The organism is Lentzea flaviverrucosa (genome assembly GCF_003350445.1).
Lineage (GTDB): Bacteria > Actinomycetota > Actinomycetes > Mycobacteriales > Pseudonocardiaceae > Lentzea > Lentzea californiensis.
This window is the reverse complement of sequence record NZ_QQAU01000013.1, coordinates 206434-263446: the sequence shown is the minus strand read 5'-3', so window position 1 is coordinate 263446 and position 57013 is coordinate 206434. Positions and strand designations below refer to the sequence as shown.

Here is a 57013-nt window from a genome sequence, read left to right as displayed (position 1 = left end):
TGTCCGGCGTCTTCACGCGCGACTACGCCTGGCGCAGCTCCGGCACCTCCTACGTGACCGTCGAGTTTGTGGCGGATGGCATCGAGTTCGAGGGGCGGTGGGTTGTCTTCCGTAACCCGGCGTTCATTGAGACGTGGAACTTCGGTGGTTACCCGAGCAGCCATGCGCAGGCGAAGTCGTTCAGAGGACTGCACCGCGTCGCGGCGAGTCGCGTCCGGGAGATCACCTACGACCGCGCCAACTGCGTGACCTGACTCAGACCCGGTGGCCTCCCGGTTGTGCTGCTCCGCCCCGGCGGAGCGGAGGCCACCCACTACTACCGGCGACGCGGTGGACGAGAGGACCGACACGTGGCGAAGTTGAACCCCAACCGGCGGACGCGCGCCTACGGCGAGTGGCGCGCGGCGCAGCGCGCCGAGGCGCTGCAACCCAGCGCGTGCGCCGGGAGACTGCGTGACTGGCTCGACGGAGCCGGGTCCGCTCTCGACCCGGAACTCGTTGGCGCGCGGCTCAACGGCCTGCGCGCGGTCGCGACCCTGGCGGAGCGCATGTTCCCGACGGCGCGCGAGGTTCTCGGCGCCGCTGTGATCGCCGCCGCGACCGGGCTGGAGCTCTCCGTGTGCTGCCGCTGGGGTCGCGCCCAGCGGTACGCCCGCGTCCACCAGCTCCCCGTGCCGCAGTACAGCGCGGACCTCGTGCCGCTGCTGGGTCGTCCGTGCAACGCCTGCGTGCAGCGCTGGCGGCGTGAGACGAGGGCTCGCGTCAACGCCGGCAAGACCGTTCGCCACGCGACCGTCCAGCGGGCGAGCGCGACCGCGCGAGCGGGCGTCTCGGCGGTCGGAACCCGGCCGCTGGAACGCTTCCACAACTTCAGCAGCAAGTGGTGCGGGCTCTGCCACGAGGCAGTGGAGCGAGGCCTGGTGGCCAGCGCGCTGCCGCAGCACCCGCGCATGTACGCGTTGCCACCCGACCTGCGCCGCCTACTGGACAACGCGACGAGCGTCCGGCACGCGACGTCGGCGAGCAGGCGGTCGTGATGACCGCCCGGCGGACGGTTCGCCGCTGCTGCGCTGACTTAGCACGCAGGGATGCTCGCGATCATCGGCTAACCGCGGAACTCCACGCGGAGTGGGCGCAACCCGAGGGCACGCAGCCGGGTGGTCTGGCCGAGCGCCTGGGGCGTCTGCGCCGCCGACGTGGCGGCGGTCGGCGGGCGGGTGGCACGTGTTGACCACGCTGCGCTGCCGCGTGTCGGGCAGACGTCCAACGCGTCAGATCACCGGTCGGTGCGCGAGCTGCACTCCCGTTGCGCTCGCCCCGTCACCTATGCCAGCGAGGAGGACGCGGTGAGCGAGTTGCCAGAGCTTCGCAAGGACGTGGTCGTGCGGCTGGTGGAGGCCCGCGACGAGGACGAGTTGCAGCGCCTCGTGGCGCTCCATGAGCCGACGCCGGACGAGCTTCGTCTCGCCGGTCGAGCGTGCGCGCAGCTGGCCGTCGAGGAACTTGAGGATGCGGGTGTGCTGCGGCATGCGGGGACCGTCCTCGACCTCGGTCAGCGTCAGCTCCAAGCGCTCAGCGCGGCGTACGGCGCCGCGACCAACTGGTGGCTGCCGCCGAGCTGCAACGACGGCGCGGGTGACGCGCGCACGCTCGGCGACCTGCTCAAGATCGTGCCCGTCGAGGAGGCGCGGAAGATCCGCGACTACCTGGCGTGGGCGCGTCTGCTGGCAGCGGACGACGCGCACGGCCGGATGTGAGTCGGCGTGTCCAGCGTTACGCCCGAACCCACTCGGCGGCGACCAAGCCGAACGCTCGCCGAGGAGGCGCTCCAGTACATCCCGGACGTCGTCGCCACACTGGACCCAACCCTGGCCAAGCGAGCCGCGCGTACGGTCGCGGCGCACGCAGCCGACCCACGTGAGCGCGCCGAGTTACTGGACATGCTCGGCATCCCGGACGTCCTCAGACAGCCTTCGGACGTTAACGCCGGCAACGACCAACCAGCCGACGCGTCAACAGGCTTGGCGGGCCGCTGAGCGCTGGTGCGCGCTACGCGTCGACGCTCGGGACGCGCAGCTCGCGCGCCCTGCGTGCAAGGTCCTGGCACGTGCCGTCGCGGCGCGCCGCGAGCGCCTTCTCCAAGGGTTCCAGCCGATCCCGAACGCGCTGCGAGCCGACGTCGATCACCAGCTCCAGGGCGCGCCGCGTCGTCGCGACGCCGTCGCGGATCTCGCCCGCGTTCACCAGGATCGTCGCGAGCACGATCGTGTCGAGCGCGTTGCAGCGCACGTCGAACTCGGGCCGGGTTCGCAGCGCCGCCCTGACGTCCGCGCGAGCGGCGTCGTAGTCGCCCAGTTTCGAACCGACCGCCGCCAGCAGTCCCGAGCCGGGGCCGTAGAACGCGAAGAACGGCAACGCCTTGTCTGGCTCGGCCTCCGCGAACAGCTTCCGTGACCTCCGCAGCTCGCGGCGCGCGAGCTCGGCGTTGCCGAGGCGCTGGTAAGTCGACGCGGTCAGCCCACCGATCACCGCACCTACCTGGGCGTCACGGTGGACGTCGCCGCTCACCTGGGCCAGCTGGAGCAGCTTCAGTGCCGTATCCGGCGCGCCGTGGTGCTTCTCCATGTCGCTGGCCGAGCAGAGCACCTGCGCGACCCGGACGCCGTCACCCGCCGCGTGGTCCAGCGCGCGGTGCATGTGATGACGGCAGTGATCCATCAGGCCGACGTCGCCCGACGCCCAGCCCGCCAACCGGTGCGCCTCCGAGATCGCGTACCGCAACTCGCGCTGAACCTCGTCCGATGCGCGCGCCTTGAGCATCGTCTCTCCGGCCGTCGCCGTCGCGGCGAGTGCCTGCCGCGCGGCCATACCTCCCGACTCCCGGTCGAGGATGCCCAGTCGCGTGACCGTTGCCGCATACCGCTCGACGTCGGTCGCGCCGACTCTGCCGGGCGGCGCGGTGATCACGTCGCGCACCGTGAGTGGCTTGGGATCGCCGAACACGGGGGAGCCGATCACGACCAGCCCGGCCAGCGCGAGGAAGTTCCGTCGCTCCACGTCCTCGTCCACCTCCTCCGTTTCGTCTCGGGTGGAGGGGTCTTCGTTGCCACTGTAGGCGAGTCCGAGCCAGCCTCGGGGAACTCCGAGACCGTGAGCGATCCGTACGAGCAGGTCGTACGAGTGAACGAGGCGTCCGGCGATGATCTCTGAAACGTCGGACGGCTTCTGACCGGTGAGTGCGGCGATCACGCCCTTGGGAACTCCCGAGTCGGCGAGGAGTCGGTAGACGGTGGTGATGTCTCGGCGGATAAGCGCCCGGCGGAGTTCGGGGTCATCCCAGAGCGCTGGGTCAATCGGCTCCATGACGCCCTCCCTGTCCCTGCCGCGACGCTGATGCGAACGTCGCAATCGTTGCATTCGTGTGTAAACGTAGCAACTGTCTCACCTCGGTGTTTTCGTCGCTCCACGTGCTGCATCGTTGGCGCGTGACGATCAAGCTCGTGCCGACCGGCGAGGCCGCCAAGGAGATCGGCGTTGCCCGCGCGACGCTGGTTCGCTGGTGGCAGGGCAAGCTGGTCGAGCCCGCCCTGGTGACGCCGGGCGGGCACGCGCGCTGGGACGTCGAGCAGCTCAAGCGCGACCTGGCCAAGCTGCGCGACGCCGACAACCTCTGAGCTACGCGCTTGGACTGCGGAGGGCTTCCAGCGCCTCGGTGACCAGCTTGCGCGTCGCGGCCAGCGTCTTCTCCTGCAGGGCGGCCTCCAGCGTCTGGACGCACTTGACGTTCTTCGCCGCACGCTTGGGCTTGGACGTCGTGGGCGGCTTCAGTTCGCCAGCCTCAATCTTGGTCAGCACGGCGGTCAGCGACTCGACCTCGCCGGGGTGCACCTTGCCGTTCTGCGCCCGCCAGACGGCCGACGCGGTCATGCCGGTCAGCTGCATCAGGGCGGGCCGCGTCCAGCCCGCCTCCTTGGCCTTCGTCAGGCGGTCGGCGACCTGGCTCGCGATCGACGCGTCGGCGTAGCGCTTCGCCTTGTCCGTCGGGCTCTCGACGGTCGCAGCGGCCGTCCCGGTCACCGAGGCGCTGGAAGCCGTCGCCTCCGGGGTGGTGCTCGGCGTCGCCTTCGGCTCGGATGCCTTCGGGGCGCGCTTCGGCGCAGCCTTCCTAGCGGGCTTCGCTGCCGGGGCCTTCGCCGTCTTCGCCTCGGTGATCGTCGCGGTGGTCATCGCATCTCCCTCACTCGTCGTTAGATGACGGTCACCTAACGTGACCAATCTATCCCGCGATGTGGGAAATGAATACCGTCAGATGGAATTGATCTTAGAAGCGATCTGGGCTCCACTTAGCGCGAAGGTGTGGGTGCCGTCGCGTTCCCTCGTTGTTCCGTTCGCCTGCTGGCGGATCGACCTATCGGCGCGACGTTGCAGGTCAGAGCCCTACGTGTCCACCAAATGACCCTACGTGACTGTAAAGAAGCCTCCGCCCAGGTGGAGCCCCGCTTGCTGCCCTAGCAGCGTTCGTCGGTGGAGCCGTGGAGGTCGGTTCCGGACTGCCACAGCACGTCACCCACCGCGTAGGTGCACTGGCTGAGGGTGTTCGCGCCGTTGGACCACACCTCCTGCTGGCCCCGGGAGCCACCGTTGTAGTCGATGGCCTCGGAGCCGGTGCGGGTCCAGATGGCCGCGCGCAGGTAGAAGTCCTTGTGCTTGGCGCGCCACGAGTCCCAGACGTAGACGTACGCCCAGTTCTTGTTGCAGCCCTTGAACTGCTTCACGGAGGCGACGGTCTCGCCGCCGCTCTTCAGGTACTTGGTCGAGCCGATCTGCGTGACGCCGCTGGGGCACTTGGGGTTCGTCTCGGCCTGCGCGGTTGCGGTGAACGTCATCGCGAGCGCGGCTGCCGCCAGGACAACGGCACCAATCTTCTTCTGCATGCGCACGACACTGGTCGCGCCCGGTTAGTCAGCGGTAAATCACACCCAGGCGGGCCGCCAGCGCGCTGGCGAGGTGGACCGGCTCGCGTTCGGTCGCGTGGCGGATCTGCGTGCGGCAGCTGAAGCCGTCCGCGATCACCAGCGCGTCCTCGTCGGCGCGCAACGCGGGCAGCAGGTCCTGCTCGGCGCACGCGATCGAGACGTCGTAGTGGCCCTTCTCGAAACCGAAGTTGCCGGCCAGGCCGCAGCAGCCCTCGACGACCTTCGGCCGCAGGCCCGCCCTGGCCATGGCCTCGCGGTCCGCGTCGAAGCCGAGTTCCGCGTACTGGTGGCAGTGCGTCTGCACGACGGCGTCGCGGCCGCCCTCCACCTCGGGCAGCATCGGCGCGACGTGCTCGGCGAACGTCCGGGTGGCGCGCGCAAGCGCTTGTACGGCAGGGTCGCCGGACAGTTTCGGTGCCTCCACGCGGAGGAACGCGGTGCAACTCGGTTCCAGGCCGATCACCGGAACGCCCCGGCTCGTCCACGGCAGCAGCGTCCGCGCCGTGCGTTCGACCACCCGGCGTGCCTTGCCGAGCTGGCCCGTCGAGTGCCAGGTCAGTCCACAGCAGACGTTCGCGGACGGCACCTCGACGTGGTTTCCCAGGTGCGCCAGCACGTTCGCGGCGTCGAGGCCGATGCCCGGCTCGAAGAAGTTCGTGAACGTGTCGGGGAACAGCAGCACCGGATCGCCCTTGCCCAACGGGTGCAGCTGCCGGACCAGGGGAGTCTGCTGGCGCGGCAGCTCGCGTTCCGGCGTGATGCCCGCGAACCGGCCGAGACGGGCCGTGAACCTGTTGACCAGTCCGTACTTCAGCCACGTCGGCAGCCAGCCCATGGCGTAGTGCGCACGCGGCCTGATCCGGCCCTTGTAGTGCTCGTGCAGGAACTCGGCCTTGTAGCTCGCCATGTCGACGTCGACCGGGCAGTCGCGCTTGCAGCCCTTGCACCCCAGGCAGAGGTCGAGTGCCTCCGCCACCTCCGGCGACCTCCAGCCGTCCTTGATCACGTCACCGTTGAGCATCTCGAACAGCAGGTGCGCGCGGCCTCGCGTGGAGTGCTTCTCCTCCTTGGTCACGCGGTAGCTCGGGCACATCACGCCGCCCTTGGTGTTCAGGCACTTGCCGACGCCGACGCACCTGCGCGTGTCGCTCGCGAACTCCGCGCGGGTCGGGATCCTCGGTGGCGCCACGAGGACCCGCAGGTCGTCGTCGAGCTTCAGGGGCTCCACGATCCGGCCGGGGTTGAGCAGGTTCCGCGGGTCGAACGCGCGCTTGAACTCACCGAACGCCCTGATCGCCGCGGGCGGGTACATCCGGCCGAGCAGCTCGGACCGCGCCTGGCCGTCGCCGTGCTCGCCCGACAGGCTGCCGCCGTGGCCGACGACCAGGTCGGCCGCGTCCTGCAGGAACTCGCGGTACCCGCTGGCCAGGTCGAAGTCGATGCGGACGTGCAGGCACCCCTCGCCGTAGTGGCCGTAGGTGATGCCGCGCCGCCCGTACCTGGTCAGCAGCTGGTCGAACTCGCGCAGGTAGGTGCCGAGCCGCTCCGGCGGGACGGCCGCGTCCTCCCAGCCCGACCACGCCTCGCTGCCGTCGGCCATGCGGGTGGCGAGCCCGGCGCCGTCCTCGCGGATCCGCCACAGCGCGCGCTGGTGGACCGGGTCCTGGATGATCATCGAGTTCTTGGTGATCCGGGCGACCCGCTCGGGGTGGTCCTCGACCTCGACGAACAGCCAGCTGCGGCCTTCGGGCAGGTCGGGGCGGGTCCGGACGCTGTGCACCAGTGCCTCGTTCAGGCCTTCGATCGCCAGCGCGTCCTCGATCTGGGTGACCTGGTCGGCGGCCTCGTAGGTGTCCGCGAACCCGAGCACGACCAGTACGCGGCGTTCCGGCCTGCGCACCAGCTTCAGCTCCGCGCCCAGCAGCACGACGCAGGTGCCCTCGGTGCCGACCAGTTGCTGCGTCAGGGTCGGGGCGTCCAGCGCGTACCCGCTGACACGGCGGCTGAGCCGCGGGAACCACGCCGGGTCGTGGGCGGGCAGGGCCAGCTTCGGCGGGTTCGTGGTGTCGAACGTGCGGCCGTCGACGGTGAGGACGTTCAGGTTCGTGACGTTCTCGCTGGTCTTGCCCCACTTCACCGAGTGCGCGCCGCACGCGTTGTTGCCGATCATCCCGCCGATGGTGCAGCGCGAGTGCGTCGACGGATCGGGGCCGAACAGGTAGTCGCCGGCGTGGGCGTTGATCCTGTCGAGCACCGCTCCCGGCTGGACCAGCGCGCGGTCGCCGGAGATCTCGAACGCGGTCAGGTACCGGCTGAAGTCGATCACCAGGCCGGTGCCGCACGCGTTGCCCGCGATGGACGTTCCCGCGCCCCGGCTGGTGATCGGCACGCCCTGCTCGGCGGCGATCGCGACGGCCGTCACCACGGCGTCCGTCGTGCGTGGACGGACGACGACCCGCGGCACGTGCCGGTAGTTCGACGCGTCCGCCGAGTACAGGGCCCGGCTCGCCGGGTCGTCGAGGACGTCACCGTCCACCTGGCGCCGGAGCTGGTCGAGGAAGGCCCGCATCACCCGATCATGCCCGGATGGATGTGACATGGCTCCGCCGATGCCGGACTACCTGCCGGTAGCCGATAGCCTCACCCGGTCAACCAGCAGCGATTCTCAGGAGAGCTAGTGAGTCGGTCCGTTCTGGTCACCGGAGGCAACCGCGGCATCGGCCTCGCGATCGCGCAGGCGTTCGCGGCGCAGGGCGACAAGGTCGCGGTGACGCACCGCGGGTCCGGCGCTCCCGAAGGTCTGCTCGGCGTGAAGTGCGACGTGACGAACTCGGAGGAGATCGACGCCGCGTTCACCGAGGTCGAAGCCGCGCACGGTCCCGTCGAGGTGCTCGTCTGCAACGCGGGCATGACGCAGGACACCCTGCTGCTGCGCATGAGCGAGGAGCAGTTCACCCAGGTCGTCGACGCGAACCTGACCGGCGCGTTCCGCTTCGCCCAGCGCGCCTCCCGCGGCATGCTGCGCAAGAAGTTCGGCCGCATCGTCTTCATCTCGTCCGTCGTGGGCCTGACCGGTGGCGCCGGCCAGGTGAACTACGCCGCCTCCAAGGCCGGCATGGTCGGCATGGCGCGCTCGATCGCGCTGGAGCTCGGCTCGCGCAACATCACCGCGAACGTCATCGCGCCCGGCTTCATCACCACCGACATGACCGCGGAGCTGCCCGAGGCCGTCCGCGAGGCAGCGCTCAAGCAGATCCCGGCCGGCCGTTACGGTGCGGCCGACGAGATCGCGCGCGCCGTCACGTTCCTCGCGGCGACCGAGTCGGGCTACATCAACGGTGCCGTGCTGCCGGTCGACGGCGGCCTCGGCATGGGCCACTGACTTTCTCGAACCACGGCTGGTTTCCCGTACTGCGAAAGGGTTGGATCAAGTGACCGGACTGCTCGAAGGCAAGCGACTGCTGATCACGGGTGTGATCACCGACGCGTCGATCGCCTTCCACGTCGCACGCGTCGCCCAGGAGCAGGGCGCCGAGGTCGTGCTGACCGGGTTCGGCCGGATGAGCCTCGTGACGCGCATCGCGCAGCGTCTGCCCAAGCCCGCGCCCGTCGTCGAGCTCGACGTGCAGAACCAGGAGCACCTCGACACGCTCGCCGACCGCGTCCGTGAGCACGTCGACGGTCTCGACGGCGTCGTGCACGCCATCGGCTTCGCCCCGCAGAGCTGCCTCGGCGCCCCGTTCATGGACGCGCCGTGGGAGGACGTCTCCGTGGCGATGCACGTCTCCGCGTACTCGTACAAGGCCCTGGTGCAGGCCACCCGTCCGTTGCTCTCGCACGGCTCGTCGGTCGTCGGCCTCGACTTCGACGCCCGTCAGGCGTGGCCCGCCTACAACTGGATGGGCGCTGCGAAGGCGGCGTTCGAGTCGATCAACCGCTACATGGCGCGCGACCTCGGCCCGGACGGCATCCGCGTGAACCTGATCTCCGCCGGCCCGGTCCGCACCATGGCCGCGAAGTCCATCCCGGGCTTCGGCGAGCTGGAGAAGATGTGGGGCGAGAAGGCTCCGCTGAGCTGGGACGTCGACGACCCCACGCCGGTCGCGAAGTCCGTCTGCGGCCTGCTCTCCGACTGGTTCCCGGCCACCACGGGCTCGATGGTGTTCGTCGACGGCGGTGTGCACTTCCTCGGTCTCTGACGTCACATCCGTTCGTCATGTGAGGCGTTCGGGCGTCTGATTGGATGGAGTGGTGAGTTTCGATGCGCTGCTCTGGCTGTCGTTCGGCGGCCCAGAAGGTCCTGAGGACGTCCGTCCCTTCCTGGAGAACGTGGTTCGCGGACGTGGCGTGCCGCCGGAGCGGCTGGACGAGGTCGAGGCCCACTACCAGCACTTCGGCGGCGTCTCGCCGATCAACCGCCTGAACCTCGAGGCCATCGAGGCCGTGCGGGCCCGTGGCTTCGAGCTGCCGATCTACTTCGGCAACCGCAACTGGCACCCGATGGCCGAGGACGTCGTCGCGCAGATGAAGGCCGACGGCGTCCAGCGCGCCTTGGTGTTCCCCACGAGCGCGTACGGCGGCTACTCCGCGTGCCGCCAGTACGACGAGGACATCGTGCGCGCGCTGCAGGCCGTGCCGGACGGCCCCGAACTCGTGAAGCTGCGCCAGTTCTTCGACCACCCGCTCTTCATCTCAGCGTTCGCCGACGGAGTGCGCGCCGCGGCCGCGTCCCTGTCCGGCCCGTACCGCCTGGTGTTCACCGCCCACTCGGTGCCGGTGTCCGCGGACAAGGCCGCCGGACCGCCCGCGGAAGGCGGCTACCGCTACTCGCGCCAGGTCGTCGAGGCGTCCCGGCTCGTGGCGGCGGAGCTGGGCGTCACCGAGTACGACGTCGTGTGGCAGTCGCGTTCCGGCCCGCCGCAGATCCCGTGGCTCGAGCCGGACGTCGTCGACCACATCGAGGCCTTGCACGCCAAGGGGGTCACCGGGGTCGTGGTGTGCCCGATCGGGTTCGTGTCCGACCACCTCGAGGTGGTGTGGGACCTCGACACGGAGGCCCGCGACCGGGCGTTGGAGCTCGGGATGGAGTTCGCCCGCGCCGCCACGCCGAACGGGGATCCGCGCTTCGCCGAGCTCGTGACCGAGCTGGTCGCCGAGCACACTTCCGGGGCTCCGGTGCGGAAGTTGTCGTCGTTCACGTCGGCGGGCTGCACGGTGAACGGTGCGCCGTGCGCTCCCTTGTGCTGCGAACCGGCGAAAAGGCCTGCTCGCGCCTAGGGCGTGTCCCGTAAGTCTCGTTCGCGACAGTCGCGGTCGAGGGCCCCCGGAGGCGGCACCGCCGCAACACCCGAATACGCCCGGTATGAGGGCGCCGCGGCGGCACCGCCTCCGGGTCTCTCGACCGTGACTCTCATCGAACGGACTTGCGGGACACGCCTAGCGGCCTTGCAGGGCCGCGGTCAGTGCCTCTTCGGCGTTGGCGGGTAAAGCACCATCGTGGTCGAGTGCGTAGCGGACGATGGTGCGGAACTCGTCGCTGAAGCGTGAGTAGTACGGCGTGACCGGGCGCAGCCGGGCGTCCTCGATCGCCTTCAGGAGCGTGCGGGCGTACGGGTGCTCGGTGGCGACCCTGCTGTCCTGGTAGACGATGCCGCGGGTGGCGGCGAGGCCTCCTCGTTCGAAGAGGAGCTGCTGGCTGCGCGGACCCGTGAGGAACTCGATGAGCGCCTGGGCGGCGCGCGGTTTGGTGGACTTCGCGGAGATCGCGAGGTTCTGGCCGCCCAGGACGCTCGGGCCGGGCAGCTGCGCCACCTCGAAGTCGATGCCGGGACGGCCCGCGGACTCGCCGCGGTTGCCCTGCAGGGTGCGGTGGGCCACCGGCCAGTTGCGCATGAACGCGATCTTGCCGTCGCGGAACGCCTGGGTGGTCAGCTCCTCGTTCTGCGTGCGGGATTCGGGCAGCACCACGGGTTTGTCGCCCTTGAGGCCGTCGGCGAGCCACCGCAGAGCGCGGCGGGTGCGGTCGGAGTCGATCACGACCTTGCCGGTGTCGTCGACCACGTCGCCCTTCTCCGCCCAGATCAGTTCCAGAGCGTTCACGGTGAGGCCCTCGTAGTCGAGGAACTGGCCCGCGTAGCCGGCGGTGAGGCGGGCGTCCTGCGCTGCCCGCAGCGCGCGCGTCGAGGTGTCGGCGATGTCGTCGAGGCCGAGAGGCTCGTCCTGCACCAGGTCCTTGCGGTAGAAGAGCAGACCCGCGTCCGTGTTGAACGGCAACGCCCACAGGACGTCCTTGTAGCGGCAGCTCTCCAGCGGACGGCGCAGGAACCCGCTGGTGTCCACAGCGGACAGCGGGCGCAGGTAGCCGGACTGGGCGAACTCGGCGGTCCAGGTGACGTCGAGGTTGTAGACGTCCGCGTTCTCGGCCTGCTCCCTCGCCCGCGCGACCATCTCGCTGCGCTGGCCGTCGGCCTCCGTGGGCAGCTCGATGATCTCCGCCGGCTGTTCGGGGTGCTCGGAGTTCCACTGGTTGATCAACGCGCGCCGCTGGCCGCCGTCGCTCTGGTCGCGGCCGCTGAGCACGACGAGCTTGCCCTTCTCCCACTCGGTCGACTCGCGCAAGAGCGGCTGGATCCCGCTGGTGAACAGGATCGTCAGCACGATGCCGACGGCCACGCCCATCGCGAGCCACGACCGGTTCGCCCACACCACGCCGGGCGGGCCCAGCCTCGGCAGGGCCGCCCACGTGCGCCGCAACCAGCTCATCCGGCACCTCCCCACACCCGGCGGAACAACGCCGCCAGGTCGTCGCCGAGCGTGTCCGTGGTCGAGTCGCGGCACTCGCCGCCGGACGCGTCCGTGATGGAGGTCAGCGCGTGCGCCGCACAGCTGGCCTCGCCGACGGCGATCACGAACACCCGGATCCCCTTCTGCCGCACCGCGTTCACCACGTCCTGCCGGGTCTGCGCGCTCGTCGTGTCCTCGCCGTCGGTCAACGCGATGACCGCGCTCACGTGGTCCGCGTCGTCGGCACCGACCCGGTCGAGGCTGTCGAGGATCGCCTGGTGCAGAGGTGTGCCACCGGAGGGCTGCACCGCGTTCAACGCGGCGGCCGTGGCCTCCTTGTCACGCCTGCCGAGCGGGACGAGCGGCCGGACCTCGTTGTTGTTGAACACCGACAGGCCGTACGTGTCCCTGGCACCCATCTGCGTGAGTGCTTTGCGGACACCTTCGACCGCCACGGCGAACCGCTTCTCCCCGGTGGCCGTCGGTTCGACCATCGACCCGGACGCGTCGAGCGTGAGCCAGACCCGGCCGTCCCTCTTGGCCTGCTCGTACTTCTTCAGGAACGCGGCCTGGGCCTCGTCGCCGGGCGCCGCCTCGGCCCGGTCGAGCGCCAGACCGGCCCGCACCCCGAACTCCTCGCGGAACTCGGCTCCCGCCGCCTGCCGGGCGGGACGCAGGCCGGCGGCGTTGAGCGCCGTCATGCCCTCCTGCGTGCCGAGCCACACCTGGAACGCCTTCGCCGGCGTGCGGGCGGCCAGGTTCGACACGTCCTGCGCGTCCCACTCGACGAGGTTCAGCGGGTAGTCGGCGCGGTAGGTGTCCGACGGGTACAGCGCGGTGAGGCACGGCTTCTGCGCGCAGCCGGTCTTGTTGTGCCGCAACAGGACCTGCTCTGTCGTGATCATCGCGGCGCCCGGCTGGGGCCGGTCGGCCTCCGTGACCCGGCGCTCGACGACGGCCGGTTCGAGCGTCTCGTACAGCGCCGCCGTGGCGAGCCTGCCGTCGATCGCCATCAGCGGGTTCGGCCTGCCGATCTCAGTGCCGGTGCTGCCGACCTTGGTCAGCAGGTCGCCCCACTTCTCCGGCGAGCCGGACACGACGTCCTGCGCGATCTGCGCGGGCACCGCGAGCACGACGGGCGAGAACGCGACCGAGTCACCCGGCGTGATGCGCACGGCCGACCCGATGCCGCCGGTGCGGCGCACCACCTCGTTCGTCTCCGTGGTCGAGTCCGGCAGCCACACGTCCGGGTGCGGCCCGATCTCCCGCAGGTCCTGCGACGACCACGACGACCGCAGCGCGATCGCGCCCCTGTTGCCCGGTGCCGAGAACACGTAGAGACGCGCCGTGCGGCACCCGTGGTTCTTCGCCGCCGTGTGCTGCTCGAACTTCCGCGCGACCTCCCCGATCGCGGGCGCCGCGTCCTGCGACGTCAGCACCCGCACCTCGGTCGGTTGTGGACAGCCGAGCAGCAGCACCCGTCCGTACGCGACCATCGGCGGTGCCGCGACCGCGACCAGCCCCGCCGAGACCACCAGCACGGCCGTGAACACCACCCAGCGCAGCCGGATGCGTTTGACCAGCTGGTTCAACCTGTCGATGGCGGACGCGGACAGCACCAGGAGTGCCGCGCCGATGCCGTAGAGGACCCACGACTGCCAGGTCGAGAGCGCTCCCGTGGCCGTCTCGGACAGCAGGTGCCCGGCGACCGCGGCCAGCATGAGGGCGCCCGCGTACCTGGGTGCTGTGCTCGACCGGCGCTGGTCGACGTCCTCCATCCGGCGTCCTCCCCACCCGGCACCATATGTGGGAGCACCGACGCTTCTGGGGGAGTTGCCCGCTCAGGCGGGGTCGCGGGTGGAGAACCACTCGTTTGGATCAGCGGCTACCGCATCTGCCGGACGTCAGTGCCGACCGGCGCCGCTGTCTGCCAGGACGCGCACGGCCTCGTCGACCGCCGCGCACCGTGCGCGGCGCACGGCTTCGGAGACGGGGCGCAGTGCCTCGGTGCGCGCGGTCATGGCCGAAGCCGACAGCGCGCCGCCGGGGGCGTCGGAGCTGGCCACGGACACGATCGCAGCCACCTCGGCGGCCCGTTGCAGCACCCGGAGCGCTCGCGGTGGCATCGCGTCCGGCCACGGCAGCGTGGAGTTCTCGGCCGCGAGGTCGGCGATCTCCTTGCGGACGTTCGGCCGGTGCTTGGCCACGTCCAGCGACGCCAGGGCCGCCGTCGCCTCGCGCAGCGCTGCGCCCAGGCCGTGCTCGGCCTCGCCGATCGGGATGTGTTCGAGGCCGTTGGACGACGGCAGGTCGAACACCGTCCAGCGCATCACGCCGTCGGCGACGATCTTCGGCACGAGCCCGATGTGCACGGACGGCACCACGAGCGCCTCGCCGGAACGCAGCGCGCACGTCGAGAGGGGGCCCTTGCCGCCGAGACCTCGTACGTCGCCCGGCACCGGTAGCACCAGCCGGGCGGAGGTGGCGCCCGCGCGCCGCAGGGCGGCCAGCAGCAGGGCAGGGCCCACGGGGGCCTCGTCGGGACCGGGGAGGTCGAGCGCTGTGGCGGTGCCGTCGTCGTCGGCCACCACCTCGTGCTGCTCGGCCCACAGGTGCAGGGCGTCGAGGACGTCGTCAGCGGCGGCTAGACCGTGCAGCCAGCCCGACGTCCACACGACCAGCGTGGCACTTGCACAGGACACCCGACGAGATTACGTGGCCCGCCCCCGGTCGTCCCACCCGGTGTGCCCGATCCGGGGCACCTACTTGGCCGGACCGATGTGCTCCTCGAGCAGCGACCGGAACGACGTCAGGTCCTCATCGGACGCGAAGGCCCGGTGCGGCACGGACAGCGACGTCGCGCCCTCGTCCAGCGTCTCCAGCACGAACCCCTGCCGCGTCTCGGTCCAGCCCGGCAGTTCCTCCCAGACGATCTCCTCGCGCACCGCGTTGCCCACGGCCATCCGGAACGACCGCGCGTCGGCGCTGCCCGTCACGGTCCGGCTGATCATCTCGTCGGACGTGAAGCGCCACCACACCGCGACCGGCTCCATGAAACCGATGACCAGCGCGCACACCAGGCCGAACAACGCCACCGGCAGCGTGTCCTCGAAGCCCAGCAGCAGCACGAGGGAGAACACCGCGAGCACGAGCGCGAACCACGGCGCCCACTTGAACATCGGCACCATCGCCCGCAGGCTGGCCCGCCAGTCCGCGGGTGACGGGGCCCATCTGAAATCGACACAGTTGCTCATAACGCCTCGCATTGTGCTGCACGATGCCCGCATGCACCTGGGGGATGACGAAAAGGGAACCGTCGCGCGCCGGACCGTCCTGAAGGGCACCGCGGCCGCGCTCGCCGGGGTCGCGCTGGCGGTGGGTCAGCAGCCGGCCGCACACGCCGTGGCCCAGGACGACCCGGAACAGCGGCTGCTGCAGATCGTGCCGGGAGGCAACGGGATCATCTACACGCTGTACGCCGACGGTCGCATCAAGTGGTTCAAGCACCTGGGCCGCGACAACGGCACCTACAACTGGGCCAGCGGTGACGGCCGGGAGATCGGCAGCGGCTGGCAGATTCACACGAACGTGCTGGCAGACCAGAACGGCCAGCTCTTCGGCCTGTGCGGCGACGGCACGATGTGGTGGCACAAGTGGGTTCTCACGAACCCCGCCACCGGGGAGGGCTACTGGGCGCCCGGCACGAACAACGTCATCCACCGCGGTTTCGGCCAGTACTCCTACGTCTTCGGTGGCTGGGACGGCAAGTTCTACGCGGTGGACGCCCACGGCGACATGTACTGGTTCCACTACATCGCCGGTGACGGCTCGAACGGCCCCGGCGCGTGGGCCAACAACGGTGTCGGCCAGAAGATCGCGAGCGAGAAGCGCGACTACGACATGTTCTTCGCCGACATGAACGGCGTCATCTACGGCGTCCGGCACGGTGCGTCGCTGCACTGGTTCCGCTACCTCGCCGGTGACGGCACCAACGGTCCTGGCGCCTGGGCGAACAACGGCAACGGCATCCAGGTCGGTTCCGGCTTCGACTTCGGCTCGTGCGTCGAGCGGTTCACCGAGAACGGCGTCGTCTACGTCGTGTGGGTCAACAAGGACCACACCCAGGCAGACCACGAACTGCGCTGGTACAAGCTCGCCGACCACCTCACGATCGACACCTCCGGGGTGTTCTGGCCCAACGGCGACGGTGCGCTGGTCGGCACCGGCTTCAGCGTCACCAGGGGCGCGAACCTGCAGGGCTACACCAGCTGGTCGGTCGCACCCGGTCAGCGGCTCGACGTCGCGGTCTCGACGACGTTCGACCAGTTCAGCGCCAGCGTGCTGCGGCTCGCCGGGCCGATCGAGCAGGGTGGTGCGACGCAGGTCAGGGCCCCGCAGACGTACCGGGGGCAGCGGCACCTGCTCCGGTCCGGCTACCGGGCGAACGGACCTGCCTGGCCGACATCGTTCTCCTTCACCGTGCCCGACGACTGGCAGTCCGGGTTCCACGTCGTGAAGCTCGAAGGCCCGCACGGCCTGAGGCAGTACATCCCGTTCGTGGTGAAGCCGAAGCAGCCGCGAGAGAAGGTGGCGCTGCTCCTGCCGTACCTGACGCACAATGCCTACAACCACTGGGGCGGCCACTTCCAGTACTCCTGGGAGTCGGCCTACGGCCGGCGTCAGTTCTCCATCCGCCGGCCGTTCGCGAACGCCTACGTCGAGGCTCCCGGGTTCATCGACGTCCGGTTCTACGGCGACCTGCTGCTGATGAAGTGGTTCACGGACAACAACGTCGCCTACGACTGCTACCAGGACCTCGACCTGCACGACCCGTCCTGGCTGGCGCAGTACAAGACGCTCGTGCTCGCCACGCACCCCGAGTACTGGACGCCGCAGATGCGCACGGCGCTGGAGACCTACCTCGCCAACGGCGGCCGTGTCATCTACACGGGCGGCAACGGCATGTACGAGCGCGTCGACTACGACGCCTCAGGTGGGTTCGTGCTGCATCGCCGTCCCGACAACGGCGAACGCTGGACGTGGCGTGAGCAGGGGCGGCCGGAGTCGGAGGTGCTCGGCGTCGCCTATGACAGCACTTCCTACATGGACATGCACCCGTACGTCGTCACCGCCGACCACCCGTTCCTGGAGGGCACCGGGCTTGCGGTCGGCGACCGGTTCGGCGAGACCGGGTACAACTTCGCGGCCAGCGGCTGGGAGGTCGACACCAGGGCCGGCGCGGGCCCGGAGGCACCCGGCGTCGTCCAGTTCGCTCAAGGAGAACAGGCGCACGGCGCCGAGATGTGCGTCCTTCCCAAGCCGAACGGTGGATGGGTGTTCAGCGCGAGTTCCCTGTGTTTCAACGGTGCTCTCGCCCATGACCCGAAGATGTCGCGGATTCTGCTCAACGCGGTGAACGCCGCTCAGGCCTAGGTCCTGGAGTCGCTCCACGTCGACGGGTCAGGTTCTGGTGCGTAGCGTCGTCTGCGTGACCCAGAACCTGGCCCGCACGGCGGGCGAACTGCGCGCCGCCGGGCACCTGCCGCGCGGCGTCAAGACCGAGATCAGGGAGAACCTCCTCGCGGCCCTGCGCGAAGGACGCAACCCGTGGCCCGGCATCGTCGGTTTCGACCGCACGGTGCTCCCGCAGCTCGAACGCGCGCTGCTCGCCGGCCACGACGTCGTCCTGCTCGGCGAGCGAGGGCAGGGCAAGACACGCCTGCTGCGCAGTCTGATCTCGTTGCTCGACGAGTGGACGCCCGTCATCGAGGGCTCCGAGCTGGGCGAACACCCGCTCGACCCGATCACCCCGGAGTCGAAGCGGCGTGCCGCCGAGCTCGGCGACGACCTGCCGGTGGTGTGGCGGCACCGCGGCGAGCGCTACGCGGAGAAGCTCGCCACGCCCGACACGTCCGTCGGCGACCTGGTCGGCGACGTCGACCCGGTCAAGGTGGCCGAAGGGCGGTCGCTCGGCGACCCGGAGACCATCCACTACGGCATGCTCCCGCGTGCCCACCGCGGCATCATCGCCATCAACGAACTCCCCGACCTGGCCGAACGCATCCAGGTGTCGTTGCTCAACGTCATGGAGGAGCGCGACATCCAGGTCCGCGGCTACACGCTGCGGCTGCCGCTGGACGTGCTGCTCGTGGCGACCGCGAACCCCGAGGACTACACGAACCGCGGCCGCATCATCACGCCGCTGAAGGACCGCTTCGGCGCCGAGGTCCGCACGCACTACCCGCTGGAGATCGAGGCCGAGGTCGACCTTGTGCGCCAGGAGGCGGACCTGGTCGCCGAGGTGGGCGACCACCTGCTGGAGATCATCGCCCGGTTCGTGCGACACCTGCGCGAGTCGTCGTCGATCGACCAGCGCTCCGGTGTCTCGGCCCGGTTCGCGGTCGCGGCGGCGGAGACCGTCGCGGCGTCGGCGCTGCGCCGGTCCGCGCTGATCGGCGAGACGCCGGCGATCGCCCGCCCGGTCGACCTGGAGTCGGTGCCGGACGTGCTGCGCGGCAAGCTCGAGTTCGAGGCGGGGGAGGAGGGCCGCGAGGACGAGGTGCTGGTCCACCTGCTGCGCCGCTCCATCGCCGACACCGCCCGGGCCCGCCTGGCCGGGCTGAACCTGCGCGCGCTGGCCGAGGTCGTCTCGGACGGCCACCCCGTCGCCACGGGGGACCGCGTGCACGCCGGTGACCTGCTGGCCGCGTTGCCCGAGCTGCCGATCCTGCACGAGGTCGCGGCCCGGCTGGGGGCGGGCCCGAAGGACCCCGTCGGCCGCATCGCCTCGGCCGTGGAACTGGCCCTGGAGTCGCTGTACCTGACGCGCAACCTGTCGAAGGACAACTCCTCCGACGACGACCGATCCGTGTACGGATGACCTCTTCCCTCGACGGGCCGGGGAACTTCCTGTTTCCCGGCCCGCCGCCTGGGGGTCACCAGCGAACGGACGGTGTCCCCCTCCGCGGACCTGCACCAGCTCCACAGACCTGACTTCCCGCGGGCCCGGCGGCAGTTGCCCGGGTCGATCGCCTGATTTTTCCTCGACGGAGGCGAACCGATGAGATATCGCTACGGACGCTGGGGCGGCGGCGCCGATCCGCTGGCGCCCCCGGTCGACCTCCGCGCGGCCGTGGACGAACTCGGCCGCGAGGTCATGGAGGGCGCCTCGCCGTCGTCCGCCCTGCGCGAACTGCTGCGCCGCGGCGTCGACGGCACCCGCGGCCTCGACGACCTGACCTCGCGCCTGTGGCAGCGCCGTGCGTCGATCCAGCGCCGGCACCGCCTGGACGGCACGCTGACCGAGGTCAAGCAACTGCTCGACAAGGCCGTCGAGGCCGAGCGCCGCGCGTTGTTCCCGGACCCGTCCGACGACGCGCGCTTCCGCGAGGCCCAGCTCGACGCCCTGCCGGTGGGCACCGCCGCGGCCGTCCAGGAGCTGTCCTCCTACGACTGGCGTTCCGAGGAGGCTCGTTCCGCGTTCGAACAGATCCGCGACCTGCTCGGCCGCGAACTGCTGGACCAGCGCTTCCAGGGCATGAAGGAAGCGATGTCCAACGTGGACTCCCGCGACGTCGAGCGCATCCAGCGCATGCTGCAGGACCTCAACTCGTTGCTGGAGGCGCACGCGTCGGGCTCGCCGGAGACGCCGCGCATGTTCGACGACTTCATGCGCAAGCACGGCGAGTTCTTCCCGGAGAAGCCCCGCAACGTCGACGAGCTCATCGACGCCCTGGCCGCCCGTTCGGCCGCCGCGCAACGCATGATGAACTCGATGACCGACGCCCAGCGCGCCGAGCTGTCCGCGCTGTCCCAGCAGGCCTTCGGCGGCATCGGCTCCTCTCTGTCCACTCTGGACTCCCTGTTGCAACGCCTGCGGCCGGGCGAGGACTGGACATCGTCCGCCCGCTTCCGCGGCCAGGACCCGCTGGGCCTGGGCGAGGGCGCTCAGGCGATGGCGGACCTGGCCGAGCTCGACGCGCTGGCCGAGCAGCTCTCCCAGTCGTATCCGGGTGCCCGCCTGGAGGACATCGACCTGGAGGCGCTGGAACGCCAGCTGGGCGAGTCGGCCACCGTCGACGCCCGCCGCCTCGCGGAGCTGGAGAAGGCGCTGCGTTCGCAGAACATCGTGGAACGCGCCCCCGACGGTTCGCTGAAGCTGACGCCGAAAGCGTTGCGGCGCCTCGGTGAAACGGCCCTGCGCGGCGTCGTGGACCAGCTGCGTTCGTCGCAGGGCTCCCGCGAGACCACCTCGGCCGGTGCCTCGGGCGAACTGATCGGCTCGACCCGCCCGTGGCAGTTCGGCGACACCGAACCCTGGGACGTGCCACGAACCCTGCGCAACTCCGTGCTGCGCTCCGGCAGGATGTCCATGGACGTCGTGGACCTCGAAGTGTCCGAGACCGAACACCGCACCCGTGCTGCCGTGGCGTTGTGCGTCGACACCTCCTGGTCGATGGTGCAGGACGGCCGTTGGGTGCCGATGAAACGCACGGCGTTGGCGTTGCATCACCTCGTGCGCACCCGTTTCCGGACTGATGCTCTTCAGCTGGTGACGTTCGGGCGTTATGCCGAGGCCGTGGACATCGGACAGCTGACGGCGTTGGAAGGCGTGTGGGAGCAGGGCACGAACCTGCACCACGCCCTGTTGCTGGCCGGGCGTCACGTCCGGCGCCATCCCGACGCGCAACCCGTGGTGCTGGTCGTGACCGACGGCGAACCCACCGCGCACCTCGAACCCGAGGGCGACGCGGAGTTCAACTACCCGCCGCTGCCCCGGACCCTCGCCAAGACCCTGAACGAGGTCGACGCACTGGCCCGGCTCGGCGCGACGATCTCGGTGTTCAAGCTGGGTGACGACCCGCGCCTGGCCGCGTTCGTCGACATCGTGGCCCGTCGGGGTGGTGGCCGAGTGGTGTCGGCGGACGAGGAAGGCCTGGGAGCCGCCGTTGTCAGCGACTACCTGAAGTCCCGGCGCCGGCGGCGGTGATGCGCCGGTACCTCCTCGCGGTCGTGCTGAGCGGCGTGCCGTCCACCGTGCACGCGCTGGTGACGGGCGACGACGTGGTGCGCGCCACCAGGGCTGCCGGGTCGTTGGTCGGCGGTGGGGTGCGTGAGGGCGTGGCGGTGCACCTCGCCGTGTCGGCGTTCTGGATGTTCGTGCTGACGCGGCTTCGAGTGCGGGGTGCCGTGGCGGGAGCCGTGGCCGGGTTGCTGATCGCCGCCCTCGACCTGGAGGTCGTCGGGCGCCACAACGCGCAGATCCGCGCCCTGCCGCGGGTTCCGCAATGGCTGGACCACTTGGCGTTCGGCGTGCTCGCCGCTCAGAGGTCGTAGAGCGCGGCCAGGCGGGGTAAGCGGGGGGCCATTTCGGCGCTGTCGTCGAAGTCGAAGTCCCACTCCGGGTCGAGGTCGGGGTAGCTGATCCTGAAGGCGTCCTGCGGCAGTTGCATGCCCGTGGCCTTGAGGTGGGCGTTCCACGCGATCGACAGGGCCTCCTGGCACTCGAACTCCTCGCCGGACTCGGCGGCCGCCACCACCGCAGGTAAGGCCGCCAGCGAGTCCGGGTCGGCGAGGACGGCCGTGTAGATCTCCTCGCCCTGGGTGACCAGCCAGCCGCGGAAGTAGTCGAAGCCGTCGTCCGAGCAGCCGCCGTTGATCACGTAGGCCGCGGCCCACAGCGGGTTCTGGTACGAGACGGTCAGCACTTCCCACAGGACCTGCTGGGTCGCGACGATCTCGGCGGGCGGCCGTTCGGCGAGCAGGGTGGTGGCCGCGGCGGCCACGGCGTCGCCGTCCGACGGGTCGGCCACGCTCGCCCTGGCGTCGGCGATGAGCTTCCAGAAGTTGTTCGGGTCCACGTCCTGGAGCTTGGCAGAGGGGTCTGACAATTTTTGGCGCCTGACTTACGAGCCGGGACGTTCTAGGTTGTAGAGATGATCAGGACTTTGTTTCGCTCGCTCGAGGCCGTGCACGGAATGATCTACTTCGCCCCCGAGGCCGACTCGCGGTACGCGAGCGCGGGGCTCGACCGGCCCGGCGGTTACTTCGCGTCCCGGGCGGCGGCGCTGGGGGCGGTCGGGGCCGAGGTCGTGATCGCGACGTTCTACAACTTCAACCCCGCGATCGTGCGGGCGCGCATCCCGCAGGCGTGGGAGACGGTCTCGCCGCAGCGCATGCTCGAACTGCGGTGGGAGGCGGCGGACGAGGCCCTGAAGAAGGTCCTGCCGGACGACCTCGAGGAGATCAACGCGCTGGCGAAGCGGGCCGCCGAGCGGTCCAAGGAGATGCCGCACGGCCGCACGTTGTTCGCCGCGCACGCCGCCCTGCCGTGGCCGGACGAACCCCGCCTGCAGCTGTTCCACGCCCAGACGCTGCTGCGCGAGTTCCGCGGCGACGGGCACCTCGCTGCCCTGCTCCGAAACAACGTCACCGGCCTCGAGGCGCTCGTGCTGCACGCCGCGACCGGTGAAGTTCCGGCTGAAGCGCTGCGCAAGACGCGTGCGTGGTCCGAGGAGCAGTGGACGGCCACGCTGGAGGACCTGCAGAAGCGCGGGCTCGTCGGCGAGGACCAGCTGCTCACGGAGAAGGGGCGCGAGCTGCGGCAGGGCATCGAGGACGACACGGACCACATGGCCGCGGCGGCCTACGACGTCCTGTCCGACCAGGAGAAGCAGCGGTTCGTGGAACTGGCCTCGCCGCTGAGCAAGGCCGTCGTCGAAGCCGGCATGGTCCCCGGCCGCCGCTAGTCCGTGTCGGTGCCGTCCCGTTCGGTCGACGCGAGCGCCTTCTCGGTGACCTCGTCCTTGCCCGCCCGGTGCTTGCCGGGATGGGTCAGCGAGAAGTGCGCCTCGTCGCGCATCCGCTCCACCATGTGCGGGTAGTGCAGCTCGAACGCCGGCCGCTCCGAGCGGATCCGCGGCAGCTCCGTGAAGTTGTGCCGCGGCGGGGGTGAGGTCGTGGCCCACTCCAGCGAGTTGCCGTAGCCCCACGGGTCGTCCTGCGGGGCCGGGTCGCCGTAGCGGTAGGAGCGGAAGACGTTCCACACGAACGGGAGCACCGACGCGCCGAGCAGGAACGCGCCGATCGTGGAGAGCGTGTTGAGGAACGTGAAGCCGTCGGAGGGCAGGTAGTCGGCGTAGCGGCGCGGCATGCCCTCGTTGCCCAGCCAGTGCTGCACGAGGAACGTGCCGTGGAAGCCGAAGAACGTCGTCCAGAAGTGCAGCTTGCCCAGCGGCTCGTCGAGCATCCGGCCGGTCATCTTCGGGAACCAGAAGTAGAGGCCCGCGTACGTGGCGAACACGATCGTGCCGAACAGCACGTAGTGGAAGTGCGCCACCACGAAGTACGTGTCGGACACGTGGAAGTCGACGGCCGGTGAGGCCAGCAGGATGCCCGTCAGGCCACCGAAGAGGAACGTCACGAGGAAGCCGATCGAGAACAGCATCGGCGTCTCGAACGTCAGCTGCCCCTTCCACATCGTGCCGATCCAGTTGAAGAACTTGATGCCCGTCGGCACCGCGATCAGGAACGTCATCAGCGCGAAGAACGGCAGCAGCACCGCGCCCGTCGCGTACATGTGGTGCGCCCACACGGCCACGGACAGCATCGCGATCGCGAGGGTCGCGAACACCAGGCCCTTGTAGCCGAACAACGGTTTGCGGCTGAACACCGGGAAGATCTCCGTCACGATCCCGAAGAACGGCAACGCGACGATGTACACCTCGGGATGGCCGAAGAACCAGAACAGGTGCTGCCACAGGATCACGCCGCCGTTGGCCGGGTCGAACACGTGCGCCCCGAGGTGCCGGTCCGCCGCCAGGCCCATCAGAGCCGCGGTCAGGATCGGGAACGCCAGCAGGATCAGCACGGCCGTCACCAGGATGTTCCAGGTGAACACCGGCATCCGGAACATCGTCATGCCCGGTGCCCGCAGGCACACCACGGTGGTGATCATGTTGACCGCGCCGAGGATCGTACCCAGACCGGACACCGCCAGGCCCATGATCCACAGGTCCGCGCCGACGCCCGGCGAGTGCACGGCCGACGACAGGGGCGTGTAGGCGAACCAGCCGAAGTCCGCCGCACCACCAGGCGTCAGGAACCCCGAGACGGTGATGATGGCGCCGAACAGGTACAGCCAGTACGAGAAGGCGTTCAGGCGCGGGAACGCGACGTCCGGCGAGCCGATCTGCAGCGGCAGGATGAAGTTCGCGAACCCGAACAGGATCGGCGTCGCGTACAGCAGCAGCATGATCGTGCCGTGCATGGTGAACAGCTGGTTGTACTGCTCGTTCGACAGGAACTGCAGCCCTGGCCGCCCCAGCTCGGCGCGCATCAGCAACGCCATCACGCCGCCGATCATGAAGAACACGAACGACGTGGTCAGGTACATGATCCCGATCTGCTTGGGATCTGTGGTCTTGAACAGCTGGAGGAAGTACGAACCCTTCGGCCGTGCGCGCGCCGCCCCCGGATGGGGCACTACGGGCGTTGGCTTGATCGTGGTCATCGCGCCTCCTCCGTGCCAGAGGTGAATCGTCCTCCCGGTCAGACCGAGGGGCAATCCACGACGAGCACCGCGCTGGTCACCGGGACCACCGGAGCGCCTACCGAAATGCCGCTGACCTGCACGTAGTAGGCGCCGGGGGCCAATTCGCCGAATTTGATCGACATCCTCTCCGAGATGGCCGGACTGCGCGATTCGACCTGTTTGCCGTTCTCGTCGAGCAACGCGACCTTCAGCGCGCGGGCCGGCGTGTCCCTCAGTTCGACGGTGACCTCCAGGTCCTCCCCGGTCAGCGCCAGGTCCGGCACGCTGACCTGGGGCTCGGTCGAGGTCACGTTGCGCGGCACGACGGGCTTCGCGGTCAGGAACGACTCCACGGCGTCCAGCACGGCGGCGTTGTCCTGCAACGACGTGTGCTGCTCCGTCACGCGGTGCAGCGTGTTCGAGTCCAACGCCAGGCCACGGCGTGCGGCACCGGGCATCGGCACGGTCGAGTCCCCGTACAGGTCGTCGCCCTCGTACGTCCGGTAGCTGGTGACTTTGCCGTCGGCGATCCGAACAGTGGTGGCCGTCGGCTGCTTACCGCCGAGGATCGCGTACGTCCGGTCGGCGAACGAGTCGGTCAACGCGCCGTGGAACGCCATCGCGTCCGTGACCATCTTCGTGTCGAGCTCGGGCAACGACACCTCAGTGGTCTTGAGAAGTCCGCCGGTGGACTCGATGCACGCGTACTCGGGCAGCAGCTGGTGCAGCGACGGCATCGACCGCGCGAACTCCGTCAGGTCGATCGCCAGCGGCCCGAGCTCCTTGCGCACGCCGTTGACCAGCTGGTCCAGCGCGGCGGCCGCCCCGCGGTACGGCGTGCCCATCGTGATCAGCTTCGCGGTCCGCTCGGCCATCCCGCACTGCTCGATGCACCACCGCGCGACCAGCCCGCCCATCGAGTGGCACACGAAGCTGACCTTGGCGTCGGGCCCGATCCGGTCCAGCGCCTCGTCCACCCGCCGGGCCAGCAACGCGCCGTTGTAGCGGTTCGACAGCCGCCAGTCGTAGGCGAAGAGGAGCAAGTTGCCCTTCTCGACGGTGTACCCGAGCGAGTTCATCCGCCTGGTCACCCGGTCGTAGCCCTTCAACGGCGTCCAGATGCCGGGGATGACGTGCAGGTCCGCCATCAGCCCCGCGGGCTCGACGCCGTCGCCGGGGTGCTCGTCGCCGATGCCGGCCGGGAGCTTGAGCTTCTTCAGGCTGCGTCCGAGCGTCAGCACCGCGCGCAACGCGGCCTTGCCCGACACCTCCCAGGCCATGCCGTCCTCGTTGCGCAGCGTGCTGCCGAGGATTCCGGGCAGGACCACCACCAGATCGGTCATCTGATTTCCAAACCGGCGGATACCCCGGCGTTCACGCCGGGGAGGAGCCGCTCTGTGCGTAGGGGTGGACGGGACGTCACATGGCGGGCCGCTAGCGTGTGAGCATGGCGGAGCGGGTGGTGAAGCGGGCGTTCAAATACCGCTTCTACCCGTCCGCCCAGCAGGCAGCCGAGCTGTCCCGGACGTTCGGCTGCGTGCGACTGGTTTACAACCGGGCGCTGGAAGCCCGTACGGCCGCCTGGTACGGCGAGCAACGCCGGGTGTCCTACGTGCAGTCGTCGGCCATGTTGACCGAGTGGAAGCAAGATCCCGGGTCGGCGTTCCTGACCGAGGTGTCCTCGGTTCCGCTGCAACAGAGCCTTCGGCACCTGCAAGGTGCGTTCGCCGCGTTCTGGGACAAGCGGGCGAGGTACCCGAGGTTCAAGTCCAAGCGCAAGTCCCGTGCGTCCGCCGAGTACACCCGATCGGCGTTCCGGTGGCGTGACGGGACGCTCATCTTGGCGAAGATGGCCGAACCTCTCGACATCCGTTGGTCTCGGCCGCTGCCCGAAGGCGCTGAGCCGAGCATGGTCACGGTATCCCGGGATGCGGCGAACCGCTGGCACGTCAGTGTCCTCGTCGACACCACCGTGCACGACGGGCCCACGTCCGATCAGGTGGTCGGGCTCGACGCCGGCATCGCCAGCCTCGTCACTCTCTCCACCGGGGAGAAGGTGACGAACCCTCGCCACGAGCGGCGGGACCGGGAGCGGCTCGCCGTGGCCCAGCGGCGACTGGCCCGCAAGATGAAGGGTTCCAGCAACAGGGCGAAGGCGCGCGTCAAGGTGGCGCGGGTGCACGCCCGAATCGCAGACCGTCGCAGCGATAATCTGCACAAGCTGAGCACGCGTCTCGTCCGTGAGAACCAAACGGTCGTGATCGAGGACCTCGGCGTGCGCAACATGGTTCGCAACCACAGCCTTGCCCGCGCGATCAGCGACGCCGCCTGGTCGGAACTGCGGACCATGTTGACCTACAAATGCCAGTGGTACGGCCGCGAACTGGTCGTGATCGACCGCTGGTACCCGAGTTCGAAGGTGTGCTCCGCGTGCGGAGCGCTCCAGGGCACAATGCCGCTCGGCATCCGGGAGTGGACGTGCCGTTGCGGAACTGTCCACGACCGGGATGTCAACGCGGCGATCAACATACGAGCGGCCGGGCTGGCCGTGCTCGCCTGTGGAGACGGTGTCAGACCAGCTCGTGCGCAAGCACGAGAAGGCAACTGTCGCTGAAGCAGGAACCCTCCCGGGCGACCGGGAGAATCCCCGTCCTTCAGGGCGAGGAGTAGTCAACTAGGACTCCTCGGCGAGCTTGCGGATGAGGGAGAGCAACGCGAAGTTCGCGGGCACGAGGTACGTCAGCTCGTGGATCCACGCCAGCCGCTGACCATGCGCGGGCAACGCCAGCCGCGAGTCACCGGCCCGAGCGCGCGCGACCACCTTGTACAGCGCTGCCAACGCGTGCGGCTCCAACGCCGTCACGGCCTGGGTCAGTGCTTGAGGTGACGCATGAGCTGCGAGCCCGCGCAGGACGTCGGTCACGCGCGCTGGGTCTTCCACGGCGTCCAGCACGAGGTCGAGCACATCGGCGTCCTCGTCCGCGAGCAGCAGCAGCGCGTGCACGGGCCGGTTGTCGCGGACGCTCTTCAGCACTTCCTTGTCCAGCAACTCTTCCCGGCGTGCGGCGAGCAGTTCGCGCCGGCGTGCGGGTGTGGCGTCCACGAACTCGTCCGCGAGACTCGCGAGCAGCCACGGCCGATAGGCGAGCACGACGCCCTGCTGCCGCGCGGTCACCCGGCGCGCCTGGATGACCTGCGCCTCGATCAGGCTCGTCCCGTACAACGCCTCCGTGACGGCGACGTCCGCGTCCGTGGACAACAACTCGGGGTGCTGGAGCAGGATGTCGCGCTCCTCCAGGTACGAGCGCGCGAACACCCACGACCGGGCGGTCCGCAGCAGCGTCCGGTCGACCGACAGCCAGTCCGGCGTCGTGTCCCACGGCCACGGACCGGAGTCGTAGTGGCGGCGGGCGATGTCGTGCACGTCGTGGGTCGCCTGCCGCGACTGGCCGACGTGCGTGAGCGCCTGGCACAGCCACTTCGCCGCCGCCGGATCACCGGCCCTCGTGGCCGCCGCCCGCAGCATCAGCAGCGTGGCGAGGTGCGGGCCGGCGAACCGCGCGGTCACCCGTTCCCAGGTCTCGTCGACGATCTCCGGTTGCTTCAGGCCCGCGCAGAGCGTGTCGAGCGTGAACAACGCCGCCGACAGCGTCGACAGCCTGTCGGTGTTCTCCGGCAGCAGGCACACCTCGACGGTGCGCAGGCCGGTGGCCAGCGCCTCGCGGGGCTTGTCCGCGTCGCGCTGGCGGCGCATCAGGTTGTGCAGCGCCTGGCCGTGCACGGGCAGGCCGTCGGCGAGGTCGGCGGCCTGCCGGGCGGCGTCCAGGGCCGCGTCCGTGCGGCCGACCATGCTGTACGCGACGCTCAGGCTCAGCGCGGCGTCGGCGAGCTGGGGACGGAAGGCGGCGTGCCGGCCGAGCGTTCCGCTGATGTCCGCTGCCTGCTGCGTCATGCTGCCGGCGTCGAACAGCCTGCCCAGCGCCAGGTAGTCGCGGCTCAGTTCGACCAGCGCGCTGACCAGGTCCGCGAGGAACACCGGATTCGTCTGCGCGAGCGAGTAGTACAGCTCGACGGCCTGCTTCGACCGTTGCATCGCCTCGTAGCGCAGACCTGAGTCACTGCACCGCGCGGCTAGACACGTGATCGCGCGCGCAAGCGGTGCGTCGGTCTCCACGGCCGCAACGGCGTCACGGGCCGTGGACAGCGCGTCCCGCCTTCGCCCCAGCATCGCGTAGACCTCGCTCAGGTCCACCAGCGCGCCACTGAGGTGTGCCGCGTACGTCGGGTTGTCGCCACCGTGCGTCGTCGTCTTCGCGATGCGCTGCGCAAGCCGTTTGTGCGTAAGGCTTTCCGCCGTCGTCGGAGTCGATGCCACCAGCTCGCGGTACCGCACGGCGGCCTCTTCCGCGGGTGCCACGGCCTGCTGCAGACGTCCGGCCTCCCGGAACCGGCGGCCCAGCTTGTTCAGCACGAAAGCCAAGTCCGCCAAGTACATCCGCAGCGTCGGCACCAGCGCGCGGAAGTGCTCGGCGGCCTCTTCGAGGGGCGGGATGGCCTCGTCGCCGCGACCCCAGTGCATCAGCTCGTTCGCCGCCGTCGTGGCCGCGAGTGCGATGTCCGGCAACAACATCCGGTTCATCACCGCGAGCGCGCGCAACCCGTCCAACGCCCGAGTGCCCGCGTGCCCGCAGTGCCGCCAGGCGTACTTCCACAGGTAACCCGGCACGTTCGGCGGGACCCCGGCCTCCATCCGCTGCCGGTACAGCTCGATCAGCGCGCAGGCCACCTTCTCCGCGTCCGGCGCGAACACCTCGTCCCGGCTCGGCGCGAACGGCGGCCGCAGGTGGTCGGCGAACGTCTGGTGCGTCAGCTTGAAGACCGCCGTGCCCTCCTCACCGTCCTGCACGACGTGACGACCCAGTTCGGTGAGCACGGCGGTGATGTCCTCACGCGTGAACTCCTCGCCGGACAACGCCTGCGCGACCGCCCTCCACTCGGCTTCGGGGAACCCCGCGCCGTAGCTCCACGTCAGCGCCGTCAGCAGCGCACGGGCCGAGGGCACCTTCGCGAGCTCACGGTCGAACGCCGCGTCCAGCGAGAGCTTCAGGTCGGCGCCGCCGTCGGCGAGCACCTGGTCGGTGATCATCCACGCGGTCAGGAACGGCAGCTTCGCCAGCTCGTCCACAGTGGACTGCGCCGCACCGGGACCCAGCCGTGCCACGACGTACTCGCGGACGTCGGTCTCGCTGTCCGCCTCGTCCAGGTCCAGCACCTCGACCGGTGACAGCTCGGTCAGCAGGGGAGCGCCACCCGCGACCCGATGTGCCTGCCGCGTCGAGACGATCACGACCGCGTGGCTCGCGAGCTTGGTCAGCAGCGAGGTGGCGATCGAGAACGACTCACCGCGCGCCTCGTCCAGGCCGTCGACCACCAGCACCGGCGGCGAGGCCAGCGCGCTGACGACACCGACCAGTTCGGTGGCGCCCCGGCGCGGGCCCTCGGGTGCGGGGACCAGGCCCGCGGCGACGAGCTGGCGGCTGAGCAGGTCGGCCACGCGGTCGGCGTCCATCGCGCGGGCGTGCACGGCGGCGTCGACCGAGCCGGGACCGGGGTCGGCGTGCCGGAACGACGGCCCGGTGCTCAGCAGCAGGTCGCGCTCGGCCGGGTTGGACAGGCTGACGACCCGGCCGACGACCGCGGACTTGCCGGTGCCCGGCGACCCGGTGACCACCCGCAGGCCGGCCGACTCGGACTTCACCCAGCTCACGACCTTGTCGACCTGGGCGGTGCGGCCGGTGAACCACGAACGGCCGGACGTGGAGTCACCACCACGTGCCGCGAGCAGCAGGTGCTTCACGACCGTGTTCGCGGCGTAGAGCGGGTTCGGCAGCATCGGCTGCGAGGACCCGTACTGCATGAAGCGCGGCCGTTGGACGTCGCTGTCCCACGCGTTCAGCAACGCCGTGCCGACCGCACCACCGTCGACCAACGCGATGCGGTCGCTCCACCGCCGTGCGTCCTCATCGGCCGTGGGACCGGCACGCAGCAGCTTGCGCAGCTTCCCGCCGAACAGGCCGTCCCTGGCCGTTTCGACGCTCGAACACGACACCAGCACGCCCGCCCAGTGCACCTGGCCCGCCAGCAGCTCCTCCTGGACGGCGGCGACCGTGCGGACGGCCTCGTCGAGCTGGGCGCCCGAGTAGCAGGCGTCGACGATGATGAGCACCTGGTGCGCGCCCGACGCGGCGCACCACAGCGCGAACTCGTGCAGCATGACGCCGTCGACCACGCCGTCGTTGTCCCTGGCCAGGAGCCTGAGGTTGCCCGCGACGGGGATGGCGTGCCCGCTCCACAACGCGACCAGCGCGCCGCCGTCCTGGGGTTGCTGGCGCAGCGCCTTCATGTGCGCGCGGATCTCGGCCTCGGTCGGATCCGCCAGCGGTTCGCCCTCGTAGCCCTTGAGCAGCGCACGCAGCTCCCGCACGTCGCTCACGGCGTGCTGCAGCGGCTGCACCAGCTCGTAGGAGCCGACGCCGATGCCGACGAACCTGCCTCTGACCCGATCCTGCATTGCCACTACCCCCTGTCCACACGTCGTTCTGGGGGAGTGCTCGTTAGCCGGGGTAACTCACATGGGCTACTGCTCCGGCGAATCCTTCGGCAGCTCCAGGTTCGTGTTCTTCTCCAGGAACCTCAGGAGCTCCACGGGGAACGGCAGCACCAGCGTCGAGTTCTTCTCCGCAGCCACCTCCACGATGGTCTGCAGCAGCCGCAGCTGGAGCGCGCCGGGCGTGGCCTCCATGGTCCCGGCGGCCTCGGAGAGCTTCTTGGACGCCTGCAGCTCGCCGTCCGCGGTGATGATGCGGGCGCGGCGTTCCCGTTCGGCCTCGGCCTGCCGCGACATCGAGCGCTTCATGCTCTCCGGCAGCGCCACGTCCTTGATCTCCACGCGGTCGATGTCGACGCCCCACTGCAGCGCGGGCGTGTCGATCATCAGCTCCAGGCCCTGGTTGAGCCGCTCGCGGTTGGACAGCAGGTCGTCGAGCTCGCTCTTGCCGATGATCGACCGGAGCGAGGCCTGCGCGACCTGCTGCATCGCGAACCGGTAGTCCTCGATGCTGATGACGGCCTTCGCCGCGTCCTGCACCTTGAAGTACACGACCGCGTCCACGCGCACGGTGACGTTGTCGCGCGTGATGCCGTCCTGCGCCGGAATGGGCAGGGTGACGATCTGCAGGTTGACCTTCCGGAGCTGGTCGACCCCGGGGATCAGCATCGTCAGCCCCGGCCCGCGCACGCCCTCGCGAAGCTTGCCGAACCGGAACACCAGCCCCTGTTCGAACTGTTTGATCACTCGGGCGCTCAGGGCGAGGCCGAGGCCTCCGAGCACGACGATCCCACCGAGGATTTCGAAGAAGATCATGAGACCCGCCCTTCACCGGCGAATGCCCTGATGTCCAACGGTACGCCTGGGGTGCGTCGGCGAACGTCCTGCCTTTTCGCCCGAACGAGCCGGGGCGTGGTCGTCCCGACACGCGGAAATCACGCTCCACCCGGTGGCACGCGTTAGTGTCGGATGCATGCAGACCTGGTCATCGATTCCTGTGCCACGGGTTCCGGGGGACCCCCGCCCGCTGCGGCTGTTCGACACGGCTACAGGCGAAGTGCGTCCGACGGCTCCAGGAGACACCGCCAGGTTGTACGTCTGCGGGATCACGCCGTACGACGCGACTCACCTAGGCCACGCCGCCACCTATCTGGCGTTCGACCTCGTGCACCGCGTGTGGCTCGACAACGGCCACAACGTGCACTACGTCCAGAACGTCACCGACGTCGACGACCCGCTCCTGGAGCGGGCGCTGCGCGACAAGGACGACTGGGAGGTGCTCGCGATGCGCGAGACCGCCCTGTTCCGGGAGGACATGGAGGCGTTGCGCGTCCTGCCGCCGCAGGACTACGTCGGCGTCGTCGAGGCGGTCCCGGAGATCGTCGAGGTGGTCGCGAAGCTGCTCGCCGACGGCCACGCCTACCGCGCGGACGACTCCGAGTACCCGGACATCTACTTCGAGCACAACGCCACGGGCCGTTTCGGCTACGAGTCGAACTACTCCTCCGAGGAGATGCTCCGGCTCTTCGCCGAACGAGGCGGCGACCCGGACCGTCCCGGCAAGCGGCACCCTCTCGACGCCCTGCTGTGGCGCATGAAGCGCCCCGGCGAGCCCGCGTGGCCGTCCGAACTGGGCGAGGGCCGCCCCGGCTGGCACATCGAGTGCAGCGCCATCGCCCACAACCGCCTCGGCGCCGGCTTCGACGTCCAGGGCGGCGGCTCCGACCTGATCTTCCCGCACCACGAGTACTCCGCGGCCCACGCCGAGGCCCAGACCGGCCAGCACCCGTTCGCCCGCCACTACGTGCACGCGGGCATGATCGGCCTCGACGGCGAGAAGATGTCGAAGTCGCGCGGCAACCTGGTCTTCGTCTCGAAGCTGCGGTCGCAGAAGGTGGACCCGAACGGCGTCCGCCTGGCGCTGCTCGCGGGCCACTACCGCGCCGACCGCCCGTGGACCCAGTCACTGCTGGACGAGGCACTGACCCGGCTGGACAAGTGGCGCCGTGCAGCGGACCTCGACACCGGACCGTCCGCTGTGGACACCGTGACGCGGCTGCGCGACCACCTGGGCAACGACCTCGACACGCCTCGCGCGCTGGCCGCGGTCGACGCCTGGGCCGACGAGGCGTTGACGCACGGCGGGTCGGACAGGCACGGGCCTTCGCAGATCCGTGACGCGGTGGACGCGCTTCTGGGCGTGGACCTCTAACCGGCAGGCCATCCGGTGGCGGCCCTCGGTTCGAGGGCCGTCACCAGCGCCTGCTGCACACCGCTGTACGCCGTGGCGCTGATCGTGGTTGCGCGAGTCCACGTCAGGTGCAGCCCTCGCAACTGTGCGAACGTGATGAGCCAGTCGTCGACCTCGTCGAACCCGAGCAACCACGGAGTGGGCTCCGCGCACCGCTTCCGCACGCGCCACGCGGGCTCGGGGTCGGTCAGCACGTCCCGGTGACGTTCCCAGAAGGCATTCGCCTCGGCAGAGGACCCGGACGCGTCGGGGAACATCTGGCGCATCAGGAGTTCGGCGGTCGGAGCACGCCAGAACCGCTTCTTGCGCTCACGCGGCACCACGCCGTCCTCGAGCAGATCGAGCAGTTCTGCCAGCACGGGCAGCGCGGACGCGACGAACGCGTCCGGCGCCCGTACGAGCAGGCCGTCGCCCATCGAGACCGCGACGAAGACGGACTCCTCCACCTCATACCTTCCCGAACGTCGTGCGCAGGCCGAACCTGATCAGGTCCAGCGCGATCATCTCGGCCTCGTCGCGGCTCCCGTACTCGCCGACCACCGCACGCCCGTTCCGGTGTACCTCGGTGGTCTTCTCCCGCGCGACCGCATCGCTCGCACCGCACACCTTGCGCAGCAGGTGATGAACGACCGCGAACACGTTGTGGTCGTCGTTGTGCACGACGACCTGCCACCTCTCGCCCGAAATCACCGGCAGAGTATGCGGCAGCGCCACAATGGACTCGTGAGGAAGTCCGGGGCCGGCGCAACACCGTCGTGGTTCGGGGCCTGGACGTGGAACCGCCCCCGAGGCGGAAGCACCGGGGGCGGTTCGTTCAGCGAGCAGGAGCTCAGACGTCGAGCGTCCAGTTGTTCAACGTGCCGGTGTCCAGGGACGCCGCGTCGCGCACGCGCAGCGTCCAGGTGCCGTTGGCGGCCTCACCAGAGAGGTTCTTGGTGTAGGTCTCGTTGATGTTGTCGGCCGAGCCGCCGCTGCGGTTGTGCAGGTTGACGACGGTGCCGTCCGGCGCGACCAGGTCGACCACGAGGTCGCCCTTGTAGGTGTGCGTGATCGAGACCTTGATCGACGCGGTGGCCGACGCGTTGCCCGCGCAGCCGGAGACGACGATCGTGCTGGTCACGGTGGTGTTGTCGGGGATGGCGACCGGGGTGGAGTTGGTCTTGGCGTCACAGCTGCCGCCGACCGCGTTGACCACCCAGGAGAACGTGGCCGTGCCGGTCTTGTTCGCCGCGTCGGTCACCGTCGCGGTCACCGAGTAGGTGCCCGCCGTGGTCGGGGTGCCGGAGATCGCGCCGGAGGCGTTCGCCGACAGACCGGCCGGGAGACCGGAGACGGACCACGAGTACGGCGCGGTGCCGCCCGAGGCCGAGAGCTGCAACGACGCCGGCGTGCCGACCGTGGAGGTCTGCGTGCCGGGGTTCGTCACCGAGGGGTTGCCCGAGGGGGCACCGAAGAGCGAGTACAGCAGCTTGTTCGGCGTGTTGGCGCCGACGTTGGTGATCTTGTTGGGCGTGGAGGCGGCGTTGATGCCGTTCCACACGGCGGCGGGGGAGTCGGTGGGGTGCGTGGCGAGCCACAGGGCTGCCGCGCCCGCGACGTGCGGGGTGGCCATCGACGTGCCGGAGATGTTGTTCGTGGCGGTGTCGTTGGTGTTCCACGCCGACACGATGTTCGAGCCCGGAGCGTAGATGTCCGTGCAGGAGCCGTAGTTCGAGAACGACGAACGTGCGTCGGTGTTCGTCGAGGAGTTGACCGTGATGGCCTCGGTGACGCGTGCCGGCGAGGTGCTGCAGGCGTCGGTGTTCGAGTTGCCGGACGCGATCGCGTAGGTCACACCGGACGCGATCGAACGGCGCACCGCCGCGTCCAGCGTGGCGTCCGCGCCGCCGCCGAGCGACATGTTGGCGACAGCGGGCTTGACCGCGTTCGCCGTCACCCAGTCGATACCGCCGACGACACCGGCGGTCGTGCCGGAACCGCCACAGGTCAGCACCTTGACGGCGACGATCTTGGCGGCCTTCGCGAGGCCGTACTGCGAGCCCGCGATGGTGCCGGCGACGTGCGTGCCGTGACCGTTGCAGTCGCTGTTGTTGCCGTCGCCGGAGGTGTTGGTGCCCCACGTCGCACGGCCACCGAACGTGGAGTGCGTCGTGCGCACACCGGTGTCGATGACGTACGCCGTCACGTTGGACGCCGTGGTGTCGTACTGGTAGCTGTTGCTCAGCGGCAGGTCTCGCTGGTCGACGCGGTCCAGGCCCCACGACGGCGGGTTCTGCTGGACGTCGAGCGCGTGCACCTCGGCGTCCTGCTGGACGAACGCGACCTTCGGGTCCGCGGCGAGACGGGCGGCCTGCTTGGCCGTCATCTTCACCGAGAAGCCGTTGAGCGCGTGCTGCCAGACCTGGCCGACCTGGCCGCCGTACTTGCTCGCCAAGCCCGGTGCGGCGGCCCTCGACGCCGTGTCGGCCTTCAGCGAGACGATGTAGCTGTCCTTCACGACATCGGCGCGGTCGGCGCCGAGAATCGTCCCCACGTTTTCTTGAGCTGACGCAGCCGGGACCACAGCGGCGGCCAAACACATGGCGGCAGCGGCTGTGAGTCCGGCACCCAAGACTCTTCGCATGGCAGGGTTCTCCCTCGTGCAGGGAACAGGGTGTCCAGCACGCTAGCCCTAAACCGCAGGTCAGAGGGATACGCCGGTGGTTGCGAACTGTTGACAGATTTGACTTGCGTGTCAAAGCGAATGGTCGCTCTGCGTCACGGAAATAGGCTGAGAGAACGCATTTGGATTCCCTATATCAACCCGAACGCCGCGAGGTCCACCCCTCGAACGACCCTACCGTCCGGTAGACATGCCGAAGTAGCGTCGCCCAGACGGAGGAACGAACTGATCGGGCAGTTCGCCGCCTGGGGACGCCATTCATCCGGTGTCGTACGGGCTGTGTTGCAGCACAGCTGATCTCCTCATCGCGGTTGCCCGGTCCGGCGTTACACCGGCCCTGCACAAAACCGAAGACCAAGGAGAATTGCCTATGAAGCGCATGGCTGTCGCAGCTGTGGCCGTGTTGGCGGGCGCTCTCGCGACGACGGTCTCCCCTGCCGCCGTCGCCGCCGAGGGACCCTCCGCCGACCTGCTCGCCGCGATGCAGCGCGACCTCGGGCTGGACGCCACGCAGGCGGCGGAGAGGCTGCGCCAGGAGAGCGCGGCCACGGTCCTGCAGCGAGTCGCGGAAGGGTTCGCCGGCGAGAGCTACGGCGGCGCGTGGTTCGACGCGTCCATCGGCAAGCTCGTCGTGGGCGTGACCGACGAGGCCAAGACCGACCGGCTCCGCAAGCTCGGCGCGGAGCCCCGCACGGTCGCGCACAAGGCGAGCGACCTCGACGCGGCCAAGGCGAAGCTCGACGCGTCGCCGGCTCCGGCCGAGGTCACCGGCTGGTACGTCGACACCAGGGCGAACGCGGTCACGATCACCGTCAAGCGAGGTCAGACCCAGGCGGCGCAGGCGCTGGTGGAGAAGGCGGGCGCGGTCGCGAAGGTCGTCGAGACCGACGAGGCGCCGCGGCTGTTCAAGGACACCCGAGGTGGCGACGCCTACTACATCAACAACGCCGGACGCTGCTCCATCGGCTTCGCGGTCGGGGGCGGCTTCGTCACCGCCGGGCACTGCGGTTCGCCCGGCGACACGGTGACCGGCGTCGACAAGACGGCGATGGGCGAGTTCGAGAAGTCGTCCTTCCCGGGCAACGACTACGCGTTCGTCAAGACCAACTCGTCCTGGACGTCCACGGCCAAGGTGAACCACTACGGCGGCGCGGACGTGATCGTCTCCGGTCACACCGAGTCCGCCGTCGGCGCCTCGATCTGCCGTTCCGGCTCGACCACGGGCTGGCACTGCGGCGAGGTCCAGGCCAAGAGCCAGACCGTGAACTACCAGGAGGGCTCGGTCAGCGGCCTCACGCGCACGAACGTGTGCGCGGAGCCTGGTGACTCGGGTGGCTCGTGGGTCAGCGGCACGCAGGCGCAGGGCGTCACCTCGGGTGGCTCCGGCAACTGCACCAGCGGCGGCACGACCTACTACCAGCCGGTCAACGAGATCCTCGAGACCTACGGTCTGGCGCTCACCACGGGCTGATCACCTGAAGTGAACGAAACGGAGGCGGCATCACCCGAACGGGTGGTGCCGCCTCTCGTTGCAGGAAGCAGAAATCAACGGTGACCCGCTAGTCCTGGCGCTCTTCCATCCACTTTTCGCGGTGCACGCGCCACCGGTCCAGCATCGAGCCGAGCTCGCTGTGCACGAAGCGGAAGAACTCGCGGGTCTCGTCCAGCCTCGTTCCCGCCTCGGAGTCCGCGCCGAGCGCCTCGACGCCCTCGCCGAGCACCTCGTCGATCATGCCGAGCATCTGGTCCTTGCGGAACGTCGCCTCGAACCAGACGTTGTCGCGCATCCGGTAGACGTCGCGGCGTGATCCGGGCTCGCGTTCGCGGCTGACGATCTGGACGGTGCTCAGGTAGCGCACCGCGCCCGACACCGCCGCCGGGGAGATCTGCAGCAGGTCGGCGATCTCGGCCGCGGTGAGCCGGCCGGAGTCCGTCGTCAGCAGGGCCGCGAGGATGCGAGCCGGCATGCGGGGCACGCCGGTGTCCGCCAGGATCCCGCCGAACCGTTCGACGAACTGGCTCACCGCCTGCGTGTCACGCTCCGTAGCACTCGTCACGGCGGCATCATCCCTTTCGTCAGTCGATCGGGCAAAATTTACACGCTTCACGAAGTTGTGAAAGAAGTGTAGCTTACCCGCCATGACATCTGCGATATCCGTGTCGGGCCTGGTGAAGACCTTCGGTCCGACGCGTGCGCTGGACGACCTGAACCTGGACGTCCAGACCGGTGAGGTGCACGGCTTCCTGGGCCCGAACGGCGCCGGCAAGTCGACGGCGATCCGGGTCCTCCTCGGTCTGCTGCGTGCCGACTCCGGCACCGCGCGGCTGCTCGGCGGCGACCCGTGGAAGGACACCGCGGCCCTGCACCGCCGCCTCGCCTACGTCCCCGGCGACGTCAACCTCTGGCCCAACCTGACCGGTGGCGAGGTCATCGACCTGCTCGGACGGCTCCGCGGCGGCCTGAACAAGGCCCGCCGCGCCGAGCTCCTGGAGCGCTTCGAGCTGGACCCGCGCAAAAAGGGCCGCACCTACTCCAAGGGCAACCGGCAGAAGGTCGCGCTGGTCGCCGCCCTGTCGAGCGACGTCGAGCTGCTGATCCTCGACGAGCCGACCTCGGGCCTCGACCCGCTGATGGAGGCCGTCTTCCAGGACTGCATCAACGACGAACGCTCCCGTGGCCGCACCGTGCTGCTCTCCAGCCACATCCTCGCCGAGGTCGAGGCCCTGTGCGACCGGGTGAGCATCATCCGCAACGGCCACATCGTGGAGACCGGCACGCTCGCCGACCTGCGGCACCTCACCCGCACGTCGATCTCCGCCGAGCTCGCGGGCCCGCCCGACGGTCTCGCGGACCTGGCCGGCGTGCACGACCTGGTCGCCGAGGGCAACCGGGTCAGGTTCGAGGTCGACTCGGACGAGCTCGACCCCGTTCTCAAGCAGCTCGTGTCGACGGGCGTGCGCACGCTGACCTCCCAGCCGCCCACGCTGGAAGAGCTGTTCCTGCGTCACTACGAGGACGCGAAGTGATCGGCACCGGGCACCTCGTGCGGCTGGCGTTGCGCCGCGACCGGATCCTGCTGCCGATCTGGGTCCTGTTCCTGGTCGGCGTCACCTACTCGACGACGACCGCGCTGGAGGAGCTGTACGCAACGGCCGAGTCGCGGGCGCTTCTCGGCGTCACCGCGAACGCGAACTCCGCCTTCCTGGCGATGCTCGGGCCGCTGCACGACTGGTCGTCGCTGGGCGGACTGGTGGTGTGGCGCTGGGGCGTCTTCTCCGGCCTGTTCGTCGCGATCATGGCCATGCTGGTCGTCACCCGGCACACGCGCGCGGAAGAAGAGGCGGGCCGCACCGAGCTCATCGCCGCCACGGTCGTCGGACGGCACGCGCCGCTGGCCGCCGCGGTGATCGTCGCGGGCGGCACGAGCCTGCTGATCGGGCTGCTGCAGGCGCTGGCGCTGATCGGCAAGGACCTGGCCCCGGCGGGCGCGTTCGCGTTCGGACTCTCCACGGCGAGCGTGGGACTGGTGTTCACCGCCGTCAGCGCGTTCACCGCGCAGCTCTCGGAGAACTCGCGCGTGTCCAACGCGATCGCGGGAGGGTTCCTCGGCGTCACCTACCTGCTGCGCGCGGCGGGCGACGCGGCGGGGGAGTCGGGGCCGCAGTGGCTGACCTGGTTCTCGCCGATCGGCTGGACCGAGCACGTGCGGTCGTTCGGCGACAACAGGTTCTGGGTGCTGCTGCTCCCGCTCGCGGCGTTCGTCCTGCTGACCGGCGTCTCCGCGTACATCGTGACCCGCCGCGACGTGGGGCTCGGTCTGTTCGCCGCCCGCCTCGGCCCGCCGCACGGCACGATCAGCAGCCCGTTCGGGCTGGCGTGGCGGCTGCAGAAGGGCTCTTTGATCGGCTGGTCCGTCGCGCTGTTCGCGGTGGGCGTGATCTACGGCAGCGTCGCGCAGGCCGTCGGGCAGATGGTGCAGGACAACCCGGCGCTCGGCCAGATCGTCAGCAAGATCGGCGGGGCCGACGCCATGGTCGACGCGTTCTTCGCGACCGTCACCCAGCTCCTGGGGCTGATCTCCTCGATCTACCTCGTGCAGGCGGTCCTGCGGCTGAGGTCGGAGGAGACGTCGTTCCGCGCGGAGCCGATCCTCGCCACGCCGGTCTCGCGCTGGGGCTGGGTGGCCTCGCACGCCGTGTTCGCCCTGGTGGGCGGCGCGGTCGTGCTGGCGGCGGCCGGTCTCGGCCTGGGCCTGGTCTACGGGGCGCAGACGAACGACCTGGGCACCGTCCTGCCGCAGATGCTCGGCGCGGCACTGGCCCAGCTCCCGGCCGCGTGGGTGATCGCGGGTGTGGCGCTGGTCCTGTTCGGGCTGTTCCCGCAGCTCACGGGGGTGAGCTGGGCGGTGGTGTCGGTGGCGCTGGTGCTCACGCTGCTCGGCCCCGCGCTGCAGCTCGACCAGTGGATGATCGACCTCTCGCCGTTCACGCACGTCCCGAAGTACCCGGACATCACCTTCGGGCCGCTCGCCTGGCTCACCGTGGTCGCGGTGGTGCTCCTGGCGGCGGGGTTCGCCGGGTTCCGCCGGCGCGACCTGTCCACGTGACGATCGCGGGCACGGTCACCAGCAGCGCCGCCGGGACGAGGAAGGCCGTCAGCGGATGTGACTGGTAGAGCGGGACGAACGCCAGCGGGGCCGCGGCGGCGCCCATGAAGCGCAGTGACTGCACGACACTGACGCTGCCGCCCCTGTTGGCACTGCCGTTCTGCAGCACCAGCGCGTTGAGGCTCACCAGCACGCCCTGCGCGGCGGCTCCGGTCAGCGCCCACGCGATGACCGCGACCGCCGCGAACGGCGTCGTGCCCACCGCCGCGACGAGCCCCGCGCCCAGCGTCGCGCCGACGACGACCGTGGTGGCGGCACCGAACCTGTCGATGGCCTTGCCGATCTGCCGCGCGGTCAGGAACCCGACGATGCCGAAGCCGGTGAGCAGCAGGCCGCGTTCACCCGCGCTCAGGCCGAACACGTCGTCCAGCCGGAACGCCACGAGGAACGACAACCCGCCCAGGCACCCCCAGCAGACGAACGCGATGAGCGCGGGCCGCAGCGTGCTCGGCACGAACGCGCTGCGCAGACTCGCGTCGCGCTCCGGTTCGGCCTCCGTCTGCGGCACGCCCAGCACCGCCAGCGCGACGGCGACCACCGCGATGACCACGAACGCCAGCCGCCAGTCGACCTCGGCGGTGAGCCCGCCGACGAGCGGCGCGGACGTCTGCCCGGCCGCCTGCATCGACCCGAACAACCCCAGCGCCCGGCCGAGCTTCTCCCTGGGCGTCGAGGCGGCGATCACCGCCAGCAGCACCGGCGTCGTGAACGAGTTCGCCGCGCCCTGCAACGCGCGGGAGGCCAGCAGCACCTCGAAGCTCCAGGAGCAGGCGGCCAGCACGGACGTCAGCGCATAGGCGACGTAGGCGATCCGGATGGTCCGTTGTGGACCCCAGCGCTGCGCGAGCGTGCCGGAAGCCAGCATCAGCACCGCGAACGGCACGAGGTAGTAGGTGAGCGTCGACGCGGCGTTGCCCGCCGACCGCCCGAAGCTGTCGCCGATCTCGGGCAGGATCGAGGTGGTCACGGCGCCGCCGAACGGCCCGATCAATGCGCCCGCGTACAACCCGGCGCGTGCCAACCGTCCCACGGACACCTCCGCCGCTCACCCTATTGCGGTGAACGGCGGAGAACGCCCGAAAGTGGTTGTTGTCGCCAAGTTCCTCTCAGCGCGGACCGGGCGACGGCCAGCCCGGGCCACGGCCGCGGCGGCGCAGGTAGCGCTCGAACTCCGCGGCGATGTCGTCACCCGACGCCTCGGTGATCTGCAGCTCCGCGTCGCCGCGCTCTTCCAGGGCGCGCACGTAGTTGCGCACGTCCTCGTCCTCGTCGGCCATCTCGGAGACCGTGCGCTCCCACTCCTCGGCCTGCTCCGGCAGGGCGCCGAGCGGGACCTCGATGTCGAGCACCTCCTCGACCCGGTGCAGCAGGGCCAGCGTGGCCTTGGGGGAGGGCGGCTGCGAGACGTAGTGCGGCACGGCGGCCCAGAACGAGATCGCCGGGATGCCCGCCTGCACGCACGCGTCCTGGAAGACGCCGACGATGCCGGTCGGGCCCTCGTACTTCGAGTGCTCCAGGCCGAACTTCTCGGCGGCGTCCGCGTCGTAGGCCGTGCCGGTGACCGGGACCGGGCGCGTGTGGGGCGTGTCCATCAGCAGTGCGCCCAGCGTCACCACCGTCGTCACGCCGAGGGCGTCGATGTGGCCCAGCAGCTCGGCGGCGAACTTGCGCCACCGCATGTTCGGCTCGATGCCGTGCACGAGGATGACGTCCACGTCCGAGCCGGGGGGCCTGCACACCGACAGCCGCGTCGTCGGCCAGTCGACCCTGCGGGTGACGCCTTCGACCATGCGGACGCTGGGGCGCGTCACCTGGAAGTCGTAGTAGTCGTCCGGGTCGATCTCGGCGAGCGGGGTGGCGTCCCAGGTGAGTTGGAGGTGCTCGATCGCGGTGCTGGCGGCGTCGCCGGCGTCGTTCCAGCCTTCGAACGCACAGACCATGATCGGAGCCGTGAGCGGGATGCGCGGGTTCGAGGGGGTCGGGGATTCCTGGGACGGATCGTTCACGGCGCCAGACTACGGGTTCGGCCAGTCAACTCATCGTAGGCTTGGCCCATGCGTGATCGCGGAGAGTCGCCGTTGCTGGAAGCGCTGGTGAACCGCGTTGTCGTCGCTGACGGGGCCATGGGCACGATGCTTCAGGCCGTTGACCTCTCCCTCGACGACTTCAACGGTCTGGAGGGCTGCAACGAGATCCTGAACGTCACCCGCCCGGATGTCGTCAAGGCGGTGCACCGCGGTTACCTGGAAGTCGGCTGCGACGCCGTGGAAACGAACACTTTCGGTGCGAACCTCGCGAACCTCGCCGAGTACGACATTCCGGACCAGATCTTCCACCTGTCCGAGCGCGGTGCCGCGCTGGCGCGGGAGGTGGCGGACGAGTTCGGCACGTCCGGGCAGCCCCGGTTCGTGCTCGGCTCCGTCGGTCCCGGCACCAAGCTGCCGACGCTCGGCCACGCTCCTTATGCGACGTTGCGCGACGCCTACCAGGAGCAGTGCAAGGGCCTGCTCGTCGGCGGGGTGGACGCGATCATCGTCGAGACCTCGCAGGACCTGCTGCAGACCAAGGCGTCCGTCGTCGGCGCCAAGCGCGCGATGACGGCCGAGGGCCGGTTCGTGCCGGTCATCGCCCAGGTGACCGTGGAGACGACCGGCACGATGCTGCTCGGCTCGGAGATCGGCGCCGCGCTGACCGCGCTGGAACCGCTGGGCATCGACCTGATCGGCCTGAACTGCGCCACCGGTCCCGCCGAGATGAGCGAGCACCTGCGGACGCTCTCCAAGCACGCGCGCATCCCGTTGTCGGTGATGCCCAACGCCGGACTCCCCGAGCTGGGCCCGCACGGCGCGGTCTACCCGTTGTCGCCGGAGGAACTGGCCCAGGCGCTGGCGGGGTTCGTCCGCGAGTTCGGTGCCCGGCTCGTCGGTGGCTGCTGCGGCACGACGTCCGAGCACCTGCGCCAGGTGGCCGACGCGGTGCGCGACCTCGGTCCGTCGTCGCGCCGGCCGCGCCCGGAGCCGGGGGTGTCCTCGCTGTACCAGGCCGTTCCGTTCACACAGGACGCTTCGGTGCTGATGATCGGCGAGCGCACGAACGCCAACGGCTCCAAGGCGTTCCGCGAGGCGATGCTGGCGGAGAAGTGGGAGGACTGCATCGAGATCGCGCGCGACCAGACGCGCGAGGGCGCCCACCTGATCGACCTCTGCGTCGACTACGTCGGCCGCGACGGTGAGGCGGACATGCGTGCGCTGGCGTCGCGGCTGGCCACCGCGTCGACGTTGCCGATCGTGCTCGACTCCACCGAACCGGGCGTGCTCCAGGCCGGTCTGGAGTGCCTCGGCGGCCGCAGCGCCGTCAACTCGGTCAACTACGAGGACGGCGACGGGCCGGACTCCCGGTTCCAGAAGATCATGCGGCTCGTCTCCGAGCACGGCGCGGCGGTCGTGGCGCTGTGCATCGACGAGGAGGGCCAGGCCCGCACAGCCGAGTGGAAGGTCCGCGTCGCCACCCGGCTGATCGAGGACCTCACGACGAACTGGGGCATGCGCGTCGACGACATCATCGTCGACTGCCTGACGTTCCCGATCTCCACCGGCCAGGAGGAGGTGCGCCGCGACGCCGTCGAGACGATCGAGGCGATCCGCGAGCTCAAACGCCGCCATCCGGACGTGCAAACGACTTTGGGCCTGTCGAACGTCTCCTTCGGACTCAACCCGGCCGCGCGCCAGGTGCTGAACTCCGTTTTCCTGCACGAATGCGTGCAGGCGGGCCTCGACACCGCGATCGTGCACGCGTCCAAGATCGTGCCGATGGCCCGCATCCCCGACGAGCAGCGCGCGGTGGCCCTCGACCTCGTCTACGACCGCCGCCGCGAGGGCTACGACCCGTTGCAGAAGCTCATGGAGCTGTTCGAGGGCGTCACGACGAAGTCGAACTCCGCCACGCGGGCTCAGGAACTGGCCGCGCTGCCGTTGTTCGAACGCCTGCAGCGCCGGATCGTCGACGGCGAGCGCAACGGCCTGGAAGCCGACCTGGATGCCGCGTTGGACGAGCGCCCGGCGTTGCAGATCATCAACGACACGTTGCTCGCCGGCATGAAGACCGTCGGCGAACTCTTCGGTTCCGGCCAGATGCAGCTGCCGTTCGTGCTGCAGTCCGCGGAGGTCATGAAGACCGCCGTCGCGCACCTCGAACCGCACATGGAACGGTCTGACGACGGCGGCAAGGGCCGGATCGTGCTCGCCACCGTGAAGGGCGACGTCCACGACATCGGCAAGAACCTCGTCGACATCATCCTGTCCAACAACGGCTACGAGGTCGTGAACATCGGCATCAAGCAGCCGATCAACACGATCCTGGAGGCCGCGGAGGAGCACCGCGCGGACGCGATCGGCATGTCCGGCCTGCTGGTCAAGTCGACCGTGATCATGAAGGAGAACCTCGAGGAGATGAACTCCCGAGGCGTCGCCGCGCGGTGGCCGGTGCTGCTGGGCGGGGCGGCGTTGACGCGTGCGTACGTCGAGAACGACCTGACGGAGATGTACTTCGGCGACGTCCGCTACGCCCGTGACGCGTTCGAGGGCCTGCGGCTGATGGACGCGATCATGGCGGCCAAGCGCGGCGAGACCCCGCTGGTGGATTCCGAGGCCCAGGCGAAGGTCCTGGAGCGCAAGGCCCGCCGTGAACGGTCGCTGCGCATCGCGGCGGCCCGCAAAGCCGTTGCGGGTGCAGAGGAAGTCGTGTCCGGCCGCTCGGAAGTGGCGGCCGACAACCCGATCCCGGTGCCGCCGTTCTGGGGCAGCCGGGTCGTGAAGGGCATCCCGGTCGCGGAGTACAGCGCTCTGCTGGACGAGCGCGCGACGTTCATGGGGCAGTGGGGCCTCAAGGGCAGCCGCGGCGGCGGCCCGACCTACGAGGAACTGGTCGAGACCGAAGGGCGTCCACGCCTGCGCTACTGGATGGAACGCCTTGCCACGGAAGGTGTTCTTGCCCACGCCGCGGTCGTCTACGGCTACTTCCCGTGCGTCTCCGACGGTGAGGACGTGGTCATTTTGGAGGAGCCCTCCGCCAGGTCCGCTGAACGCTTCCGGTTCACTTTTCCGCGCCAGAAAAGGGATCGCCGCCTCTGCCTGGCGGACTTCTGGCGTCCTCGCGACGCCGGCGAGGTCGACGTGATCGCGTTCCACCTCGTCACGATGGGCCAGCCGATCGCCGACTTCGCGAACGAGCTGTTCGCCAAGAACGCGTATCGTGAGTACCTGGAAGTCCACGGACTGGGGGTCCAGCTCACCGAGGCGCTGGCCGAGTACTGGCACAAGCGGGTCCGCGAGGAACTCGTCTGGCCGGCAGGCGGCACCGTCGCCGCCGAAGACCCGGCCGACGTCGAGGAGTACTTCAAACTCGGCTACCGCGGCGCGCGTTACTCGTTCGGCTACGGCGCCTGCCCCGAGATGGAAGACCGCGCGCGCATCGTCGAGCTCCTGGAGCCGTCGCGCATCGGGGTCACGCTGTCCGAGGAACTCCAGCTACACCCGGAACAGTCCACCGACGCCTTCGTGGCGCACCACCCGGAGGCGAAGTACTTCAATGTCTGACTTGCAGGCTGTCCTGTGGGACATGGACGGCACGCTGCTGGACTCCGAGAAGCTGTGGGACATCCCGCTCTACGAGTACGCGGAGAAGCTCGGCGGCGTCCTGTCGCTGGAGACCCGTGAGCGCATGGTCGGCAGCAACGTGCCCACCACCATGCGCCTGCTGTTCGCCGACGTCGGCATCGAACCCACCGAGGCCGACATGGCCGACGGCGCCGCGTGGATCTCACGCCGCACCGAAGAGGTCTTCCGCACCGGCCTGCCGTGGCGTCCGGGTGCCCAGGAGGCGCTGCGGTCCGTGCGCGAGTCGGGCGTGCCGATGGCGTTGGTGACGTCGACCGAGCGCTCGCTGACCGAGGTCGCGCTGGACACGATCGGACGGGACCTGTTCGACGTGACCGTGTGCGGCGACGAGGTGGACGGGCTGAACAAGCCGCTGCCCGAGCCGTACCTGAAGGCGGCCCGGCTGCTGGGCGTGGACCCGGTGCGCTGCGTCGCGATCGAGGACTCGCCGACCGGGGTGGCCGCGGCCGTCGCCGCCGGGTGCACCGTGCTGGTCGTGCCGTGCGACGTCGAGGTCGAGGCGGGGGAGCGGCGGATCTTCCGCGACTCGCTCGTGGGCGTGGACGTCGACGTGCTGAAGGCCCTCTAGCCGGTGGTGCGGGGTGGCCGCTGGTCGCGACCACCGCGCACCGTCACGCGACTGCGGCCTTTTCGGAGGCCTTGACCCTCCGCGTGGCCGGATCGATCAGCAGGCCGAACACCACGCCGATGCCGACGTAGAGCGTGGCGAGCTGGGCGAGCGAGCTGAGGCGGAACTGCCACAGCACGTTCACCGGCATGTCCGCGGGGATCGTGTCCGGAGGCGCGGGGAACGCCAGCAGCACCACCGCGGCGGCCGCGGCCACCGCGAGGAGCACGGCCGTCGTCCGCACCGGCTGCGACTGAGCGCGCAGCTGCTCGGCGAGCCAGCTGGCGGCCCACACGATCACCAGACCGGCCACCACCACACCGAGGTAGAGCGCGGTCCGGTAGTTCACCGTCTCCGGGTCGCCCACGGCGGGCGGGTTGGCCGGGTACTTGAGCCACGGCAGCAGCGCCACGGCACCGAACACCGCGGCACCGAACGCGAAGCTGCGGCTGAACGGCGTGCTGCCGGTGAACCAGCGCTTCGACAGCGCGTAGGCCGTGGCGAACACCAGGCCCACCGCGATGCCGACGATCACCACGCCGAGCATGCCGCCCACGATCTGGGTGCCGCGGCTGACGAGCTCTTCCTCGCCACCGTGCGAATGGCCGGCTTCCTCACCGGCGGGTGCCCGGGCCTCCTCGACCGCGAGCGCGGCACGAATCGGGATCTCGGTCACCAGGAGCTGCACCAGCGCGGACGCGACACCGGCGATACCGCCGGCCGCGACTCCGCGCAGCGCGAGGGACTTGTACGTCGTCGTCATCTGCTTGATCAGTGGGTCTGATCAGTGGCAGGGGACGCCGAGGGCGTGGCGGCCGTCGTGGAAGAACTCGTGCAGCAACCCGGAACTCGCGCCGAGCGCGAGGCCGTTCTCCTGCAGGACCAGGTAGGTCACGATCAGGCCGAGCACTGAGACGGCGAAGGCCCATTTGGGCACGCGGACGGCGGACAGGCTTGCAGCGGGGCTCGTCATGACGGGCTCCTCCATACCTCGTGGAAGGTCAACTCTCCTTGCGGCGCCGCAGCCGGTCTCCTGACTCCCGGATCAACGCTGCCCCCGCGTCTTCCCAGTCCCGGAGGGGACCAGTGACGTGCTCGGCGGGGATCGCTTCCCGGTCACAGTGGCGAGGACCGCGCCGGATTCTCACCGGCTTCCCGTCACTGCGGCGCGTGCACCGTAAGTTGATCGGCTCGTCGAGCACAACCGGCCATAAGAGTTGTTGCGTTGCTCACTTCACGAGTGGACAGTCACCACACTTCCCACCTGCGGCGACGCGGTAGTAGAGACAGCAGCTCCTGCGCCGGAAAGTGACCTCGCCGGGAAAACTCAGGAATTCTCCCGCCTGTTCGAACGGCGGCGCGCTCATGAGCCGTTCGCCCCGTTCTTCCGCTTCCTCCTCCGTGAGCATGCGTGCGCGCACAACCATTTTCAGCGCGCCCGCGATGTTCGACATCGCATTGCCCCACAACAATCCGCGCGCCACCGGCGTGACCTGCTGGATCGCTTCCACCACCGGTTCGAGCGCCTCCGCGGCCTGCGGGCCCAGTCGCGGCTGGTCGATGCGGACGCTCAGGCCGTTCGCGGGGTGGTGCTGCCACCACAGGTTCTCCGGGCGCACGTCGATGGGGATGTTCGCGGCGGTAAGCGGGCTGAGCAGCCGTGCCGTGTAGCTGAGGAAGAACAGGCTCGCCGCCACGCGCGGTTCGTCGGCTTTGTACCGGTCGGCGATGGCGTCGATCGTGGTCTTGAGCGCCGGGCCCTCCAGAAGTGCCGTTCCCGGCAGCCAGGAATCGTCGGGCCTGCCCACGTCGAGGGCGAAGAACGGGTTGATCCCGCGCACGCGGCGCAGCGCTTCGAGTACCTCGGCGAACTCAGACACGAAGTTCACGCTACCGAGTGGAATCACTTCGCCAGGCACAGAAGCCCCGATCAGGAGGCGGACTGGTCGGCTAGCTTGAGATCGTGAGGACGGCCTACCGCTGCCGGGCCTATCCGGACCCAGACCAGATCGCGATGCTGAACCGTACTTTCGGGTGCGTGCGACTGGTGTGGAACAAGACTCTTGCCGAGCGGTCGCACCGCTACCGCACCGAGGGCAAGACCACCTCGTACCGGGAGACCGACGCCGCCCTCACTGCCTGGAAGCGCACCGACGACCTGGCCTTCTTGTCCGAAGTGTCCTGTGTGCCTCTGCAGCAGACGCTGCGTCACCAGTACACCGCGTACCGGAACTTCTTCGCCGGACACGCGCGGTTCCCGCGCTTCAAGTCGCGGACGGGCCGGCAGTCGGCGCACTTCACCCGCTCGGCGTTCCGCATGCGTGACGGTCAGCTGCATCTGGCCAAGACCACGGGACCGATGCACTTCGTGTGGTCGTTCGATCAGGTGAATCTGGCCACGCTTGAGCCCAGCATGGTCGTCGTCGCGCGAGGGCCTGACCACCGCTGGTACGTCACGTTCACAGTCGACATCAGCGACCCTGTGCCGCTGCCTGCTACCGGCCACGCCGTCGGTCTGGATCTCGGCGTGAAGGACTTCGTCGTCACGAGCGACGGCCAACGGATCGCCAATCCTCGGTATCTGGAACGCAAGGCGCACAACCTCGCCCGCTACCAGCGGCGTCTGGCTCGTGCGCAACGTGGCTCCAACAACCGCGTGAAAGCCAAGCGAAGAGTTGCTGCCGCGCACCGCAAGGTCTGCAATGCTCGCCGCGATTTCCTGCATCGCACCAGTACTCGCCTCGTCCGAGGTGCTGATGTCATCGCGATTGAGGATCTCGCGGTTGCGAACATGATTCGAAACCGGCGGATGGCGCGCGCGATCAGTGACGTGGCGTGGGGCGAGTTCCGGGCGATGCTGCAGTACACGGCGCATCGCGCCGGACGGACACTCCTGATCGCCGATCGCTGGTGTCCCAGCAGCAAGACGTGCTCAGCCTGCGGACATCTGCTGGCTGAGCTCAGTCTGTCCGTTCGACACTGGACGTGTCCGAACTGTCGCACTCGGCACGACCGGGACCTCAACGCGGCGAAGAACATCCTTGCGGCTGGTCGAGCCGTAGCCCGGCAAGTCACGGGCGATGCCTGTGGAGCTGACGTGAGACGGCGAGGGTTCGCCCTTCCGCTGTCAGCTGTGAAGCAGGAACCCCGCGTCGTGAGGCGCGCCTGATGGCGTCCGACATGAGTCGGACGGGGCTCCTCACCCGCGGGTGAGGAGAAAGTCAAGTCCATGGCCTGGGACAGATGCGACCGCGGTGTGGACGGGGGTCGCCGGGATGGGAGGATGTCGTGCCGTGAAGACCTTCGATTCCCTGTTCGCTGAACTGACCGAACGAGCCGCCACCAAGCCGGAGGGTTCCGGCACCGTCGCTGCGCTCGAGGCCGGGGTCCATGCGCAGGGGAAGAAGGTCCTGGAGGAGGCGGGCGAAGTCTGGATCGCCGCCGAGTACGAGTCCGACGAGAAGCTCTCCGAGGAGATCTCGCAGCTGCTCTACCGCCTCCAGGTGCTCATGCTGGGCCGTGGCCTCACGCTCGAAGACGTCTACAAGTACCTCTGACGGAAGACTTTCACATGCTGCGCGTAGCAGTCCCGAACAAGGGCGCGCTCGCTGAACGCGCCTCCGCCATGCTCACCGAGGCCGGTTACCGGCAGCGGCACGAGCCGCGTGACCTGACCGTGCTCGACAACAACAACGAGGTCGAGTTCTTCTTCCTGCGTCCCAAGGACATCGCGATCTACGTGGCGTCCGGTGACCTGGACCTCGGCATCACCGGCCGCGACCTGGCCGCCGACTCGGGTGCCGACGACAACGGCTCCTCCGTCGAGGAGCTGCTGGCGCTGGGCTTCGGCTCGTCGACCTTCCGCTACGCCGGGCCTCGCGGCACGGACTGGAAGGTCTCCGACCTCGAAGGCAAGCGCCTGGCCACCGCGTACCCGAAGCTCGTGGGCCGCGACCTCAAGGCCCGTGGCATCACCGCGAAGGTGATCCGTCTCGACGGCGCCGTGGAGATCTCGATCCAGCTGGGCGTGGCCGACCTGATCGCCGACGTCGTGGGCTCGGGCCGGACGCTCAAGCAGCACGACCTGGTGCCGTTCGGCGATCCGATCTGCGAGTCCGAGGCGATCCTGATCCACCGCAACGGCTCCGAGGTCACCGCGGCCAAGAAGCAGCTGACAGCCCGCCTGCAGGGCGTCGTGTTCGCGCAGCAGTACCTGATGCTCGACTACGACTGCCCGCGTTCCCTCCTCGAGGCCGCGATCGCGCTGACCCCGGGCCTGGAGTCACCGACCGTCGCGCCGCTGGCCAACCCGGACTGGTCGGCCGTGCGGGCGATGGTGTCGCGCAAGGAGGCGAACAAGGTGATGGACGAGCTGGCCGCCATCGGTGCCAAGGCCGTGCTGGCCTCGGACATCAGGTTCTGCCGGCTGTGATCACGGAGCACGCCCTGCTGGACGTGCTGCCGGGTTCGGCCGAGGAGTTCGAGTGGGCGTTCGGCGAGGCGCGGGAGCTGATCTCCGCCTCGCCGGGCTTCCGCGGCCTCGAACTGCTGCGGTGCCTGGACACGCCGTCGCGGTACCTGCTGCTCGTGCGCTGGGACACGGTCGAGTCGCACACGGTGGGCTTCCGGCAGGGGTCTTCGTATGCGCGGTGGTCTGAGCTGCTGCACCGCTTCTACTCGCCGTTCCCGGTCGTGTCGCACTACGAGAGCGCGTTGAGCACCTCTTCGTCCGTGGTCTGATCGAAGCTCTCGTACCAGCGGCTCACGGCCTGGAAGTGCTTCGGCGTGAGGACGGCGACCACTCTCGTCCTGAACGTCTCGAGCGAGTCCCTCGCGGCTACCGGGACCGCCAGGGTGACGCTCCTCGGTTCGCGTCTGGCGATCCAGTGGAGCGCTGCTCTGGCCGTGACGCCGGTGGCCAGACCGTCGTCCACGAGGATGACGTCGCGGTCCTTGACGGTGAGCGGTTTGTCGCCGCGGTAGAGGGCCGTGCGCCGTTTGGCTTCGGCGCGTTCTTCGTCGCAGGTGCGGCCCAGTTGCTCTTCGGTGAGGTTCAGGGCTCTGAGCACCCTCGGGTCGTAGATCGGCTCGCTGTCCGCGGTGACGGCGCCTACGCCGTACTCGGGGTGGCCTGGGGCGCCGATCTTGCGCGCCACCACCACGTCCAGTTCGGCGTTGAGGTGGTGCGCGATCTCTTTGGCCACCGGGACGCCGCCTCTGGGGAGGCCCAGGACCAGCGGGTCGTGCCAGGGGAGGTCCGCGAGTCGCGCGGCGAGGGCGCGGCCCGCTTCCTGCCGGTTCGCGAACCTCTTCACAGTCCCGCTGACGCTACGCGCACTTCGTCAGTGGAGGCGAGCCGCAACACGATGTGGTGCCAGTGCTGTTCGCCGGTTTGCTCTCTCAGACCACTCGAACCGTGCCGTCGTCGGCCACCGCGTAGATCGATGTCCGCAACAGCTCTCGCAGCCTGGCAGGAGCGCGGAGTGCCGCTCACAGCGACGTCGCTTCGTTTCGAATCACCCGGCCGTGACGTGCGGTGCGATCTTCCACCTCGCCCTGGCGGCAGATGATCTGTCCGGACGCGGTGTGGATGTCGAGGCCCGGTTGGCTGGTCGTGCCCTTTGCCTCGCGGTACAACGTCTCACCGTCTTTCGAGGCGATGACATCCCAATGATCGCGCACGACTTCGACCGCCCAGCCTTCGGATTCGAGCCATGCCTCGAACGCCCGCACCACCAGCGCTTCGTCACCGCGCGCGGCAGCCTGGTGGTCTAGCGTTCGCGGACGAACAGCGCCTGCGCCGTCGTGCCCACCGGCCCGGCCACGTCGTGCACCACGCTGGTCGCGAGCCCGACGCCGTCCGGCCCGATGGTCGTCCGCGCGTCCATGCCGACCCACTCGCCGACAGGGCGGCGGTGCAGGTGGACGGTCAGGTCGGTGTTGATGGCGTACCACTTGCGAATGTCCACACGGGACGAGACGCCGCTTGCCGAGTCGACCACGGCGAACAGCAGTTCTTCCGGCGACGGCTCGGAACCCTCCACCACGGCCACGCGCGGGCGGGCCCACACCTGGGCGTCGCCCGGTGTGAAGACGCCGCCTGACACGGAAAGCCACTCGACCGCGGCCAGGTAGCCGCCGCCCCAGTGGCCGGGGATCTCCATCGGCACGGCGGACTCGGGTGGGGCCAGTGCGGGAACTTCGCCGCCTGCCACCGACGCCGTGTCCGAGGTGACGATGCGCCACGCTCGCGCCGTGAGCACGGTGCGGCCCTCGTGGGACAGGGAGGCCGCCAGCAGCTCCACCGAGCGGCCGGGGCGTTCGACCGAAGTGGACACCGTCAGGTCGGCCACGGGAACGGGGCCGAGCACCTCGAACGTGACGCGTGCCAAGGCCGATGACGGGTTGCCCAGTGCCAGCAACGATCGCACCAGCAACGCCGAGGGCGGGCCGAGGTGCTGGCTGTCCGGGCCCCACGGGCCGACGGTGTGCTCGGTGGAGCGGAAGGTGTCGCCGCCCAGCGGCAGGTAGAAGGCCGGCATCAGTCGCGGTCCTGGAGGGTCTCGGTGTCGTCCGGCTCCGGCCAGCCCGGGTAGGGCGGCGGGGTGCCGTCGAACGCCGGGCAGAAGGCCTTGTGGTCGCAGTAGTCGCACAGGCGGCTCGGGTTGGGGCGGAAGTCGCCCGTCGGCGCGGCGCGCATGATGGCCTGCCAGATCGCGTCTAGCGTGCGTTCGAAGCGGGCCAGCTCCGACTCGTCCGGGGTGTAGGCGAGGGCCTGGCGGTCGGCCAGGTACATCAGGCGCAGCTGGCGGGGGACCACGCCGCGCAGCTTCCACAGCACCAGGGCGTAGAACTTCATCTGGAACAACGCCTTCGCCTCGCCGATCTGGCGGGGCGCGGCGCCGGTCTTGTAGTCCACGACGCGGATCTCACCCGTCGGGGCGACGTCCACCCGGTCGATGTAGCCGCGCAGCAGCACACCGGACGGCAGCTCGGACTCCACCAGCAGCTCGCGCGACTCCGGCTCCAGGCGCCTCGGGTCCTCCAGACCGAAGTAGCCGTCGAGCAGCTTCGTGGCGGACTCCAGCCACTCCGCCTCCTCCTCGCTGCCCTCGACCTCGAACAGCGTCGCGAACTCCGGGCGCTCGGCCTTCACCCGCTCCCAGGCCGGCGTGATCATCGAACGCGCGCGGTCAGGCACCCGCTCGGCCGCGGGCAGTGCGAACAGGTCTTCCAGCACCGCGTGCACCACCGTGCCGCGCACCTGCGCCTTCGTCGGCCTCTCCGGCAGCCGGTCGACCGCGCGGAACCGGTAGAGCAGCGGGCACTGCTTGAAGTCCCCTGCCCGGGAAGGCGAGAGCGCGGGCCTGCGCAACGTGGTGCTCATGGTTCGCACCCTAGGACAGGGGTCTGACAATCCCGGGAGCGCCACCTGGGTACCGGCCGCTCGAAGCCGGTGAGCGCCGGTCCTGAAGACGTGCGCGCCGAGCAGTGCCGCCTCGGGTGAATCGCACCGAACCGCGAGATCACACCACCCCCTCTACAGTGCTCCCGTGGCCGCGCGGATCAGTGATCGAGTGGGCGGCCTGCTGCTGTTCCGGGTGGCGGGCATCCCCGTGTTGCTCGCGCCGTCGTGGTGGATCGGCTCGGCGATCGTGGTGGCGTTCTACGCCCCGTTCGTCGACGACCTCGCTCCCGGCACGGCGCCGGGCGTCGGGTTGCTGATGGCCGTGCTGCTCGCGCTCTTCCTCGGGTTGTCGGTGCTCGCGCACGAGCTCGGCCACTGCGTCGTGGCGTTGCGGCTCGGCCTGCCGGTCCGGCGGCTGCACCTGTTCCTGCTGGGCGGCTCGACCGAGATCATGCGCACACCCGGCAAACCCGCCCACGAGGGCGCGGTCGCGGGGGCGGGGCCTGCCGTGTCCGTGGTGCTGTCGATCCTGTTCGGCATCGGCGCGATGGTCATGACCCAGGACGGCGTCGTGTGGGTGCTGGTCTTCCAGCTCGCCGCCGCGAACGCCGCCGTCGCCCTCTTCAACCTCCTGCCCGGCCTGCCGCTGGACGGCGGCCGGATCGTCAGGGCCGGTGTGTGGGCCATCACCGGGCAACGGGCGATGGGCACGCGTGTCGCCGTGGTCGGTGGTATCGCCGTGGCCATCGCACTGGTGGCGTGGGCGCTGTACGGAGTCGCGGAAGGTGCGGAAGACCGTTGGCTGCGCTTCGGCGTGTGCGTGCTGACGGCGTGGGGTGTCGTCGTCGGTGCGAGGGGCGAACTCGCCAGTGAACGCCGTCGCACCTGGCCCGCCGGTCTGACCCTCGCCGACCTGATCCGCCCGGTGCTCCAGCTGCCGGCGGAGAGTCCCGTCGCGGACGCGCTGAGCACCTCGGCCGGACGGGGTGTGGTGCTGGTGCGGGCGGACGGCGTCGCGGCCGGCCTGCTCGACACCGCGCTGGCCGAGAAGCTCGCCGCGGCAAGCCCTTTCGCGCCCGCGGAGCAGGCGGCCGAGCCGATCCTGCCCGAGACCGTGCTGCTCGCCGACGAGCCCGGCGAGGAGATCGTCGAGCGCGTCCAGGGCACCGCCGCGTGGCAGTTCCTCGTCGTCGACCTGGAGGGCCGCCCGGCCGGTGTGCTGCACAGGGAGGACCTGCGTGCGGCCATTGAGAAGGGCGTTTGACACCATTGCGCGGTGATTAGCGCAAGTGGACCGTTCCAACCGGGCGACCGGGTTCAGCTGACCGACCCCAAGGGGCGGCACTACACCGTTGTCCTCGAACCCGGCAAGGAGTACCACACCCACCGCGGCGCCATCCCGCACGACCTGCTCCTCGGGCAGCCCGAGGGGTCCGTGGTGCAGTCGGTGGGCGGCACGACCTTCCTGGCGCTGCGCCCGCTGCTGCCGGACTACGTGCTGTCGATGCCGCGTGGCGCGCAGGTGATCTACCCGAAGGACGCCGCGCAGATCTGCATGTACGGCGACATCTTCCCGGGCGCGCGTGTTCTGGAGGCGGGGGCGGGCTCCGGCGCGTTGTCGTGCTCGCTGCTGCGCGCGGTGGGGGAGAAGGGCAGCGTCCAGTCCTACGAGGTGCGCGAGGACCACGCGGTCCACGCCATCCGCAACGTGGAGACGTTCTTCGGCGAGCGCCCCGGCAACTGGTCGATCACCGTCGACGACGTGAAGAACCACGAGGGCGAGGTCGACCGGGTCATCCTCGACATGCTCTCGCCGTGGGAAGTGCTGCCCTCGGTCGCGAAGAACCTCATCCCCGGGGGCGTCCTGGTCGTCTACGTCGCCACGACGACGCAGCTCTCCGTGGTCACCGAGGCGCTGCGGGAGATGACGTGCTTCACCGAGCCCCACGCGTGGGAGACGCTCGTCCGCCCGTGGCACGTCGTCGGCCTCGCCGTGCGGCCGGAGCACCGGATGATCGGGCACACCGCGTTCCTGCTGACCACGCGCAGGCTCGCGGAGGGCGTCACGGCGCCCAGGCCGCAGCGCCGCCCCAGCAAGGGCTGACCTGGCAACGCCGAGGGCCCCGCACTCCACCGGAGTGCGGGGCCCTCGCGCGTCAGGTCAGTTGCCCTCGAGCTTGTCGATGCCGCAGACCTTCCAGTCGCCGCCCTCTTTGGACAGCTTGTAGATGATGGCGCCCGACTGGACCTTGCCCGGGTTGTTCGGGTCCTGGAGCCCGGTGATGCTCTGCTTGAACGTGCCGGTGCTGCCCGACGTCTTGACCTCCGACACGGTGGCCTTGACGCTCGGGTTCGGCGCGGCGTTCTGGGGCTTGAGCTTGGGGAACTCCGCCGTGCACACGAGGTCCTTGACGTCGTCCGGGGTGCTGTTGCCCGCGTGGACGCCCTTGATGATCCTCTCGGTGAACTCGTTCGCGACCTTCTTGGCGTCGCTGTCACCGCCGCTCGACGAGCTCTTCGACGACGGCGTGGTCGGCTTCGAGGAGGTGCCGCCCGTCGGGTCCGTGTTCGTGCCCGTGTTCGTCGCCGCGGTGTTGCTGTCGCCGCCCGAGTCGCCGGTGAGCAGGACCACGGCCGTGATGCCACCGCCGACTAGCACCAGCACGCCGACGATGACGCCGATGATCAGGCCGGTGTTGCTCTTCTTGGGCGGAGGGCCGCCGAACCCGCCCGGCTGGCCGAAGGGCTGCTGGCCGTACTGACCCTGCTGCTGCCCGTACTGGCCCTGCTGCTGGAAGCCGCCGCTGGGCGGTCCCTGCTGGCCGAACGGGTCCTGCTGCGGCTG

The 57013-nt window shown here is 69.7% G+C and carries 52 protein-coding genes and 1 riboswitch (1 of these 53 cut by a window edge); of the genes, 25 read left to right on the top strand and 27 right to left on the bottom strand.

The window, feature by feature from the left end:
• The 3 genes from DFR72_RS33640 to DFR72_RS33630 form a co-directional block, all read left to right on the top strand.
• Positions 1–254 carry the 3' portion of a hypothetical protein gene (locus DFR72_RS33640; RefSeq protein ID WP_090070141.1) on the top strand. 61 nt of this gene lie to the left of the window's left edge, so the window shows 254 of its 315 coding nt (coding positions 62–315); the start codon falls outside the window, past its left edge; its stop codon occupies positions 252–254.
• Positions 255–350: 96 nt separating this feature from the next.
• On the top strand, positions 351–1037 hold the full coding sequence (locus DFR72_RS33635) for a hypothetical protein (protein ID WP_090070143.1): 687 nt from the start codon (positions 351–353) through the stop codon (positions 1035–1037).
• Positions 1038–1346: 309 nt separating this feature from the next.
• On the top strand, positions 1347–1757 hold the full coding sequence (locus DFR72_RS33630) for a hypothetical protein (RefSeq protein WP_143086899.1): 411 nt from the start codon (positions 1347–1349) through the stop codon (positions 1755–1757).
• Between the two features lie 292 nt (positions 1758–2049).
• Here the strand turns inward: DFR72_RS33630 and DFR72_RS33620 are convergent, their stop codons facing one another.
• Positions 2050–3363 carry an NsdA family TPR-like regulatory protein gene (locus DFR72_RS33620; RefSeq protein ID WP_090070146.1) on the bottom strand — a complete coding sequence of 438 codons (1314 nt, stop codon included), beginning with the start codon at positions 3361–3363 and terminating at the stop codon, positions 2050–2052.
• A 122-nt stretch (positions 3364–3485) separates the two neighbouring features.
• On the opposite strand from DFR72_RS33620, the gene DFR72_RS33615 reads away from it, so the two are divergent.
• Positions 3486–3674 carry a MerR family transcriptional regulator gene (locus tag DFR72_RS33615; RefSeq protein ID WP_090070148.1) on the top strand — a complete coding sequence of 63 codons (189 nt, stop codon included), beginning with the start codon at positions 3486–3488 and terminating at the stop codon, positions 3672–3674.
• Position 3675: 1 nt separating this feature from the next.
• Here the strand turns inward: DFR72_RS33615 and DFR72_RS33610 are convergent, their stop codons facing one another.
• The 3 genes from DFR72_RS33610 to DFR72_RS33600 form a co-directional block, all read right to left on the bottom strand.
• Entirely contained in the window at positions 3676–4227 is a 552-nt protein-coding gene (locus DFR72_RS33610) for a hypothetical protein (RefSeq protein ID WP_090070149.1), read from the bottom strand.
• Positions 4228–4508: 281 nt separating this feature from the next.
• Positions 4509–4934 (bottom strand): hypothetical protein, encoded by a 426-nt coding sequence (locus DFR72_RS33605; protein ID WP_143086900.1) that lies wholly within the window; start codon positions 4932–4934, stop codon positions 4509–4511.
• 28 nt (positions 4935–4962) lie between these two features.
• Positions 4963–7545, bottom strand: coding sequence for an FAD-binding and (Fe-S)-binding domain-containing protein (locus tag DFR72_RS33600; RefSeq protein ID WP_090070153.1), 2583 nt, complete (start codon positions 7543–7545; stop codon positions 4963–4965).
• A 108-nt stretch (positions 7546–7653) separates the two neighbouring features.
• Here DFR72_RS33600 and fabG point away from each other — a divergent pair, with 108 nt between their 5' ends.
• From fabG to DFR72_RS33585, 3 genes are read left to right on the top strand one after another with little or no spacing between them, the layout of a single operon-like run.
• Positions 7654–8358, top strand: a complete 705-nt coding sequence (fabG, locus tag DFR72_RS33595) for a beta-ketoacyl-ACP reductase (RefSeq protein WP_090005914.1) — start codon at positions 7654–7656, stop codon at positions 8356–8358.
• A gap of 49 nt (positions 8359–8407) precedes the next feature.
• On the top strand, positions 8408–9175 hold the full coding sequence (fabI, locus tag DFR72_RS33590) for an enoyl-ACP reductase FabI (protein WP_030481837.1): 768 nt from the start codon (positions 8408–8410) through the stop codon (positions 9173–9175).
• 52 nt (positions 9176–9227) lie between these two features.
• A complete protein-coding gene (locus DFR72_RS33585) occupies positions 9228–10253 on the top strand; it encodes a ferrochelatase (RefSeq protein ID WP_090070485.1) in 1026 nt (341 codons plus the stop codon).
• Between the two features lie 159 nt (positions 10254–10412).
• Here DFR72_RS33585 and DFR72_RS33580 read toward each other — a convergent pair whose 3' ends face one another.
• The 4 genes from DFR72_RS33580 to DFR72_RS45900 all read right to left on the bottom strand — a co-directional run bounded on the left by DFR72_RS33580 (position 10413) and on the right by DFR72_RS45900 (position 14947).
• On the bottom strand, positions 10413–11738 hold the full coding sequence (locus DFR72_RS33580; RefSeq protein WP_090070154.1) for an extracellular solute-binding protein: 1326 nt from the start codon (positions 11736–11738) through the stop codon (positions 10413–10415).
• Positions 11735–13537, bottom strand: coding sequence for a vWA domain-containing protein (locus DFR72_RS33575; RefSeq protein WP_090070156.1), 1803 nt, complete (start codon positions 13535–13537; stop codon positions 11735–11737). The genes DFR72_RS33580 and DFR72_RS33575 overlap by 4 nt, the downstream gene beginning before the upstream one ends.
• 126 nt (positions 13538–13663) lie before the next feature.
• Positions 13664–14461, bottom strand: a complete 798-nt coding sequence (locus tag DFR72_RS33570) for a hypothetical protein (protein WP_090070158.1) — start codon at positions 14459–14461, stop codon at positions 13664–13666.
• Positions 14462–14521: 60 nt separating this feature from the next.
• Entirely contained in the window at positions 14522–14947 is a 426-nt protein-coding gene (locus DFR72_RS45900; RefSeq protein WP_170176528.1) for a YcxB family protein, read from the bottom strand.
• A gap of 97 nt (positions 14948–15044) precedes the next feature.
• On the opposite strand from DFR72_RS45900, the gene DFR72_RS33565 reads away from it, so the two are divergent.
• The 4 genes from DFR72_RS33565 to DFR72_RS33550 all read left to right on the top strand — a co-directional run bounded on the left by DFR72_RS33565 (position 15045) and on the right by DFR72_RS33550 (position 21095).
• Positions 15045–17192 carry a N,N-dimethylformamidase beta subunit family domain-containing protein gene (locus DFR72_RS33565; protein ID WP_170176527.1) on the top strand — a complete coding sequence of 716 codons (2148 nt, stop codon included), beginning with the start codon at positions 15045–15047 and terminating at the stop codon, positions 17190–17192.
• A gap of 55 nt (positions 17193–17247) precedes the next feature.
• Entirely contained in the window at positions 17248–18639 is a 1392-nt protein-coding gene (locus DFR72_RS33560) for a sigma 54-interacting transcriptional regulator (RefSeq protein ID WP_090070161.1), read from the top strand.
• A 180-nt stretch (positions 18640–18819) separates the two neighbouring features.
• Positions 18820–20748: a vWA domain-containing protein gene (locus DFR72_RS33555; protein WP_090070163.1), complete on the top strand. Its 1929-nt coding sequence runs from the start codon at positions 18820–18822 to the stop codon at positions 20746–20748.
• A complete protein-coding gene (locus DFR72_RS33550) occupies positions 20748–21095 on the top strand; it encodes a hypothetical protein (RefSeq protein ID WP_090070165.1) in 348 nt (115 codons plus the stop codon). Before DFR72_RS33555 ends, DFR72_RS33550 begins: the two co-directional genes overlap by 1 nt.
• On the opposite strand, the gene DFR72_RS33545 is transcribed toward DFR72_RS33550, so the two are convergent.
• A complete protein-coding gene (locus DFR72_RS33545; RefSeq protein WP_090070166.1) occupies positions 21083–21619 on the bottom strand; it encodes a DUF4240 domain-containing protein in 537 nt (178 codons plus the stop codon). The two genes, DFR72_RS33550 and DFR72_RS33545, sit on opposite strands and share 13 nt — an antisense overlap.
• Before the next feature lie 75 nt (positions 21620–21694).
• On the opposite strand from DFR72_RS33545, the gene DFR72_RS33540 reads away from it, so the two are divergent.
• Positions 21695–22507, top strand: a complete 813-nt coding sequence (locus tag DFR72_RS33540; protein WP_090070170.1) for an SCO6745 family protein — start codon at positions 21695–21697, stop codon at positions 22505–22507.
• Here the strand turns inward: DFR72_RS33540 and ctaD are convergent.
• Both ctaD and DFR72_RS33530 read right to left on the bottom strand, forming a co-directional pair.
• On the bottom strand, positions 22504–24270 hold the full coding sequence (ctaD, locus tag DFR72_RS33535; protein WP_090070172.1) for an aa3-type cytochrome oxidase subunit I: 1767 nt from the start codon (positions 24268–24270) through the stop codon (positions 22504–22506). The two genes, DFR72_RS33540 and ctaD, sit on opposite strands and share 4 nt — an antisense overlap.
• A gap of 38 nt (positions 24271–24308) precedes the next feature.
• Entirely contained in the window at positions 24309–25634 is a 1326-nt protein-coding gene (locus DFR72_RS33530) for an esterase/lipase family protein (RefSeq protein WP_090070173.1), read from the bottom strand.
• Positions 25635–25738: 104 nt separating this feature from the next.
• On the opposite strand from DFR72_RS33530, the gene DFR72_RS33525 reads away from it, so the two are divergent.
• Entirely contained in the window at positions 25739–26905 is a 1167-nt protein-coding gene (locus tag DFR72_RS33525; protein WP_245983729.1) for an RNA-guided endonuclease InsQ/TnpB family protein, read from the top strand.
• A 60-nt stretch (positions 26906–26965) separates the two neighbouring features.
• Here the strand turns inward: DFR72_RS33525 and DFR72_RS33520 are convergent, their stop codons facing one another.
• Positions 26966–30862 carry a caspase family protein gene (locus DFR72_RS33520; protein ID WP_090070175.1) on the bottom strand — a complete coding sequence of 1299 codons (3897 nt, stop codon included), beginning with the start codon at positions 30860–30862 and terminating at the stop codon, positions 26966–26968.
• Positions 30863–30928: 66 nt separating this feature from the next.
• The gene (locus DFR72_RS33515; protein ID WP_090070487.1) at positions 30929–31711 is read right to left on the bottom strand and encodes a slipin family protein; all 783 of its coding nucleotides are present in this window, start codon (positions 31709–31711) and stop codon (positions 30929–30931) included.
• A gap of 160 nt (positions 31712–31871) precedes the next feature.
• Here DFR72_RS33515 and mshC point away from each other — a divergent pair, with 160 nt between their 5' ends.
• A complete protein-coding gene (mshC, locus tag DFR72_RS33510) occupies positions 31872–33110 on the top strand; it encodes a cysteine--1-D-myo-inosityl 2-amino-2-deoxy-alpha-D-glucopyranoside ligase (protein WP_090070176.1) in 1239 nt (412 codons plus the stop codon).
• Here mshC and DFR72_RS33505 read toward each other — a convergent pair.
• From DFR72_RS33505 to DFR72_RS33495, 3 genes are all read right to left on the bottom strand, one after another.
• Entirely contained in the window at positions 33107–33595 is a 489-nt protein-coding gene (locus tag DFR72_RS33505) for a hypothetical protein (protein ID WP_090070178.1), read from the bottom strand. The two genes, mshC and DFR72_RS33505, sit on opposite strands and share 4 nt — an antisense overlap.
• A 1-nt stretch (position 33596) precedes the next feature.
• Positions 33597–33839, bottom strand: a complete 243-nt coding sequence (locus DFR72_RS45895) for an ATP-dependent Clp protease adaptor ClpS (RefSeq protein ID WP_170176526.1) — start codon at positions 33837–33839, stop codon at positions 33597–33599.
• A 139-nt stretch (positions 33840–33978) separates the two neighbouring features.
• Positions 33979–35682, bottom strand: coding sequence for a S8 family peptidase (locus DFR72_RS33495; RefSeq protein ID WP_245983728.1), 1704 nt, complete (start codon positions 35680–35682; stop codon positions 33979–33981).
• Positions 35683–36181: 499 nt separating this feature from the next.
• Between DFR72_RS33495 and DFR72_RS33490 the strand changes: the two genes are divergently transcribed.
• A complete protein-coding gene (locus DFR72_RS33490; RefSeq protein WP_090070182.1) occupies positions 36182–37282 on the top strand; it encodes a S1 family peptidase in 1101 nt (366 codons plus the stop codon).
• A gap of 88 nt (positions 37283–37370) precedes the next feature.
• On the opposite strand, the gene DFR72_RS33485 is transcribed toward DFR72_RS33490, so the two are convergent.
• Positions 37371–37868, bottom strand: coding sequence for a GbsR/MarR family transcriptional regulator (locus DFR72_RS33485; protein WP_245983727.1), 498 nt, complete (start codon positions 37866–37868; stop codon positions 37371–37373).
• Positions 37869–37950: 82 nt separating this feature from the next.
• On the opposite strand from DFR72_RS33485, the gene DFR72_RS33480 reads away from it, so the two are divergent.
• Together DFR72_RS33480 and DFR72_RS33475 are read left to right on the top strand one after the other, a co-directional pair.
• Positions 37951–38838 carry an ABC transporter ATP-binding protein gene (locus DFR72_RS33480; RefSeq protein ID WP_090070185.1) on the top strand — a complete coding sequence of 296 codons (888 nt, stop codon included), beginning with the start codon at positions 37951–37953 and terminating at the stop codon, positions 38836–38838.
• Positions 38835–40418: an ABC transporter permease gene (locus DFR72_RS33475; RefSeq protein WP_090070187.1), complete on the top strand. Its 1584-nt coding sequence runs from the start codon at positions 38835–38837 to the stop codon at positions 40416–40418. The genes DFR72_RS33480 and DFR72_RS33475 overlap by 4 nt, the downstream gene beginning before the upstream one ends.
• On the opposite strand, the gene DFR72_RS33470 is transcribed toward DFR72_RS33475, so the two are convergent.
• Positions 40348–41508: an MFS transporter gene (locus DFR72_RS33470; RefSeq protein WP_245983726.1), complete on the bottom strand. Its 1161-nt coding sequence runs from the start codon at positions 41506–41508 to the stop codon at positions 40348–40350. The genes DFR72_RS33475 and DFR72_RS33470 overlap by 71 nt on opposite strands.
• A gap of 76 nt (positions 41509–41584) precedes the next feature.
• Positions 41585–42484 (bottom strand): PAC2 family protein, encoded by a 900-nt coding sequence (locus tag DFR72_RS33465; RefSeq protein ID WP_090070190.1) that lies wholly within the window; start codon positions 42482–42484, stop codon positions 41585–41587.
• A 48-nt stretch (positions 42485–42532) separates the two neighbouring features.
• Between DFR72_RS33465 and metH the strand changes: the two genes are divergently transcribed.
• Both metH and DFR72_RS33455 read left to right on the top strand, forming a co-directional pair.
• Positions 42533–46072 (top strand): methionine synthase, encoded by a 3540-nt coding sequence (metH, locus tag DFR72_RS33460; RefSeq protein WP_090070192.1) that lies wholly within the window; start codon positions 42533–42535, stop codon positions 46070–46072.
• Positions 46065–46721, top strand: coding sequence for an HAD family hydrolase (locus tag DFR72_RS33455; protein WP_090070193.1), 657 nt, complete (start codon positions 46065–46067; stop codon positions 46719–46721). The genes metH and DFR72_RS33455 overlap by 8 nt, the downstream gene beginning before the upstream one ends.
• A gap of 43 nt (positions 46722–46764) precedes the next feature.
• Here DFR72_RS33455 and DFR72_RS33450 read toward each other — a convergent pair whose 3' ends face one another.
• From DFR72_RS33450 to DFR72_RS33440, 3 genes are all read right to left on the bottom strand, one after another.
• Entirely contained in the window at positions 46765–47523 is a 759-nt protein-coding gene (locus tag DFR72_RS33450) for a CbtA family protein (RefSeq protein WP_090070195.1), read from the bottom strand.
• Between the two features lie 21 nt (positions 47524–47544).
• Positions 47545–47733 carry a CbtB domain-containing protein gene (locus DFR72_RS33445; protein ID WP_090070489.1) on the bottom strand — a complete coding sequence of 63 codons (189 nt, stop codon included), beginning with the start codon at positions 47731–47733 and terminating at the stop codon, positions 47545–47547.
• A 33-nt stretch (positions 47734–47766) separates the two neighbouring features.
• Positions 47767–47941, bottom strand: a riboswitch (cobalamin riboswitch).
• Between the two features lie 48 nt (positions 47942–47989).
• Positions 47990–48640 carry a (2Fe-2S)-binding protein gene (locus DFR72_RS33440; RefSeq protein ID WP_090070491.1) on the bottom strand — a complete coding sequence of 217 codons (651 nt, stop codon included), beginning with the start codon at positions 48638–48640 and terminating at the stop codon, positions 47990–47992.
• Positions 48641–48723: 83 nt separating this feature from the next.
• Between DFR72_RS33440 and DFR72_RS33435 the strand changes: the two genes are divergently transcribed.
• From DFR72_RS33435 to DFR72_RS33420, 4 genes are all read left to right on the top strand, one after another.
• Positions 48724–49929 (top strand): RNA-guided endonuclease InsQ/TnpB family protein, encoded by a 1206-nt coding sequence (locus tag DFR72_RS33435; protein WP_090070196.1) that lies wholly within the window; start codon positions 48724–48726, stop codon positions 49927–49929.
• A 124-nt stretch (positions 49930–50053) separates the two neighbouring features.
• Positions 50054–50317, top strand: a complete 264-nt coding sequence (locus DFR72_RS33430) for a phosphoribosyl-ATP diphosphatase (RefSeq protein ID WP_089912086.1) — start codon at positions 50054–50056, stop codon at positions 50315–50317.
• 14 nt (positions 50318–50331) lie between these two features.
• Complete coding sequence (hisG, locus tag DFR72_RS33425; RefSeq protein WP_090070198.1) at positions 50332–51192, top strand: ATP phosphoribosyltransferase; 861 nt, start codon at positions 50332–50334, stop codon at positions 51190–51192.
• Positions 51189–51500: an antibiotic biosynthesis monooxygenase family protein gene (locus DFR72_RS33420; RefSeq protein WP_090070199.1), complete on the top strand. Its 312-nt coding sequence runs from the start codon at positions 51189–51191 to the stop codon at positions 51498–51500. Before hisG ends, DFR72_RS33420 begins: the two co-directional genes overlap by 4 nt.
• Here the strand turns inward: DFR72_RS33420 and DFR72_RS33415 are convergent.
• The 4 genes from DFR72_RS33415 to DFR72_RS33400 form a co-directional block, all read right to left on the bottom strand.
• Positions 51461–52075, bottom strand: a complete 615-nt coding sequence (locus tag DFR72_RS33415; protein WP_090070201.1) for a phosphoribosyltransferase — start codon at positions 52073–52075, stop codon at positions 51461–51463. The two genes, DFR72_RS33420 and DFR72_RS33415, sit on opposite strands and share 40 nt — an antisense overlap.
• 175 nt (positions 52076–52250) lie before the next feature.
• Positions 52251–52496 (bottom strand): hypothetical protein, encoded by a 246-nt coding sequence (locus tag DFR72_RS33410; protein ID WP_090070202.1) that lies wholly within the window; start codon positions 52494–52496, stop codon positions 52251–52253.
• A 35-nt stretch (positions 52497–52531) separates the two neighbouring features.
• The gene (locus DFR72_RS33405) at positions 52532–53302 is read right to left on the bottom strand and encodes a thioesterase family protein (protein WP_090070204.1); all 771 of its coding nucleotides are present in this window, start codon (positions 53300–53302) and stop codon (positions 52532–52534) included.
• Positions 53302–54147: a RecB family exonuclease gene (locus tag DFR72_RS33400; RefSeq protein WP_090070205.1), complete on the bottom strand. Its 846-nt coding sequence runs from the start codon at positions 54145–54147 to the stop codon at positions 53302–53304. Before DFR72_RS33400 ends, DFR72_RS33405 begins: the two co-directional genes overlap by 1 nt.
• Positions 54148–54313: 166 nt before the next feature.
• On the opposite strand from DFR72_RS33400, the gene DFR72_RS33395 reads away from it, so the two are divergent.
• On the top strand, positions 54314–55432 hold the full coding sequence (locus DFR72_RS33395; RefSeq protein WP_090070207.1) for a site-2 protease family protein: 1119 nt from the start codon (positions 54314–54316) through the stop codon (positions 55430–55432).
• A gap of 12 nt (positions 55433–55444) precedes the next feature.
• Positions 55445–56272 carry a tRNA (adenine-N1)-methyltransferase gene (locus DFR72_RS33390; protein ID WP_090005877.1) on the top strand — a complete coding sequence of 276 codons (828 nt, stop codon included), beginning with the start codon at positions 55445–55447 and terminating at the stop codon, positions 56270–56272.
• A 57-nt stretch (positions 56273–56329) separates the two neighbouring features.
• Here DFR72_RS33390 and DFR72_RS45890 read toward each other — a convergent pair.
• Positions 56330–57013: hypothetical protein (locus DFR72_RS45890; RefSeq protein WP_114773851.1), on the bottom strand; the 684-nt coding region annotated here is incomplete at its 5' end.

Coding starts and splice junctions, on each gene's coding strand:
- DFR72_RS33620 (WP_090070146.1), bottom strand. CDS start 3,363: ATGGAGCCGATTGACCCAGCGCTCTGGGATGACCCCGAACTCCGCCGG.
- DFR72_RS33610 (WP_090070149.1), bottom strand. CDS start 4,227: ATGACCACCGCGACGATCACCGAGGCGAAGACGGCGAAGGCCCCGGCA.
- DFR72_RS33605 (WP_143086900.1), bottom strand. CDS start 4,934: ATGCAGAAGAAGATTGGTGCCGTTGTCCTGGCGGCAGCCGCGCTCGCG.
- DFR72_RS33600 (WP_090070153.1), bottom strand. CDS start 7,545: ATGCGGGCCTTCCTCGACCAGCTCCGGCGCCAGGTGGACGGTGACGTC.
- DFR72_RS33580 (WP_090070154.1), bottom strand. CDS start 11,738: ATGAGCTGGTTGCGGCGCACGTGGGCGGCCCTGCCGAGGCTGGGCCCG.
- DFR72_RS33575 (WP_090070156.1), bottom strand. CDS start 13,537: ATGGAGGACGTCGACCAGCGCCGGTCGAGCACAGCACCCAGGTACGCG.
- DFR72_RS45900 (WP_170176528.1), bottom strand. CDS start 14,947: ATGGTGCCGATGTTCAAGTGGGCGCCGTGGTTCGCGCTCGTGCTCGCG.
- DFR72_RS33565 (WP_170176527.1), top strand. CDS start 15,045: ATGCACCTGGGGGATGACGAAAAGGGAACCGTCGCGCGCCGGACCGTC.
- DFR72_RS33555 (WP_090070163.1), top strand. CDS start 18,820: ATGAGATATCGCTACGGACGCTGGGGCGGCGGCGCCGATCCGCTGGCG.
- DFR72_RS33550 (WP_090070165.1), top strand. CDS start 20,748: ATGCGCCGGTACCTCCTCGCGGTCGTGCTGAGCGGCGTGCCGTCCACC.
- DFR72_RS33540 (WP_090070170.1), top strand. CDS start 21,695: ATGATCAGGACTTTGTTTCGCTCGCTCGAGGCCGTGCACGGAATGATC.
- ctaD (WP_090070172.1), bottom strand. CDS start 24,270: ATGACCACGATCAAGCCAACGCCCGTAGTGCCCCATCCGGGGGCGGCG.
- DFR72_RS33530 (WP_090070173.1), bottom strand. CDS start 25,634: ATGACCGATCTGGTGGTGGTCCTGCCCGGAATCCTCGGCAGCACGCTG.
- DFR72_RS33525 (WP_245983729.1), top strand. CDS start 25,739: ATGGCGGAGCGGGTGGTGAAGCGGGCGTTCAAATACCGCTTCTACCCG.
- DFR72_RS33520 (WP_090070175.1), bottom strand. CDS start 30,862: ATGCAGGATCGGGTCAGAGGCAGGTTCGTCGGCATCGGCGTCGGCTCC.
- mshC (WP_090070176.1), top strand. CDS start 31,872: ATGCAGACCTGGTCATCGATTCCTGTGCCACGGGTTCCGGGGGACCCC.
- DFR72_RS33490 (WP_090070182.1), top strand. CDS start 36,182: ATGAAGCGCATGGCTGTCGCAGCTGTGGCCGTGTTGGCGGGCGCTCTC.
- DFR72_RS33480 (WP_090070185.1), top strand. CDS start 37,951: ATGACATCTGCGATATCCGTGTCGGGCCTGGTGAAGACCTTCGGTCCG.
- metH (WP_090070192.1), top strand. CDS start 42,533: ATGCGTGATCGCGGAGAGTCGCCGTTGCTGGAAGCGCTGGTGAACCGC.
- DFR72_RS33455 (WP_090070193.1), top strand. CDS start 46,065: ATGTCTGACTTGCAGGCTGTCCTGTGGGACATGGACGGCACGCTGCTG.
- DFR72_RS33450 (WP_090070195.1), bottom strand. CDS start 47,523: ATGACGACGACGTACAAGTCCCTCGCGCTGCGCGGAGTCGCGGCCGGC.
- DFR72_RS33445 (WP_090070489.1), bottom strand. CDS start 47,733: ATGACGAGCCCCGCTGCAAGCCTGTCCGCCGTCCGCGTGCCCAAATGG.
- hisG (WP_090070198.1), top strand. CDS start 50,332: ATGCTGCGCGTAGCAGTCCCGAACAAGGGCGCGCTCGCTGAACGCGCC.
- DFR72_RS33405 (WP_090070204.1), bottom strand. CDS start 53,302: ATGCCGGCCTTCTACCTGCCGCTGGGCGGCGACACCTTCCGCTCCACC.
- DFR72_RS33400 (WP_090070205.1), bottom strand. CDS start 54,147: ATGAGCACCACGTTGCGCAGGCCCGCGCTCTCGCCTTCCCGGGCAGGG.